This is a genomic window from Undibacterium sp. Dicai25W (assembly GCF_049340505.1).
GTDB classification, from domain to species: Bacteria; Pseudomonadota; Gammaproteobacteria; order Burkholderiales; family Burkholderiaceae_D; genus Undibacterium; species Undibacterium jejuense.
This window is the reverse complement of record NZ_JBMPOQ010000002.1, coordinates 57,672-115,342: the sequence shown is the minus strand read 5'-3', so window position 1 is coordinate 115,342 and position 57,671 is coordinate 57,672. Positions and strand designations below refer to the sequence as shown.

The window sequence follows — 57,671 nt, the reverse complement described above, 5'->3', positions numbered from 1 at the left end:
AGTAAGCTGCATTCGAGTTCACTCAATGGCCACAATGGCGTAAACGCAACTGCGAATTGATGGCCATGCGATGCTTGTATCAGCAGAACATCAACTTCATTTGTAAATAAACTTTTTTTCTCTTCGAACGCCTTGCGTATCATTGGCGTCCAGGGATGATTGGATGGCAAGCTTGTCTCACCTAACATCTCAGTCGATTTTCCGGTTGTGGCAATGACCAGTGGATTAAGGTCTTTTTTTGCGGAAGAAGACTCCATGACACATAAAACACCATCAGTGCCAAAATCGAGGATAGCGCCGATTTGTGTCAACACGCCGGATGCCAGCTCCTTGAGTGAGTCTAATTGATACAGGTTGCTTGCGGCTTCAAGAATTTTATCCAAACCACGGCGATTCGCTTCTATCGTTTTCAAACCTTCGTAAGCGCGTAAGGATGAGATGACAGTAGTGAACATTTTCTGAGAGGTGAGCTCAGTCTTAAGTTTGTAGTCATTGATGTCATAGTTGACAATGACGCTTTGTTCTGGTGCTTGCCCTGGCTGACCGGTACGTAAAATGATACGCACGATATCGTTATGCAATTCTTCACGTATCCGTTTTGCTAAAATCAATCCTGCATCTTCGGTTTCCATGACGACATCGAGCAAGATCATGCCGATATCGGATTCTTTTGACAGTATCTCAAATGCTTCGTTACCGGAATAGGCCGAAAGTATTTCTATTTCACGACCTTTGTAGCTCATTTTATTGAGTGCAAGGCGGGTGACGGCATGAATGTCAGGCTCATCATCAACAATTAAAAGTCGCCAAAAATTGTTTGATCTCAAGCTCACTGGAGCATCATCTTCTTTGAGCCAATCTTCGTCGTCATTGATTGTAGTCATGATACGCCTTAACATTGCTGTAAAGAGATAACAAGTATATTAAACCTTAAAACCGATATTTTCAGATGATACTGTCAATTTTTTCGAGGGCGTTTCATTTTTGCAATTGTTCTGTCACGCGAGGGATACAGATCCTGAACCATGCCCCCTTGTCGGGATGGTTTTGCACAGTGATCGTACCGCAAAGTTGCTTAGTAATAATATTGAAAACAATGTTGAGACCTAAACCCGTTCCACCTTGTCCGCGTTTAGTCGTGAAAAACGGCTCAAAAATTTTGTCTAGGAATTCCTCGGGGATGCCGTGACCTTCATCCCGAAAATCAATGTAGACAGATGGCTCTGACAAACTCACATCAATGTGAATTTTTCCGTTCGTTCCTTCTGAAAACGCATGCGTAACGGCATTCATCGTCAAATTTGTGATCACCTGTGCAAGTAGTCCCGGATAACTATCCATATGAATGCTGCTGTGACCTGTTATATCAATACTTGCGTGTGCTTTTTTTAATGTGGGATTAAGACTGGTGGTGACGTCGTTTAAAAATTCAATTAATTCGAATTCGCGGCGCTGTTCGCTGGTTTGGTCAACCGCAACTTGTTTGAAGCTTTGTATCAAATGGGCTGCGCGTGCCGCGTTACTCATGATTAAGCGTGTGCTCTCGGTCGCAGTTGTGAGAAAAGCTGTCATGTCTGATTTGCGAATGTTGCCACCGGCCATATTTTTATTGATTTCCTGGCTGGCTTCGGACAGCACTGATGCGCTGGTCACGATGACACCAACGGGGGTATTGATTTCGTGTGCGATGCCTGCGACCAGACTACCCAGACTGGCCAGTTTTTCTGCTTGCAGAAGAGATTTTTGCGCGGCTTTCAGACTGATATAAGCTTCTTCTGTTTCTTTGGCGGCTGCGTGAGCTGCTTCTTCAGCCTGACGTTGTAAAACAATAATATTTTTTAAATTACGTAATACCAGATTGAAACCTCGTATCACTTTTCCGAATTCCTGGCTTTTAGATTCAGGTAATTCAGTCACAGCTTCTGCATCGTGAGAACTCAGTTCAAACAGGGCGCTTTGTAATAATCTGATTGGATCAAAGACAACTTTAAGGCTCAGTGTTAATGCAATAATCAAAATGATGTCGAGGATAAATATCTGTACCAATGTCAGGGTCAGATTTTCACGTAACTTCTTATCGATATAGTCATGAGAAAACGTGACAATTACTTCACCCAGAGCTTGAGGCGTGTGGTTGCCTTTAGACGCATCTCGTTTGGTGATCTCTGCAAACAATTTGGCACTTATCTGATACTGGTTAAATTCTTTGCTTATCGGGCCGTTTTGTTTGCTATTTCCTGATTTAGTGACATGGACAAAGCTCGCTTCTGGCATTTCGGTAGAACGTATCTCTACCGCACTGATGTCGACATTCTGGATTTCTGCTTTGGTGATTTTTTCTGCCGTGGATTCATCCATATTCCACAACGTTGATGGCAGCGATGTCTCGAGACGAGAAATGACTTCTTTTTGATGGGCAGTAAAGTTTTTTTCAAGCTCATCAGAAAGATGGGCGTATTCATAAATACCAAAAATAGCCAGTGTGACAGTGACGACAAAGATAAAAATTGAAATCAAGCGGAATCGAAGTGAATACATAATTGCACTTTCTTTTCTACGAATTTTGGATCAGCCTTTAATCTGAAAAGGATCTCCGCACACGTTGATTGGTGCCAGTTTCAAAAGATTTGCACTTCTTTGTATGACGCACTGAAAATGTTGTCTTCTTTAAATTATATCGATCTGCAAACTCTTGTCCAGCCAATCTTGTAGTTGCTTTCCGTAAAGTGGCTTACTTACCAGATAGCCTTGCATACAATCGCAACCCAGCTGTTGTAATATTGCCCGCTCTTGTTCCGTTTCTATGCCTTCAGCAATGACGCTGAGCTTGAGTCCGTGACCTAGCTCAATAATGGTTTTAACCAAGCGTTGTGTATCACTTAACTGATCAATATTGGTGACAAAACTACGATCAATTTTTAATTCATTGACGGGTAACTTTTGCAGGTAGGCAAGTGAAGAATAACCCGTGCCAAAGTCATCAATCGACAAACTAATTCCAGTCTGCCGCAATCTGTGGAGCAGTTCTATGGCACTGTCCGGATCTTCCATAATCCCACTCTCGGTTATTTCTATCCTCAAATGGTGTGGATCAACGTTATATTGCTTTAACAGACTCGCGACTCTGTCAGGGAAATTTTTGTCTCTTAAGTCATGCGTACTGACATTGACGGCAATGCTTAAATCTGGATGGATGTTTTTCCATTCTGCTAGTTTGATGACTGCGCTTTCCAACATCCAATCAGTAATGATGCCTATATAACCTGTGCTTTCAGCGAAGGGGACAAATTCTGCAGGCGAGATAAAACCGCGTGCTGGATGTTGCCAGCGAACCAGGGCTTCAAAGCCATAAACCTGTGCCGTTGATAATTTTATTTTCGGCTGTAACCACATCTGCAATTCATTGGACTTGACCGCAGTCCGTAGGTCAGACAGTAAGCTCAAATGGCTTAATCGTGACGCTTCCTGAGCGTCGCTATACCATGCAAGTTTTTTTGAACTACGCTTCGCGGCGTAAAGTGCAACTTCGGCATTTCTTAACAAATGGATCAAAGGCAAGGGTACTTCTGCTTGCAATGCAAAGCCATAAACCAGATCGACATCGACGGCGTAATTTTCACATTTGACCGGCTCATTATTGGCTTGATCAATACGCAAATAAATGTCTTCGATGGTAGTTTGATTTTTGCTAGGAATCATCACCGCAAATGATCCACCCGCTAACTTGACCAATAAGGGCACCGAGTCTATGTGAGAGGTAGCGATCACGTGTTGAATCCGTTGTGCTACATGCAGAATGACTGAGTCCCCTGTATCAAACCCCAATGTTTCGTTGACCGATTTTAAGCGTGCCAAATCCATCAAAATAATCGTGTACTCGTTTAAGTTGGCTTGCCCCATGGTTTTTAAAAGATAAGTTCGATTCGGCAGACCAGTAAGCCCATCAAAAAAAGCCAGGTGTTCAATGTCTTTTTCGCGAGAAGCAATTGCGTTTGACATGGTATTCAATGCTAATCCGACTTTAGCGATTTCTTCTGTGTTGCTAACTGGAATTTGTGTTTGATAATCACCGGCGGCAATCTTTAATGCACGGGTTTGCAATTGTTCTAAAGGACGCACAACACTGCGGGTCGTGATCCAGGCAAGCAATGCAGCAACTATAACCGCAAGAATAGATAATAAAATGGCGATAATCCCGGTCTTTTTTAGATCTTGTTGGGACTGGTTTTGGTGTTCGATAATTAAATCTTGTTCATTTTGCAATAGTCGAGATGAAATCGCTAACAGGGCGTTGAGTGACGGTTCTACCTCAGTGTAAAAGTTTTTGGTCGCTGCCTCCTGCCCCTCGTCTTCGAGCAGGTTGACGAGGTCAAGATACATTTTTTGATAAGCATCTCGACGTTGTTTGAGTAGCTTTAAATTATTTTGTTGGCTAGGGTCGTCAAGTGTGCGTTCTAATGTTGCGATCAAGCTGGTAATTTTTTTATTTTTTTCATCAACCAAGCCGTATTGTTGTTCGCGCTTATCTCTGGCGGCTGTGAGCAGTAGGGGGAGGGCATTACTGACGCTTTCGGTCAGCAATCCAAGTTCCTGTACAACCAGTAACTTACGCATATCCTCGTGCGCAAATTTATCCTCTAGTCGCATCATTTTATTTATTTGCCCTAAAGGCAATATTAATACAACAATAAATAAAGTGAGCAATATGCCATAGCTTAAAACCAGGCGCACACCGATGCGTCTGAGTTTGAAGGTACTTAAAAGATCTTTAAGAAAATTTGGCATAGGTTGAAAGCCGCTGACATGGTTGATCAAAGCAAATGAATGAAGGTCTAAAATGACCTATCTATAATAAATCAGTTGGCGTGGCTTCATTCGTTGAATTTAAAAAATTACAACTTTAAATACTTTCATGATCTTTAGGACTTACGCAAAATTGTCCCGGCAAGGAACGGCGACGACGACAGTACAAGGGTACGGCCAGGAGCTATAGCGCCGCTGGGGTGGTTTTGCGTAAGTTCTAATCTTAGAGCTTAGTCGACGAATTTGCCTAAACATTGCAAGCGTTGCAAAACTAATTCGCTGATAAGTTGCTCTGCATCATTAAAATCTTCCGGTTTTAGCGGACTATGACCGAGTACCAGACACATTTGCGTACTGAAATCCGCATATGACTGTGTCATTGCCCAGATCAGAAATAGAAGATGCGTAGGATTGACGGCAGCGATTTTTCCTTTGGCTATCCAGCCTTCGAAAACCGCAATATCTTTTTTCAGAAACGGAATGATTTTCTCTCTCATGCTTTCAGAATACGTTTGTGCTCCGCTGATGACTTCCATCGCATACACCCTTGAGGCATGTGGTTGCTCCTGAGAAAAACGAAGCTTCTCGCGGATGTAGCTCCGTAGCAAGTATTCAGGCTCCTGATCGGCGTCCGCCAGAATGTCCATACGTTCTAACCATTGGTCCAGCACCTGATCTAACACGGTTTGATAAAGCACTTGCTTATTCGCGTAGTAGTACAACAAGTTTTGCTTAGAAATACCCGCGCGTTCTGCAATTGTGGCAATCGAAGTACCGGCAAATCCTGACTCGGAAAAGACCTCAGTTGCACATTGCAATATGCGTGCTTCAATTTGGTCGCGTTGACTCAGGGATGTTTCTACGCGTTTATCCATGTTGTACTCCAGCGAGGAAGTGGCGTAACTGATCGCTATTGCCGTAGGCGATATTGAATCGGAACCAAGGGTAAGTGTGCGCATCTCCTGAGAAAAATTCATTTGGCGCGAGAATGATGCCTGCTTGCAATGCCTGTTTGGTGATTTCACTGGCATCGAGATGTGAATTTTTCCAGCCAGCGCTGATGAACATGCCACCGCGTGGCTCTGCTAATGGCGTCATGCCGACTTCCTGCAATACGTCCAACGTGCTGTTGCGCGAAATGTCTAAATGCCGTTTGAGTTTCTCTAGCATGCGTCTATACAGCCGCGAACTGATCGCATGGAGTACCGCGCGCTCATTGATTTCAGAGGTTGTAAGACCCGCCAGCATTTTTACGCGTAATAATTCACCGATCAGAGATTGAGACGCACAGACAGAACCTACCCTTAGCGTGGGGGACAGCGTTTTTGAAAAGCTACCGACTCGTATAACGCGCCGTAAGCCATCCATCGCCGCCAGCGATGGTTCTGGGCGAGTGCAGAGTTCACGGTAAATATCGTCCTCGACCAGCCAGAAATCAAATTGTTCTGCCAATGCTAATAAGCGATGCGCATGAGTTTGACTCAAGCTGGTACCGAGAGGGTTTTGCAGAACCGTATTGACGAACATGATTTTAGGCTGGTGCAGAATAGCTTTTTCAAGCAGCCCTTCGACATCTAAGCCGTTTTCATCCCGGCGTATCCCAATAGGAATACAGCCATGATGACGGATCAGCGACAATAAATTGCTGTAGCCAGGATTTTCTACAAACACCGTGTCACCCGGTTTGCAGAGGGTGCGCAAAATCAGGTCAAAGCCGTGCGTTGCACCGTGGGTGAGCAGGATTTGTTCAGCGTCTAAAGTGAATAGTTCCTGCGACAATTGCGTCGCTAAATGTTGGCGGAGACTAGGGAAGCCGAGTGGATTACCATACCCGCGCAAACGTTGAGTCGGAATCCGCATTGATTGTTTGAGTGCATCCAACAAAATATCGTCGCCATACCACTCTGGCGGTAACCATCCGGAACCAACCGGTAAAGCCGTCGATACTCCAGAATAGAGATCCGGACTCAGTGCATCCAGAACGGTCGTTAAGTTGCATGTGTTTGCCGTGGCAACTGGCGTTGGGTGCGCTGCAGGTTTACTTACAAAGTAACCCGAACCACGGCGCGAGATCAATAAGCCCAGCGTGATTAAGCGTTCATACGACTCGACTACGGTAAAGGTACTCACCGCGTTGCACTTGGCAAATTGCCTGACTGACGGCATTTTGCTACCGAGCGGTAACTGATTTTTCTGCACAAGGCGTGTGACTTCCTGAACGATTTGTTCAACCAGACTCGACTGACAACGCCTCACTAATGGTAGCTGTGGCCATTCTGATTGATGATCGTCCGCTATATCTTCGTGTGCAACTTCCATGCTTGGCTCCGGTTTTCGGTTGAGAGCAGGTTTTTTGTCGTTGAAATCGACGCTTTACCTGCTGCTACTAAACTGTATTGCTCAAAAAAACTGTACGGTTGGATGAAATTTTGCTGGCTGTATATGTCGTCAGTGCATATGCTTATCTAGGATTTCAACATATTTTTACCACTTGGTAAATTGTTTTCAGGAGAAACACATGCTAAGCAAGCAACAGCTCAATTCTTATTGGATGCCTTTTACGGCCAATCGTGACTACAAAGAAGCACCTCGTATTGTGGCTTCTGCCTCTGGGATGTTTTATCGCGATCAAAGCGGGCGCGAAATACTTGATGCCACGGCTGGGCTTTGGTGTGTGCCGCTCGGACATTCCCATCCGACTATCGTTAAAGCGGTGCAAGACGCCGTGGCGACCCTCGATTACGCACCAGCATTTCAAATGGGGCATCCGGCGGCGTTTGAGTTGGCTGAACAACTTATTGACTACAGCGGAAACAAGTTCGGCCAAGTGTTTTATACCAACTCTGGTTCGGAAGCGGTGGATACCGCTTTGAAAATGGTATTAGCTTATCACCGGGCTCGTGGTGAGGCCCAGCGTACCCGCTTCATCAGTCGTGAACGAGGCTATCACGGCGTGGGATTTGGCGGTATGTCCATCGGTGGATTGCCTGCCAACCGCAAACAATTTGCTAATTTGCTTGGTGGTGTTGATTATCTTCCACATACCCATAATCTGGAAAAAAATGCGTTCACCCGCGGCTTGCCTGAATACGGCACCCACCTGGCGGATGAGCTGGAACGCCTCGTTAATCTGCACGATGCTTCCAATATCGCCGCTGTCATCGTTGAACCGTTGTCCGGTTCCGCTGGTGTGATCTTACCGCCGAAAGGTTATCTGAAACGTTTGCGCGAGCTCTGCGATAAGCACGGTATCTTGCTGATCTTTGATGAAGTCATTACTGGTTTTGGTCGCATGGCGACACCGTTTGCTTCCGACTTTTTTGATGTACGTCCTGATCTGATGACCACTGCCAAAGGTTTGACCAATGGTGTGGTGCCTATGGGTGCTGTATTTAGTCATCAGAAAATTTACGATACCTTGATGGATAGTCCGGCAGGCATAGAACTGTTCCACGGCTATACCTATTCTGGCCACCCTTTGGCATGTGCCGCTGGTTTAGCGTCACTCAAGGTATTTAAAGAAGAAAAAGTACTTGAGCATGCGCAAAGCATGACGGCGTATTGGGAAGATGCGCTGCATTCATTGAAAGGCTTGCCGCATGTGATTGATCTGCGCAATGTCGGTCTGATCGGCGCAATTGAACTTGAATCTATCCCTGGTAAGGTCGGTGCGCGCGCGATGGCGGTCTATAAAAAAGCGTTTGCCGAAGGCGTATTGGTTCGCACCACAGGCGACATTATTGCGATGTCACCACCATTGATTTTAGAGAAAAAGCATATCGATCAATTATTTGGAAAACTGGCAGAAATTTTAAAAGCAGCTGCTTAAGGCTTTGCCGTAAAGCGCAAAGAATACTATCGAAGATTTTGAAGAGAAATATAACAACATGAGCCAATATCAAGTGCATCACTATATCAATGGTGAAATACATGAAAATATCGACAATCGCTTTGCCGATATTTTCAATCCCGCTCTCGGCACAGTGCAAGGTGCCGTGGCGCTGGGGACTGAGCATGAAGTGAAGATTGCCGTTGCCGCTGCTAAGCAAGCGTTTCCAGCATGGGCGAACACTCCCGCACTCAGCCGCGCCCGCATTCTGATGAGCTATCTGCAATTGCTGCAACAGCATACCGAAGAGTTTGCGCATTTGCTGACTAAAGAGCATGGCAAGACCCTCGCTGATGCACGCGGTGAGGTTGCTCGCGGTATCGAAGTGGTTGAATTTGCGATCGGTATTCCACAGTTACTCAAAGGCGAATATTCCGAGCAGATCGCACGCGGGATCGATGCTTGCAGTATGCGTCAACCTTTAGGTGTTGTTGCCGGCATAACGCCGTTTAACTTTCCGGTGATGGTGCCCATGTGGATGTTTCCGATTGCGCTGGCGTGTGGCAATACCTTTGTCCTGAAACCGTCTGAGCGCGATCCGTCGGCTTCTTTATTGCATGCAAAATTATTGCAAGAGGCTGGTTTGCCTAAAGGTGTGTTTAACGTAGTGCAGGGCGACAAAATCGTGGTGGATGCTTTGCTTGATCATCCCGATGTGCAGGCGATCAGCTTTGTCGGTTCAACGCCCATTGCGCAAGCCATTTATGCGCGTGGTTGCGCCAATGGCAAGCGCGTACAAGCTTTGGGCGGCGCTAAAAATCACATGGTTGTGATGCCCGATGCAGATCTGAATATGGCAGTGGATGCACTGATGGGTGCGGCATACGGATCTGCTGGTGAACGTTGCATGGCAATTTCAGTCGCAGTGGCCGTAGGGTCCGCAGCTGACGCGTTGGTCGACGCGATGGCGGCGCGTGTAAAAGCACTCAAAATCAATAATGGCCTGGTGGAAGACGCTGAGATGGGACCGGTCATTACTCATGCTGCCAAACAGCGTATCGAAGGCCTGATCAGCGAGGGCGTTGCGCAAGGAGCAAAACTGGTCGTTGATGGACGCAACCACGTCGTACCAGGGTGCGAGCAAGGATTTTTTACTGGCGGTAGTCTGTTTGACCACGTGACAACAGACATGAGCATCTACCAGCAAGAGATTTTTGGCCCGGTGTTATGTGTGGTGCGGGTACCAGATATGGCAGCCGCCGCAGAACTGATCAATCAGCATGAATACGGCAATGGTGTTGCAGTATTTACCGCGGACGGCGGCACGGCACGTGAATTTGTCCGCATGATTCAAGTCGGTATGGTCGGTGTCAACGTTCCACTGCCCGTGCCTATGGCATTCCATAGCTTCGGTGGTTGGAAGCGAAGTTTATTTGGAGACCATCATATTTATGGACCAGAAGGCGTGCGCTTTTATACACGCGTCAAAGCAGTGATGCAGCGTTGGCCAGACAGTATGTCAAAAGGGGCGGAATTCTCCTTCCCGCAAATGAAATAAACCGCGATCTGGAAAACGCTCTATCGATCTGTTTTTTATCGGTTTTAAGTTTGTTTATTCGTTGCATGGATTGTTGATGCATGCAACACGGATTTGTATTTTTTGTTGTATCTGAACATTGTTTAACTGGAGCCACCCATGTTGGAAGCCCTGAAACATCTCACCGCAGCAAATACGCGTCCAGAAGAACTGGCCGCGCAGTTTAGTGATCTTCATCCTGCTTTAAACAGCCGTCAGGCGGTAATAGAAAGCGAGCGTTGTTTGTATTGTTATGACGCACCTTGTAGCCGCATATGCCCTTCTGAAATTGATGTGCCCAGTTTTATTCAGAATATTGCCGTCGGCAATATCAATGGCGCAGCCAAAGGCATTTTGCAACAAAACATTTTAGGTGCGAGTTGTGCCCGTGTTTGCCCCACAGAAATTTTGTGTGAACACGCTTGTGTGCGCAATCACGATGACGAAGGTGCGCCAGTAAAAATCGGTCTGTTACAAAGATATGCATTGGATCACATGAATTTTACGCAGCATCCATTTACGCGTGCCGCAACAACCGGTAAAAAAATCGCTATTGTTGGCGCGGGTCCCGCGGGTTTATCTTGCGCTCACAAGCTGGCGACCTTAGGTCATGAGGTCGTGATTTTTGAAGCGCAAAAAAAATCCGGCGGACTGAACGAATATGGGATTGCGAAATACAAATTAACCGGCGACAGCGCACAACGTGAAGTTGATTTTCTGTTGCAGGTAGGTGGTATCAGTGTGAAGCACGAACAAAAACTTGGTGCCAATTTACACCTTGAACAATTGCGGCGCGACTTTGATGCTGTGTTCCTTGCACTGGGATTGGGGGTGAGTCGTGAGCTGGGTCTGACGGGAGAAGACGCCCCGGGTCTGATGGCGGCGGTGGATTACATTGCAGAATTACGTCAGACCGACGACTTAAGTCAATTACCAGTCCCTGCGCAATGTGTCGTGATCGGAGCAGGTAATACCGCCATCGATATGGCGGTGCAAATCGCCCGTTTAGGTGCGCAACAAGTCACACTGGTGTATCGCCGTAGTGCGCAACACATGTCGGCGACTTTGCATGAGCAAGAGATCGCCAAAGCCAATCAGGTCAGAATCGTAACCTGGGCACAACCTCAGCAGGTGTTGTTTGATTTTGCTGGCAACGTGTCGGGAATGCGCTTTGAGAAGACGCATGAAGTCAACGGAAAATTACAAGCCACCGGAGAAACATTGGATATCCCCGCTCAAGCGGTTTTCAAAGCCATCGGCCAAAGCCTTGATGTAGCAAGCCTCAACGATCCGATTGCCCACGACGTGAAGCGCGAGAAAGACAAAATCTGGGTCGACGATCACTATCGTACCAGTTTATCTAAGGTCTACGCCGGAGGCGATTGCATTGCGCCGGGGCAAGATCTGACTGTGCAAGCGGTACAACATGGCAAGCTGGCAGCGCTGGCAATCAATGACGACTTGAAAGCGAAGGTGTGAAATGGCGGATCTCTCAATCAATTTTGCTGGTATCGAAGCGCCAAACCCTTTCTGGCTAGCCTCTGCACCACCGACCGACAAAGCGTATAACGTTGTGCGCGCGTTTGAAGCGGGATGGGGCGGTGTGGTCTGGAAAACGCTGGGTGAAGATCCTGCACCAGTCAATGTTTCTTCACGTTATTCCGCGCATTATGGAAAAAATCGTGAAGTCATTGGTTTTAATAATATTGAACTGATTACTGATCGCAGTCTGGAATTAAACCTACAAGAAATTACTCAGGTAAAAAAAGATTGGCCGGATCGCGCAATGATCGTTTCATTGATGTTTCCGTGCGAAGAAGAAAGTTGGAAGCGCGTCCTGCCTTTGGTAGAAGCAACTGGCGCAGACGGGATTGAATTAAACTTCGGTTGCCCACATGGGATGCCAGAACGCGGCATGGGTGCAGCGGTGGGGCAGGTGCCAGAATACGTCGAAATGATCACCCGCTGGTGTAAAAAATATTGCTCTTTGCCGGTGATTGTAAAGCTGACTCCGAATATTACTGACGTGCGTATTCCTGCACGTGCAGCATTGGCAGGTGGTGCGGATGCGGTGTCGTTGATCAATACCATTAATTCCATCACCTCTATCGATCTGGATCAGATGATAGCGCGTCCTATCGTCGGCATGCAAAGCACGCATGGTGGTTATTGCGGCAGTGCGGTGAAGCCGATTGCACTGAACATGGTGGCAGAAATTGCACGCGATCCGGCAACCAAAGGTTTGCCTATCTCCGGTATCGGTGGCATTGGAAATTGGCGCGATGCTGCTGAGTTTCTGGCGTTAGGTGCTGGTTCTGTGCAGGTGTGCACTGCTGCAATGTTGCATGGTTTCCGTATCGTCAAAGAGATGAGCGACGGTTTGTCACGCTGGATGGATGAAAAAGGTTATGAACGTATCAGCGACTTTTCTGGTAAAGCGGTTGCAAATACAACTGATTGGAAATATCTGGACATGAATTATCAAGTCATCGCTGAGATTGATCAGGATAAATGCATACAGTGTGGTCGTTGCTACATCGCTTGCGAAGATACTTCGCATCAATCGATTTCCCAATTGATCAGCGCTGAAGGTGCCCGTCGTTACGAGGTAAAGGCAGAAGAATGCGTCGGCTGTAATTTATGTCAGATTACCTGCCCCGTAGAACAATGTATCACTATGGTTCCGCAAGCAACTGGTAAGTCGTATATGAACTGGACGCAAGACCCACGTAATCCACGTGCTGTAATTTAATCAGAGCTTCCTTGGTATTGTAGATTCCTGAGTTTGATCTTGTGCATGCCAGAACTGACGCAAACCTATGCCTGGTAATGCGTCGGTTCTGCTTAAAAAAATAAAATCGGATACATACAAAATTCGCCTTGTAAGTTGTCATAATCTGGCAAGGACGATTTTGTGAAAGTCCTGAAAAAAAGAGAAAAACGCCTGCCCTTTGGCTGGAATAGAGCTTGCTAGTCTATTGAGACGTAAGTCCGGGGTACAAGTTTTTTCAATACATCCATCTGGAGGGGAATTTATGCATACCGAAAGCAGTCAACTATGGAATGAGGATCTGGCACCGACTTCCGAAGCACAGCGTACCTGGCGCTGGTATCACTTTGCGGCTTTATGGGTGGGAATGGTCATGTGCATTCCGGCTTATACGCTGGCAGCGAGTCTGATCGAAGGCGGCATGTCTGGTTATCAGGCGGTGTTATGCGTCTTCATTGCCAATGCAATTGTGTTGATTCCTATGCTGCTGATCGGTCATGCCGGGGCTAAATATGGTATTCCTTACGCAGTATTAGCGCGCACTTCATTTGGTGTTCGAGGAGCACGCTTGCCTGCGTTGATGCGCGCAATTGTCGCTTGCGGCTGGTACGGCATCCAGACCTGGTTTGGTGGGCAAATGATTTATACCCTGGGGGGTGTTTTACTCGGTCATCCTTTAGGGCAAGACAAAATCGCTGGTCTTGGCATCAATGCCGCGCAATTGGTGTGTTTTCTGATTTTTTGGGGCATACAATTTTGGTACATTTTTCATGGCATGGATGCGATACGCAAGCTGGAAACCTATACCGCACCGTTGAAAATTTTGATCTGCTTTGTATTGCTGGGGTGGGTGTATAACAAAGCGGGTAGCTTTGGCCCTATCCTGGATCAGCCTTCGCAGTTTATTGAGGGGGGTAAAAAAGCAGGTCAATTCTGGAGCACATTTTGGCCGTCCCTGACCGCGATGATCGGTTTTTGGGCAACGCTGGCTTTGAATATTCCTGATTTCACCCGCTTTGCCAAATCGCAGCGTGATCAGGTATTAGGACAAACGATCGGTTTGCCTGCACCTATGGGGTTGCTGGCATTGTTAGCCGTGATTGTGACCTCCGCGACCGTGGTTCTGTACGGCAAGGCTTTGTGGGATCCGGTGGATCTGGCGAGTCGCATGACGGGTGGCGCGGTGTTGATCGCGCTGGTTATTTTGTTAATTGATACCGTCTCGGTCAATCTGGCGGCCAATCTGGTTGGACCTGCCTACGATTTTTCTGCATTGAACCCGCAATTAATTTCTTATAAAACTGGTGGCTACATCACGGCTGGTATCGCTTTGGTGATGATGCCATGGAAGATACTTGAAACCACGCAAGGCTATATTTTCACCTGGTTGATCGGCTACTCCGCCTTGCTCGGACCCATCGCCGGGATTTTGATTATCGATTACTACTTTATCCGTAAGACGCAAATTAAGGTCGATGATTTGTACCTGGAACAAGGTATCTATCAATACACAAATGGTTGGAATTTTGCGGCGGTGATTGCGTTTGTTATTGGTGTGTTGCCAAATATTCCCGGATTTTTGAATGCCGCATTTCCGGCAGCTTTTCCCGATATACCTGAACTCCTCAAAACCATCTATACCTATGCTTGGTTTGTCGGATTGGCTTTATCGGGTATTGTGTATTTCGGTCTGATGAGTAGTAAAGCGAATAATGCGATGGTAGCGACGGCGCATTCTTAAAAACGTTTAATTGCAAAAAATGCCGTTGCCTAATCAGGTGACGGCAATCTGAGTTTTGAGTAGCTAAAGAATCCGGGAGTGACGATGAGCATCTTGATACGTGGTGGTGTCGTAGTGAATGCGGACCGAGAGTTCCGTGCCGATGTACTGTGTGATAACGGGAAAATCATTGCCGTTGGTGAGCATCTGCCAACGCCCTTAGGCGCCGAGGTCATTGAGGCCGACGGTTTGTATGTGATGCCAGGCGGCATTGACCCGCACACCCACATGCAATTGCCGTTTATGGGTACTGTCACGCAAGATGATTTTTTTAGTGGCACCGCCGCTGGTCTTGCAGGTGGTACCACCAGTATTATTGATTTTGTGATTCCTAATCCACAACAAAGTCTGATGGACGCCTTCCATACCTGGCGTGGTTGGGCTGAGAAATCTGCTTCGGATTACTCATTTCACGTTGCTGTTACCTGGTGGGATGACAGTGTGCATGCTGATATGGGCAAGCTGGTCAATGAACATGGCGTGAATAGTTTCAAGCATTTCATGGCGTATAAAAACGCGATCATGGCGGATGACGAGATTTTGGTCAAAAGTTTTAGCCGTGCCTTGGAACTTGGGGCCATGCCAACCGTCCATGCAGAAAACGGCGAGCTGGTATATCTGTTGCAGCAAGAGTTGCTGAAAAAAGGACAGACGGGGCCTGATGCACATCCACTGTCGCGCCCACCCGTTGTCGAAGGCGAAGCGGCACAACGCGCAATTGCGATTGCCAATGTACTCAATACGCCGCTGTACATCGTCCACGTCTCTTGCCGCGAATCTCTCGATGCAATCACTCGCGCACGTGCTAGCGGACAACGCGTCTTTGGCGAAGTGCTGGCGGGTCATCTGACCATCGACGATAGCGTCTACCAACATCCTGATTTTGCACAAACAGCAGGTCATGTAATGAGCCCGCCATTCCGCAGCAGCAGTCACCAACAAGCACTCTGGCAAGGGTTGCAAGGCGGTAATTTACATACGACAGCAACCGATCATTGTACGTTTTGCGCCGAGCAAAAAGCCGCCGGAAAAAATGACTTCACTAAAATTCCAAACGGTTGCGGCGGCATCGAAGAACGCATGATGGTGTTATGGGATGCTGGTGTGAATTCGGGGCGATTGACACCATCCGAATTTGTTAAAGTCACGTCCGCTAATTGTGCCCAGATTTTTAATATCTACCCACGTAAGGGTGTGATCGCGGTCGGGGCTGATGCAGATATCGTTTTGTGGGATGCGCATGCCAGCAAAACTTTATCGGCAAAAACACAATTTTCCAAAGGTGACTTTAATGTCTTTGAAGGGCGCACTGTCAAAGGCGTACCAACTCACACCATCAGCAATGGCAAACTGGTGTTCAAATTGGGGCAACTTATGGCGCAAACGGGCGCGGGTAACTATCTCAAACGGCCACCATTTTCTGCGATGTTTGGTGCGCTAAATAAAATGCGCGAATCTGGAAAACAGGCTTAATCAAAGACGAATTAGGAGTGCAACATGGCTGTAGCATTACGTGATTTACGGATTAATGGTGATCGTCTTTGGGCTTCGTTAATGGAACTGGCACAAATAGGTGCGACGGCAAAAGGCGGCGTCAAACGGCTGGCACTGAGCGATCTGGATAAACAGGGGCGCGATTTAGTCGTTTCGTGGGGCAAACAAGCAGGTATGACGGTGACCGTGGATAAAATTGGCAATGTCTTCATGCGCAGAGCCGGGCGCAATGCGGCATTGCCGCCAGTGATGTCCGGCAGTCATATTGACACCCAACCTACGGGCGGCAAATTTGATGGCAATTACGGCGTGTTGGCGGCATTGGAAGTGGTGCGCACTTTGAATGATCATCAGATACAAACCGAAGCACCTATCGAAGTCGCCTTCTGGACGAATGAAGAGGGCTCTCGCTTTGTGCCGGTCATGATGGGTTCAGGTGTGTTTTGCGGTGCTTTTACGCTCGAACATGCGTATGCTGCGAAGGACATCGACGGCAAGACTGTCGCCGACGAACTGGCGCGTATCGGTTATCTCGGAACAGAAAAACCAGGGCAACATCCTATTGGTGCCTATTTTGAGGCGCATATAGAACAAGGCCCGGTATTGGAAGATGCCGATAAAGTAATTGGTGTCGTGCCCGGTGTTCTGGGGTTGTCGTGGTACGACTGCGTGGTCACTGGTATGGAAGCGCATGCAGGCCCGACCCCGATGGGATTGCGCAAAGACGCCTTGCAGGTTGCTACGCACATTATGCAAGAGGTGGTGAATATCGGAAATCGCTATCCACCGTATGGTCGCGGTACGGTTGGAATGGTGCAGGTGTTTCCGAACAGCCGCAATGTGATTCCAGGTGAAGTGAAATTTAGTATTGATCTGCGCAACGTCTCAACCGACTTGCTTGACACGATGCACAATGAGATTCTGGCCTATGTCGATAGCCGTAGCCGTAGTTCCGGTCTGAAAATCAGTATAGAGCGTGTTTCCTATTTTCCACCTTGCCCATTCCACCCTGAGTGTGTAGATGCAGTGCGTAAAGCAACCGCAAACCTCGGTTATAGCACGATGGATGTGGTTTCCGGGGCAGGTCATGATGCAATTTACGCCGCACGTCTGGCACCAGCAGGGATGATTTTTGTACCCTGTAAAGACGGTATCAGTCATAATGAAATTGAAGACGCTAAGGCGGAACATCTAAGTGCTGGCTGCAACGTGTTATTACATGCAATGCTGGAGCGCGCACAACCCGTGGTCTAGCCCATCTGATCAACGTTGGTTTAGTGGCGATAGCGGTTCATTGAATGGTAATTTAATTGGAGTCATTCCAGCATTAGATACAGATTGAAACGCTATTTGTCACCCCTTAATTTTCGCAGAGAAAGTGAGATGCAATTACATATTCCAACACTCAAAACGCCCCGGCTGGCGTTGGTACCACCGGATTCCTCCCATCTGGCAAATTACCTCGCGGCATATGGCGATGCTGAAGTAATGTCTCATATAGGTGGGCCAATGGATGCCGACCAGGTATTTGAGATGATGGCACGACAAATTGGTCACTGGGCGTTGCGAGGATTTGGTGGCTGGTCAGTACAGTTACGCGATAGTGGTGCCATCATAGGGCGGCTGGGCTTACTGCGGCACGAGGGCGCTGTTGATATCGAAATTGGCTGGGTACTCGGGCGTGAAAGTTGGAAGAAAGGTTACGCAACAGAGGGCGCGCAAGTGGCGCTGGCGTTTGGCTTTGATGTGGTCGGTGCGAAGCAAATATCAGCACACATCGCGCCCGGAAACGCGGGCTCGATTGCTGTGGCGACTAAGCTGGGCATGCGGCTGGATACTGCCAGGTCAGTGCCAGAAACAAATGTTTATGTTCTTACTGCCGACGAATTTAATTGATCTGAAATGCGCAGTATCGTGACTTTACTACACGAAATCTGTTGAAACGTCGAACAACTGAGCTTCCATAATGTCTGCCAACGCAACGCCGTGCATATTATTTTCTTCACGTAATTGCACCGCAATATGGCTACGGTTGGTTGTCGATTTATTCTGGCTGGTTTTCCATTTGCCAACTAATCGTGTAATCGGGATTTCAATGCCCACGATTTGCGCCATCATATTTTCAATGTATTCCGGTGGTGCATCTGCGACCGCCCATGGCTTTGGGCGTGTCGATTCAAAATGCTCGGTGAGTTGTGTGAGTAAGCTCAGAAATTGTGCGCTGTCTTCCACCACGTTGATTTTTCCATGAACATGAACAACCGCGTAGTTGTATGTTGGCACAACCGCGCCTGTTTGTTTTTTTTCTTCGTACCAGCCAGGGGTAATGTAAGCCGATGGACCCTGAAAAATCAGCAGAACCGGTTCGCGATTTTGCCATACCGGATTAGCGCGCGCGACGTGGCCGAGTAACTTACCGAGCGGTGCATCCGCCGTTGGTGGGGTAATGATGAACGGAATATGATTGGCGGTCATGCCATCCGCTTCCAAACTAACCATGCTGGCAAGCGGGTGTTGATGGATGAGATCATGTAAGACGTCGAGGCGCTCTTCAGAAAAATGGGCAGGCATGTACATAATGAGTTACTCCGGAATAATCGTGACATCAGCGCGCAAGGAATTGGCGATATAACAGTGTTCGTGAGACAAGTGATGGAGTGCATCGATTTGTTCTTTCGACGGCAGTTTGCTACCCGAAAATCGTGATTGCGGATGCAGGTCTATGCGCGCAATAAAGTGTCTGCCATTTTCATTTTTCTCCATGAAGCCGATAGCCTGATCGTGATAACTATCGACGATATATCCTTGCTTTTGCGCAAAGCTAAGAAAAAACAACATATGACAGCTAGCTAGTTCTGCGACTAAGGCTTCTTCGGGATCGACATTCGCGGCAATCGACATAGGTAAAGGTACAGAGCTGGGTGCAGAAGAGGCAGGAACCGTTTGTCCACCGTCGAATTTCCATTCGTGTCCGCGGCTGTAACGGTTGTCTGTAAATACTTGTTCGCCACGCTGCCACACCACTTCAGCTCGATATTGTCCCATGGGGTTACCCTATTCGAACGATAAAAAAGAACGATCAGTGTACGTCAAAAATGAATTTCTCAGAATCGGATAGTAGGGCACAACCCGGGCTGTGATTGCGTTTACACGGATTTGGTGGGTGGCACCCACCTTACAACATCCCCGTTTCATGATTGTAATGAAACGGGGGCGAGAGATTACCAGATGGTCGTTCTCTTCTCTGGTGCTACATACATCTTATCGCCTTCTTTGACACCAAAAGCGGAGTAGAAGCCTGGTAGGTTAGTCAAAGGGGCATTGCCACGTACTTCTGCCGGAGAATGCGGATCAATGCTGATTAAACGAATCGTTTCTGCATCACGTGCTTTGCCACGCCAGACTTGTGCCCAACCCATGAACAGACGCTGATCGCCAGTGTAGCCATCAATGACTGGCGCGGGTTTGCCGCCTAACGAGATCTGATACGCTTTGTAGGCGATCGCTAAACCAGAGTTATCCGCAATGTTTTCTCCTAGTGTCAGCTTGCCATTGACGTTATAACCTGGCAAAGGGCTATAGGCATCGTATTGCGCGACCAATGCGCTGGTGAGCTTACTGAAGTTTTCCTTGTCCTCTTTGGTCCACCAGTTACGCAAATTACCGTCACCATCCGATTGGCTACCGGAATCATCAAAACCATGGCTGATTTCGTGACCGATCACTGCACCGATACCGCCGTAATTGACAGCGTCGTCTGCAGCTGGATTGAAGAATGGCGGTTGTAAAATTGCCGCAGGGAAGACGATTTCGTTTTGACGTGAATTGTAATACGCATTCACCGTTTGCGGACTCATACCCCATTCTTTGCGATCAACTGGTTTGCCGAGTTTGGCGATCTCGCGTTGATGTTCAAAGCTACGGCTGCGCATGATATTGCCAACCAAATCATTGGCTTTGATTTGCAAAGCACTATAGTCGCGCCATTGGTCAGGATAAGCGATTTTTGGCGTGAATTTGGAAAGTTTGACCAAGGCTTCTTTTTTAGTCTCTGGGCTCATCCAGGTCAAAGTTTCTATGCTTTGCTTGTAGGCTTCGATCAGGTTATTCACCAATTTTTGCATACGTGCTTTATTTTCCGGCGGGAAGTACTTGGCGACGTAGAGTTCACCTAAGGCTTCAGACAGGCTTTCTTCAACACGTGCTACGCCGCGTTTCCAACGTGGTTGGTTTTCTGGAATACCGCGCAAAGTTACGCTGGAAAATCCAAAATCTTCGTCGACAAAACGTTGGGACAAGAAAGGTGCGTAAGCATCCAGTACTTTCCATTTGTAATAGGATTTCCAGACAGCCACCGGTGTGTCATTGATGATTTTTATCATACCGGTTAAGAAGCTAGGCTGACGTACGATAACGTAATTAACTTTGTTACCGACACCAGTTCCGGCAAAATAACTGGTCCAGTTAAAATCTGGCGTCAGTTCCGCTAATTGAGAGAGCTGGATTTTGTTATAGGTATTGATAGGATTACGGTTCTCGACCTTTGTCCATTGGATAGTGGCGATTTGTGTTTCGAGTGCGAGAATATCAGCAGCAGCTTTATCCGCATTCTTTTCACCACTCATGGCCAACATTTTTTCTACGTGTTTGACGTAGGCATCCCGGAAAGCTTTGAATTTCGGGTCGTCTTTCAAATAGTAGTCGCGATCAGGTAAGCTCAGACCACCCTGGCTGACGTAGACTGCATAAGTACTGGAGTCACGTGCATCCTGTCCTACACCAGAGTTGACTGGCAGTGATACGCCAAGTTGCGACAATTGTGCGATCAGTGCCGGAAAATCTTCTTTTTTTGCCAGTGCATTTATTTGTTTGAAGGTAGCCGTCAAAGGTTTGATATCAAGCGCATTTGCTTGCTTCTCGTCCATGAAACTATTGTATAGATCGGCTATTTTTTGTTGATTGCTGCCGGCTTTGAGTGACTTATTTTTGGCTAATCCGGTGATGATGTCGCGTGAACTTTGTTCAGATAAATCACGTAACTGGTCGAACGAACCAAAGCGTGCACGATCGGCAGGAATTTCAGCGGTAGCCAGCCATTTACCGGACATAAATTTAAAAAAATCATCTTGCGGACGCACGCCTGTGTCTTGCCATTGCAGGTCCATGCCTGAATTCAGCGCCGAGGCATTAGTGGTGGTCATTGCGCTAGCTGGCGTTGATGTATCGGCCAATGCGAGTTGTGTTCCACCAAAAGAAAATGTAGCAAGAACAGCCAAAGATAGCAGTGTACGTTGCATGAAATAATCCCCAAGAAATTGTTTGTAATTATATGAAATAAAATCGCTGGAATAGCGACAGGTAATTGGCTTAAGAAAATCTCAATAAGCTCAAGCCTTCTTTGACAAAAAGGCCGATAAATAGTTCGTCTTGAAAAGAAATAATTACCAGCCTGATGAATTACTCTGTTGACAAGGAATCTGCGACCCTTATTTTTGCGGCGTTGACTTCTTTTGATTCCGGTAAGAATAAGCCAACAGACATAAGCCCACCGCAATCATAGGCAAAGACAACATTTGTCCTGCCGAAATCGTCATTCCTGCAAAGCTGACTTCATAATCGGGAGTCCGGAAATATTCTGTAAAGAATCGTGCGCAGCCGTACAAAGTGACAAACAGCGAACCCACAGCCAGTGGTGGGCGAGGCTTACGTGCAAAAATCCACAAAATGATAAACAGTAAAACCCCGTCAACTAATGCTTGGTAGATAGGAGAAGGATGTACAGGATAATCGACGCCCGGCCAGATCATCGCCCATGGTAAATCCGCAGAGGCGATGCGTCCTGGTAATTCGTGATTAATAAAATTGCCGATGCGGCCAGCAGCGTAACCTAGCGGCACCAAGGGGGCAATGAAGTCATAGACGTTCACCAAAGGCATTTTTACTTTACGTGCCCACAAGAACATCGCAATCAATACCCCGATGAAGCCGCCATGGAAGGACATGCCGCCATGCCAAACCTGAACAATTTCCAATGGATTTTCGAAGAAAAACTGCGGACGATAGAAGAATACCTCGCCCAAACGACCACCGAGTACCACCCCCAGCACCCCGTAAAACAACATGTCATCAATGTGTTCTTTGGTCCAGCCTTGAGCAGCAATGTGTGGCAATTTCAGGCGTAACCTTCCAAGGGCGACAAATTGAGCAAAAGCGACCATGTACATCAAGCCATACCAATGCACTTTCAAAGGGCCAAGGGAAAAAGCAACAGGATCAGGATTGGGATGAATCAGCATATTTTTGGTTTAAAAGCTGTAAAAAAGAATGTAAGACTGCCGACGGATTATCTTTGCGCCAGGCAAATCCTATCTCTACGGCAGGCGCGCTATTGGCCAGCGCATGGTAAGACACGCCCGGGCGCTGTAAGTTCGACACGGATTGTGGCACAAGTGCGATGCCCATGCCAGCTGAAACCAGTCCGACGATGGTTTGCATTTGAATGGCTTCCTGACCGATGTCAGGAGTCAGGCCATATTCATGAAAGAAACCCAGAATCGCATCATGCAAGGCAGGCGCGATTTTACGCGGAAAAAGAATCAGACTCTGATTGACGCATTGTTCGAGTTTGACCACGGCCCCAGCAGGAAATAGATGTTCTGGTGCCGCGAGTATCAGTGGTTCAGTCAGAATTTTCTGGTAATGGAGCAGGGCATGAAACTTTTCAGGAATGGGAGGGATAAGGAAGCCAGCATCGATATCAGCTTTTTCTAAGGCTTCGAGCTGGATGTCACTGGTCGCTTCGCGCAATTCTATACTGACGTCAGCATGGCTGTGGCGAAACGTTCTGAGCGTCGGCGGCAAAATACTGTAATCGGCAATTGACACAAAAGCCAGACTCAGATGTCCTTGCGTGCCAGCGGCGGCGCGTTGCACGAGTTGGCGTAGGTTTTGTACTTGTAAAAGTAGTTTCTTTGCTTCTGGTAAAAGAGCAATTCCTGCGGGTGTCAAGCTGATTTGACGCGTAGTACGTATGAATAACGCGACGCCTAGTTCTGCTTCAAACGCCTGAATTGCCTGAGAAAGCGGTGGTTGTGTCATATTCAGGCGTGTCGCTGCTTTTCCGAAATGCAATTCTTCGGCGACAGCGATGAAATACCTCAACTGCCTTAATTCCAGACTATTGCTCATGGGATCGGTGATAGAAGTTGACATCCACTCTGGATAAAAAAATAAACCGATATCGGATCTCCCCTATATCGGTTCAACGATGATACTCGCTTTGGATAAGTAGTAATTTGAATTACTTACGTCCGGTATTTTTATCGAAGGAACGTTTTTGACGTTCTTGCTTCATTTTTTCAAAATGTGCGTGATCCTTGCGCTTATCGAGTCCAAGCATACGTTCAAAAAATTCAAACCACAGGAATGCAAATACGGCTAATCCTATAATCCACCACCATGACATGGCGGCAAAAATCCAGACATCGGCGAGCTTTAAAACCAGTAATATGACGAGCGGAATAATTAATAGCATAGTTGTCTCCTGTTGTCGGGAGATTAAAGCGTATTTTGCAGCGGGTCAACCCATGTGCTGACGAGCGTGCTTAAATGACAGAAAAAGCGTTAAAATGAACTCGCATTTTTTAACCTGGAGAAAGCAATGAAATACTCATTATTGGTAGGTGCAACATTCGCCCTTTTGGCATCTGGCTCTGCGATGGCAAATATGGATTTGGCAAAAGCTAAAAATTGCATGGCATGCCATTCTGTAGATACTAAAATCGTTGGTCCTGCATACAAGGACGTAGCAAAAAAATATGCTAGCGACAAAACTGCTGAAGCAAAATTAGTTCAAAAAGTATTGAAGGGTGGTAGCGGTACATGGGGTGCGATGGCAATGCCAGCGAACACACAAGTTTCTGAAGCAGAAGCACATACCCTGGTAAAGTGGATACTCTCTTTGAAATAATTTTCTTTGTATTTGCCATTCAGATTTGAATTTAATCGCTGGTTATTACAAAAAAATCGCAAGACAAATAAAAAAGCCCGCTGGAATTTCCAACGGGCTTTTAAATTTTGAGGCTGAATTACTTAGTGACTGCTAACAGATCACGTTTGCCTGCTTTGTAAGTGTATAACGTCAGCGTACCGTCTTTGATATCGCCTTTGTCATCAAAAGAGATGTCGCCAGTCACACCGTGGTATTTGATTTTCTTCAGGAATGGCAAGTATTTCGCTGGTTCAGCGGAATTAGCTTCTTTCATTGCCTGAGCCATAGTCATAACAGCATCGTAGACATACGGCGCATAGATTTCAACACCAACACCGAATTTCTTCTTGTAGTCTTCTTTCCATTTTTCATTCGCTGCTTTTTGTGCATCCAGAACACCGCCTGCTTCAGCACAAACTACCTGACCTTCGCCGATTGCGTCGCCAGCCAGCTTAACCAGATCCGCTGTACAGATACCGTCGCCGCCCATGAACTTAGCAGTAATGCCCAGTGCTTTCATTTGACGCAGCATAGGACCAGCAACTGCGTCCATACCGCCGAAGAAAATCACGTCTGGGTTTTTAGCTTTGATTGTGGTTAAGATCGCGCTGAAATCAGTGGATTTGTCCGTTGTATGCTCTTGCACAACAACTTCTGCGCCTTTACCTTTTGCGCCTTTGATAAACTCAGCAGCAACACCTTCGCCGTAGGCTGTTTTATCATCGATCACAGCGATTTTCTTCGCTTTGTTGATCTGTACTGCGTAGCGACCCAATGTGCCACCCAATTGGCCGTCATTCGCCACTACGCGGAATGCACCTTTAAAGCCTTGTTGTGTGTATTTTGGATTTGTTGCAGATGGGGAAATTTGTACCAGACCAGCATCGTTGTAAATTTTAGACGCTGGGATTGTTGTACCAGAGTTCAAGTGACCGATAACGCCGTTGACTTTCGCGTCAACCAGTTTTTGTGCTACGGTAGTCGCTTGTTTTGGATCTGCAGCATCATCTTCTGCCAGCAGTTCAAACTTAGCTTTTTTACCGCCAATCATCAGGCCTTTTGCGTTCAGCTCTTCGATCGCCATTTTGGCGCCGTTTTCATTGTCTTTACCCAAATGCGCGATAGCGCCAGAGATAGGACCAACGTGACCAATTTTAATTACTACATCGTCAGCTGCCGCTGCACCAGCGAAAGCGAAAGCAATTGCGCCTGCCAGTGGAATCATTTTTGTTTTGAACGACATGAACATTACTCCTAAGGTTTAATAAAGTAGGACAACACTATTGCATTACCAACTTATTCAGATTACTGAATAAACAAAAGGTACAACATAAAAAATATTTCGCAAAGCTATTTTGTGCGGTTTTTTTTCAAAACAGACGATTTTTATATGCCTCAATTCCGTGCGTTAGACAAGCTTGACCGCAAGCTTTTGAATCAACTTCAAAAAGATAATCAAATTCCGACTCGTACTTTAGCTGAAAAATTGCACATTTCCCAGCCCACTTGTTTGCGCCGCATCAGAGACCTACGTGATGCAGGCGTGATCAGTGCTGACGTGAGCGTGGTTGACCCGTCAGCGTTGGCGTTTGGCATGCTGGCTTTCCTGGAAGTCTCACTGGTCAATCAAAGTGACGAATTTATGCACGATTTTGAGGCACGCATGAATAAGGAAGCGGAAGTGATGCAGTGTTATTTTGTTTCTGGCGAGTATGATTATTTTCTGGTTGTACACGTCATAGACATGGATGCTTACTACCAATTTGTGCGGCGCGTCATTTCTGGGTCAGGAAATGTCCGGCATTTTCATTCACGTTTTCCGATGAAGAAGACCAAGTTTACGACACGTATTTCATTTGATGAAAAAGCCGAAGAATTGCAGGTAAAAGTGAAGAAATAACGCGTCAAAATCGATGAATTTGACAATTTTTTCTCAAAAATGAAACATATTTTTTCGTATTTACTTGCGCCGATTTAAGCTTGCACCGACATTTTTGCGCTATCTGATTACCTTAAACTATCGTGTCAACGGTGAAAATGGCGTGACCTGAAGGTTGCGCCATTCCGGTGAGGGATTAATTTCATTCAATCTCTGCTGCGACAGAACTGCGGTGCTCAAGGATTTTAGCTGGCGATACTTAGAGTGCAATGCGAGTCGGGCGCTCGATGCCAGTAAATGCAAAATCGACTTCGGGCATAACGCCAGAAATAATGTCTGCGATGGCTCTGCCTGAGCCGACCCCCATTGTCCAACCAAGGGTGCCGTGACCGGTATTTAAGAACAGGTTGCTGTATTTGGTTTTTCCTATATACGGCACGTTGGATGGGGTGAGTGGACGCAAACCGGTCCAATAGACCGGAGCAGTATAGTCACAAGCGTCTGGAAATAATTCTTTGGTGCGACGGGTAATTGCTTCACAACGAGCGTTATTGAGTTCGCGTGAGTAGCCATTGATTTCGCAGGTTCCGGCCACGCGCAGTCGGTCTCCTAGACGAGAAACGACGAGTTTATAACCGTCATCGGTGAGTGAAATTGTCGGTGCGCCAGCTTGATTGGTAACAGGATAGGTGGCTGAATAACCTTTGCCGGGATAAATCATCAGAGGAATGCCCAATGGCTTTAGAAGCGCCTGTGAGAAACTGCCCATGGCAACAACAAATGCGTCTGCGTGCAAGACCTGATGGCGACCTTGTGCATCAATGATCTCTACGCCCGTCACCGTTGCGTCCGAGTCACAACCCGCTGACAATAGCCTGGTCACATTGGTGTTGTATTGAAAAATCACACCGCATTCCGCAGCTTTTCTAGCGAGACCGGTGGTGAATTTATAGACGTCGCCTGATTCATCGGTGGCTGTGAAGTCACCTCCAACAATCTGTTGCCGCATACCAGCTAACGCCGGTTCTTTTTTTATGACTTCGTCGGCACTAATTGATACCCGTGGGCAACCCAATTCCCGCATCAGGCGGGCAGCGGGTAGGGAGCTGTCAAATTCCTTCTGATCTGTATAAAAATGAAGTATGCCTTTACTCAGGCTATCGTACTCGATTCCGGTCGATGCTCTTACTTCGAGCAAGGTTTGACGGCTGTATTCAGCGATGGCGACAATTTGACGAATATTATGATTAGTTCGCTGTTGTGTACATTCACGCAAAAATTGCAAACCCCAACGCCATTGCAGCCAATCAGCGCGGGGACGAAATAATAATGGCGCATCTTCTTTGCCAAGCCATTTTAGAACTTTCAGAGGCGCAGATGGATTAGCCCAAGGTTCGGCGTGAGAGACTGAAATCTGGCCACCATTAGCGAAACTGGTTTCTTGCGCGGCACCGGGCTGGCGTTCGATCACGGTAACCTCATGCCCTTGTTGATTCAAAAACCATGCTGTGGAAGTACCAATAATGCCAGCGCCGAGAACGATGACTTTCATAGACCAATCTCCTGTTTGTGAGGAATGCCGCAAAAGTAGTGCGGTCCTTTATTTTTCAGATGAGATTGTAGAAAGCTTATGGTTATTCAGGTAATCATAACGCGGCAATTTATTTTTATTTTTAAAAACAAAACTACCTGGTATGTTTAAAAATAAAAATAAATATGCTTTTTTTGCTTATTTTAATATTTTTGCCTTGGTAATTTCTTGATTCACTGCGCGGGTGACGACATCTTCGAGAGAATTTTTTAAACCTGTGCGAATTTCTTCCGCTAGTCCGGATACCGCGGTTTGCAACACGTCCGCGAGACTATCTCTGACGCGGTGTTCCAATACGAAGTCGACTCTGGCTAATACTTGTTTAAGGACATTTTCTCTCAAGGTTTGTTCCAGTAATTGCCATTGCTCTTCGCTGATGGCACCGTGTTCACGTACTTGGTCGTCGAGACTGTCTGATACTTCAGTTGCGCCACTGGCTGCCGGTGCCGAGAATCCTGCGGTGTCCTCAGATGAAATTTCTTCCAGAGGAATGACTTCGGTCAAAACCGGGATGCTGGCGTCAAGTTGTGTATTCATTTTATTTCGCCACGTTATGGCTCAGAGGAAAAGCTTGTTGATGGTATTGACGATAGCGTTCTCGCCCTAGTTTAGTCTCTTCGTGGTCGCTTGAAATGATTTCTATCATACGTGCAAACAGCTCAAAATTCTCTGGGGAATACGTGCTTAAATTAACCAATAATTCAAAGTGCGGACTTTGCTCAAGCTCTCCATTGCTCAGAATAACAGGCGTAACACTTGCTAAGACGTCATCTGCCATCACATGCGGCAGAAATGCTGTGTCTTCTAATGTCCATAACGCCGTATCAATGCTTTGCAATACTTGCCTGTCAGGATGAAATACAACTATCTTGCAGTTAGCCGCACGTGCCTTGCGTATCAGGCGGCACGTGTAATTGAGCTTATCGGCGACATTGCTATGAAAATCGATGCGCGTTTTTTCAGAAGCGGAAGCCATTGTCATTTTCGGGGCTCTTAATTGGGGCTGGCGCTGGTGGTGGCAGATTTTTCTGGGCTGTTGCGGATGGATCTGGCTTATTCTTAGGCGCGGCACTTTCTGGCGCCGGGTAGACGTAATTAGCCGGTAATCGATTGCTGTCGGGATAACCGGCAGCGGTGATCGATGATTTCCATTCCGCTTGATCGTAGCCATGAAGTTTTTTACTGCCGACGATTAAGAACGGTAATTGATCATCGCCACTGACTTGTTTTAATTTATCAGCATCGGCACTTGTTTTCACCGTTTTTTCGGCGAATGGAATACCAGCACTTTTGAGTAAATTTTTGCCGTCGTTGCAGGGCGAGCAATTGGCCGCCGTGTAGATCGTAACCGGATTTTTGGACGCTGCCAATTTCAATTCATAAGGGAAATTAGTCACATCTTGAGAGGTTGCGATCGTCTTGGTTTCAACTAATTTCTGATTGGCTGGTGGCGGCGTATCTGAATAAGTTACTTTGCCGTCTGGCCCAACTGATTTGTATAATTGTGCCTGAGCAGTAGCTGCTAGTAAGCACAGAGGTACTATCAGCGTAGCGAGTTTAAATGGGGCTTGCATAAGTCTCTTCTCCTTCATACCGTCATACCGTTATGTCTTAACAACGCGTCAATTGATGGTTCTCTGCCACGGAATGCTTTGAACGATTCCAGGGCAGGGCGCGAGCCGCCGACTTCCAGGACTTCACGTTGGAATTGTGCGCCAGCTGTACGCGATAAATTGCTACCCTCAGTCTTGCCTTGCTCCTCAAAAGCCGCATAGGCATCGGCCGATAATACTTCTGCCCATTTGTAACTGTAATAGCCTGCCGCATAGCCACCAGCAAAAATATGGCTGAATGAATGCTGCATACGATTGAATTCTGGCGCGGTAAATACAGCCACTTGTGATCGTACGTGATCAAGTACTTGTTGCACGGTTTGCTCACCCTGTGGGTTGAATTCGCCATGCAGGCGCATGTCAAACAGGGCAAATTCAACCTGACGTAAGGTTTGTAAACCTGACTGAAAATTCTTGGCAGCGATCATCTTATCAAACAAAGCGCGCGGCAACGCTACGCCGGTTTCTGCATGTGCCGTCATTTGCTGTAAGACATCCCATTCCCAGCAGAAATTTTCCATAAATTGTGATGGCAATTCCACCGCATCCCATTCAACTCCAGAGATGCCGGATACCGATAAATCGTCTACTTTTGTCAGTAAGTGATGTAAGCCATGACCAAATTCATGGAACAGCGTAATCACTTCATCGTGTGTGAAGTAAGCTGGTTTAGCAACGCCATTTACGATAGCTGGCTCGGTGAAGTTGCACACCAGATAGGCGACTGGCGTTTGAACGCCATTTTTTGTCAGACGGCGACCACGTGCATCATCCATCCACGCACCACCTCGCTTACCGTTACGTGCATACAAATCGAGGTAGAATTGGCCAACTAACTGACCGTCTTTTTCGATCCGATAGAATTTCACATCGGGATGCCAGGTGCCCGCCTGATCGGGTTTGATTTCCACTGCAAACAAGGTCTGGATAACGCGGAATAAGCCGTTGACGACCTGATGCTCAGGAAAGTATTGCTTCACTTCTTGTTCAGAAAATGCGTAGCGTTGTTCGCGCAGTTTTTCAGACGCATAAGCAACATCCCACGCTTCCAGTTTTTCTATGCCTAATTCTGTGGCGGCGAAGGCTCGCAATTCCTGCAAATCCTTTTCTGCAAAAGGTCGCGCTTTGTTGGCCAGATCTTCCAGGAAACCTGCAACTTGTGAAGGTGACTCGGCCATTTTGCTGACGAGTGACACCTCGGCAAAATTTTCATAACCCAACAATTGCGATTCTTCCAGACGCAATTGCAAAATCTCTTTCATGATTGCGGTGTTGTCCCATTCTGGCTTAGCGCCAAGTTCGGACGCCTTGGTCGCATTGGCACGGTAAATGGTTGCACGAATTTCGCGGTTATCTGCGTACTGCAACAGCGGGAAATACGAAGGGAAGTGCAGCGTAAATTTATATCCGCTTTTATCGTCTTTTTCAGCCGCTGCTTTGGCTGCCTGAATCACATCTTCTGGCAGGCCTTTAAGTTTTTCAATATCATCGATGAACAAACCGTAATCATTTGTCGCGTCGAGTACATTTTCAGAAAAACGCGTGGTCAACATCGCGTGTTTTTCCTGAATCTCTGCGTAGCGACGTTGCTGGTCTGCTGGCAGTTCAGCGCCACCTAAACGGAAATCTCGGATCGCATGTTCAATAATCGTCTTACGGGCGACCGGAAGATGGTCGAAACCAGCTTGTGCGCGCAAGGCTTTGTACTTCTCAAACAGCACCAGATTTTGCCCCAATTCAGTCCAGAATTCGGTGATGGCAGGTTGATTTTCGTTATATGCAGCGCGCATTTCAGGTGTATCAGCAACACCATTGAGATGACCGATGATACTCCATGCGCGGCCGAGTTTTTCTGTCGCATTCTCCAAAGGCTCGACAAAGTTTTCCCAAGTGACAGCAGATTGGTCTTCGCACAGTTGTTGAACAACAGCGCGGTTTTCTTCCAGCAGGCTGGTAATGGCGGGTGTCACTTGCTCTGCGCGAATCTCAGAAAAACGCGGCAGATCGCTAAAGTCGAGCAATGGAGAGGTGATAGTCATATTAAATTCTTTCAGCAGCTTCAATCGTGTTGACCAGTAACATGGTGATGGTCATAGGACCAACACCACCAGGAACTGGCGTAATAAATCCCGCGACCTCTTTGCTTGGCGCAAAGTCGACGTCGCCACACAGTTTGCCTTCGTCGTCTCGATTCATGCCGACGTCGATAACAACAGCGCCAGGTTTGATCATGTCAGCCGTCACAATATTGCGCTTGCCGGTCGCGACGACCAGGATGTCTGCATTGCGGGTGTGTGCACCCAGATCGCGGGTCTTGGAATTACAGATGGTGACGGTAGCACCAGCTTGCAAGAGCAACATCGCTTGCGGTTTGCCTACAATATTGGAAGCGCCAACGACCACCGCATTTGCCCCGCGAACTGGATAATTAATGGATTCCAGCATTTTCATGACACCGTATGGTGTGCATGGGCGGAACAATGGTTGACCTGTCATCAGCAAACCAGCATTGCTGATATGGAAGCCATCAACATCTTTCTCAGCGGCAATTGCTTCAATAACTTTGTTGGCGTTGATATGTGCTGGCAACGGCAGTTGTACCAAAATGCCATTGATTTTTGGGTCGTTATTGAGTCGATCGATATGCGAGAGCAAGGCTTCTTCGCTTAATTCTGCTTCATATTTCTCTAAAACCGAGTAAAAGCCGCAATCCTGGCACGCTTTTACTTTGTTGCGTACATACACCTGTGATGCAGGATTTTCGCCAACCAGTATCACTGCCAGACCAGGTTGTTTGCCTTGTGCTGTTAAAGCTGCAGCACGTTGACTCACGTCGGCGCGCAGTTGTTGGGAGAGTTCGGTTCCGTTGATGATTTGAGCAGTCATGATAGCGATGGGTAAAAAACAGAAGGAACCGCGATTATAAAGGATGCGCCCCTTGCGAATGAAAGCAAGTTGACAATCGCGGCTAAGTTTTTACCAACACAGCCTATGTAGACCACGTTCGACGTCGCCGCCAGAAATGCTATTGCGACTGTCAACAAGCGTTTAGATGTTAATTAATTACTATATTTATGAAAACAACGGTTGCAGACTTCATTCTCAGGAAATGAAAAATCACGCTTGCATTGCAGGAATTGTTGTTTGCGATAAGGTTCAATCGTCTAGGTATCGGCTAACAATCAATCCAATACCCGCACCCGCGAATTGTGCTGCAACAAATGCTGGAACGCTCGCGGGCGATATGCCAGCAAAGGTGTCGCTAAACATACGCCCAAATGCCGCTGCAGGATTGGCAAATGAGGTTGAAGCGGTGAACCAATAAGCACAACCGATATAGGCGGCGACCATGGCGGCGACTTTTTCAGACGGTGCCCGCAGGATCACGAGTAACAATCCCGCAGTAGCAACGATCTCTGCAATCCATTGACCTGTTCCTGTACGAATTTTGCTTGAAACTTGCAGAACGCTGATATCAAACATCACATGCGCGAGCCAGGCACCAAACAGAGCACCTGTGAGTTGCGCGACGATATAGGGAAGCAAGTGCTTCTTTGCCAGCGTTCCTCTTATTGCCATGATGGTTGATACCGCGGGATTAAAGTGTGCGCCACTAATGGGGCCAAACACTTCAATCAACACATAGAGCCCCGCTACGGTCGCTGCTGTGTTTGCCAGCAATGCAATGGCATCGTTACCAGAAGCTAAGCGTTGTCCCATAATGCCGGAACCAATGACAATGGCAAGGAGCAATGCTGTTCCTAACAGTTCTCCGGTAAGTTTTTGAATGAGTGAATAAGGCATTGAGCGAGACATAGTCAGCTCTTTTGCAGGTGCAATAAAGCGGACTGGCGCTCTGCATGCGACATGGTTTCAAGAGGTAGTGCAAGCAGTTGCAACATACGGTATCCGATTGCCTGACGGGTCAAATCAAAAGCTTTCTTTTTTTCTGCTTCTGGTGCATTGGATGGATCTGGATAGCCCCAATGAACTTTGACCGGGCTGCCCGGCCAGTAAGGGCATTGTTCCGACGCGGCGCTGTCACAGACGCTAATGACAATATCCATGACCGGTGCATCTGGTAAAGTGAATTCATCCCAACTTTTACTGTACATCGCGCTGGTATCAACCCCAGCTTGTACCAGTGCGTCAAGAGCATACGGATTGACGCGGCCACTTGGCGTACTTCCTGCGCTAAAAGCTTTGATATCTTTGCCTGATTGTTTTGCAAGATGATTCAGCATCCCCTCAGCAAGTACGCTGCGCGCAGAATTGTGGGTGCATAAAATGAGTACATTGATGGTCATAGAATATTCCTCAGCAGCACGAAGATTTGACTGGAATGGCGAGAGGCTTGCCTTGTGGTTTTGGCGCGGGGCAGCACGCAGATGTTACTGCTGCGGCATTTTCCTGCTCACTAAAAACCGGAATGCTGTCGAGAGTATGAAAATGTTCCCATGCAATACCTTGTGGATCTGTGAGCCAGTGTTTGTCACTTCGCGCATAACAGCAGGTCGTTTCTCCTGAATCATGTAAGCTGAGGTCGGCAGATTCCGCTCGTGATTTCAGTTCAGCCAATTCTTCTTCCGTATCGGTTTGAATGCCGAGGTGATCAATTCCATGTTTGCTTCCACGGGTAGATATTGCAAAATTGATGCGCGGATCATCTAGCATCCATTTAGCATAATCACTTTCGACACGAGTTGGCTCGGCACCGAACATGGCCGAATAGAAGACGATATTTTTCTGCAAGTCTTCAACATGGGTATGGATATGAAAACGTTTCATTACGACTCCTTCAAGGATCAATGAACAACTACGTAATTAACAACCACAAGATTCAACTTTTTGAGTTATCTCGCATTCATTACCGCTGCAACAGTTTTCTGTCAGGTAATCAAGTAAGCCATTCATTTGCTCGTAGGCTGCCCGATACACCAAATTGCGGCTTGACCGCTCGATATTGACCAAACCTGCATTGGCGAGCTCTTTTAGATGAAACGAGAGGGTAGTCGCTGGAATTTCTAAACCTTCTTGCAAGACGCCCGGCGTCATACCAGGTTCTCCAGCAACCACTAAGGCGCGAAATACTTTTAAGCGAACCGGATGGGCTAATGCACTCAGTGCTTTGATGATGTCATTTTCGTTCATGGGTTTACTATACTATATTTCGAGAATATTGAAACTATTGTTTTATGGTGATGTGAAAATATAAATGCAATAGACTTTGTAGTGCTAGAAAACCCCCGAAGCAAGTTTCAGACTCAGCGTAATCAAGGCAATACCCGCCACGCTGGTCGCAACGTTGCTACGGTGTTTGAATATCGAACACTTTTATTAGTACAACTACTCCCACACATAACACAACTGGTAATGCGAAACCGAAAGTAACTACAATCCACACTGGGAACCTTGAAAACCATTTTGGGGTTGCTGCCATTTGTCTCGATTTATTTTTGTTCATGTAGTTTCTTGCAATCTAATTGTGATGCCGTTTTAATCTATACAGAAAGATTGAACTAAGAGTGAAGATGCCGAAAAATAGTATTGATAAGCCCCCCCAAAACTTCAAATTAAATAGCGCGTGCTTACCAGTATAAAGACTGGCAGCTTGAAGTATGCCAAGCGAACAGTACGAGCCGGCCAATAGGGAAACAATTATTGTGGTCCAAAGCAGTATTTTCATATCGTTTAACCTATCCGTTACGTGCGACGGCTGTCATCTCAATTTTCAAAAATCCACATGCTTTGCCCAAATGATACCGAGCCAACCACCGAGGCCAGAAGAAATGCCTGCAAAACATATCCAAGAAATTGACCATCCCCAGATTACAGCAACTGCAGTGCCAGAAATCATTCCAATTACCGTACGATACCAAGAATATTTTCGATTTGAAGGATTATGTTCTGAATCAAAAACAAAAATTCCACCAAGCAAAAATCCAAAACAGGCAAAGCTTCCTAACAGCTTGATGTTTGTGGCAAGGCTACCTCCATCGAATAAAAACTGAAACGCACCATACAACGCTGTGATAATTCCGAAAAATCCAACCCGGAATAAAGCCTTTCCAAAATCTATAAGTCGTCTAGACGCCATGCTTTCTACCAAAAGGAGTTTAAGTACCAGTTCAGTTTATAAATCCAAATTAGATAATTTTGGATGGCCGCAACTCACCAAATCACATATTGCGTTTCTTTTTTGAAACGTTCCAAATATGAATGAAATACCATGTCAATGACAAGGGGATGATAAAACTCGCGAACAAAGTTGTCTCCAATAGAAAATCCCTAACCCATCCTTCCGCGATACCAAGATGTTCAAATATCGCGATAATACAGGCTTTTTTAACAGTCTTTGTGCTCACTATTAAAGCTGTCATGCCAAACTGTCCGTATAGCCATATGGTAAAAAGCCAAAGCGAAACACCTACAAAAAAGACTACTTTCATTTTTATTTTTTAGTATCAAGTACGAATTTTAGTTGTGCTTACGACGGACTGCTTTGTGCCGCCATGAGGCATTGCATTCTCATTTGAAAAAATTACCTATTACCTCAAAATTTGGTGGCGATATCTTAGAAAACTGTCGAAATAAATATAGGAGTGTGCAAACGACGCAGCATTGAAACATAGAAACTAAAGACATTAACAGCCAGTTTCCAATTATCTTTCCATATAGTGCCCCCACTTCACTCACGCACATTTTTAGCAGTTCATCAGCTATCAGTCTAAAACTGTCCGAAAGCATATTGATAGCTAACCCGAACGGCAAAATAGAAGGAAGATACGCGACTCCCCAAACCATTTCTGTGCCTGGTGAGCCTGAAACATCCCCTATTGAATGTCCCACTGAAAGAAAACAGAATAGGATTGATACATCAATTAAAGCCCACAAATAAAAAATTCGCATCCACTTTCCATTCGATATTTCAATCCAGGCACATATATTCCACAAAATCCAGGAAAAGAAAAAGAAGATACACAGAAATCCTGCAGGAATTGAAGGAAAGAGAACGCTAATTACAGCCAAGGCGAATCCCAATGTGTTCAATACCCACGTCGTTCGGAGAAATACTTGCAAAGATAGGAGCTGCTTTACACTGCTCAATCTAAAAAGCCTGCTATTTTTAATTTTCATAGTTTGTATTCAAATCAGAGCGCCAGATCAAAGTCTCCTTTGTGCCGCAAGCACACGTTTACAATTTCTTATAAGGTTGGTTTTACACTTAAGAAAGCAATTACCCAAAAAACAATACCACCGACGCCCCCAGCGACAAACAGCAACCCCAACTTAAAGAGCATTTTTCCATCAAACAATCCATTGGAAGAAGGAAGTGAAAATAACGATAGCAATAAAATTGGAGCAATCGTTACGGAGCCGCCACCAACAAAACAAGATATGGCACTCCTTTTTTTTAATAAAATTCCTATCGTTGGGAGTCCAAACAAAAAGAAAAAAAGATAGCCAAACAGAAGAGTAATGGGAAACCAGTTACTCCCATTATTTGTCCACATTGCTACACAAAATCCGATGATCGGGACTAAAGGAGAAATAATGATAGCAAATACCAATCTTAAAATTTCACATCTATTCATTGCGTCCATAATTTTTTTTAGGCCTCTTCTGAGCGGAAAAATAGGTTTTTAGTAGGCAAATTTAACCCGAGTCTTTTTATTTGAATATCTTTGAATCAGTCTGTTAAGTGCCGCGAAGCGTCGGTCAGCCTAAACTCAAAACGGCTCCTACGCTTGCATTGCTGTCAGTCGTGTTCGAGAACAGTAATTTAAACCATGAAAAATAGCAAACTTGTCATCCCCAGTTTGTTGCCATTTGAAATTTTCATTTGAGCCCTTCCGGTGGTTTTCTTGCGGTGCAGTTCACTATCGGTGGCAAATTTAAAATGCAGCCAGGGTGGCTCAATCCATTGTCTATCGGTTGCTTATATGATGCAAATACACATTAGACAAAGTGAAATGTGTGTTCCTGACGTGCAATTTGCTTCTTGGGAGTGGTTTTTTTTGTTTGTTTGTTGCATAAAAGCCTGAATATTTATTCAATAAATGATGGCATTTTAATGCCTAATGGTGCATTGCAATAGTGGCAAATACCTTGTGTTGATAAGGCTTGTGATTTTATAACTTCATTTATATTGCGAAGCAGCAAAATATCACATTGTGAAATTGCATATCGCTATTTGGAAAATTAAAAAAGCCCTGTTAGAATGCTTACACTAAGAAAAGTAACGCCTATATTTGTCGATGTGCCACGCGCAATTACCTCAAATGCGCACCAACAGGAGACCTCTTTATGTCACCCCAGATAGACCAAGTTTTGGCGCAAGCCGTCAATGATCCTGATGTTATGGAAACCAATGAGTGGCTCGACGCCCTCGAATCAGTGATCGAAAACGAAGGGCCAGAACGTGCTCATTACCTGATGGAACGCATGGTGGATCTGGCGCGTCGTCGCGGTGCGCACATCCCGTTTTCCAGTAATACCGCTTATGTGAATACAATTCCTGCTGACCAGGGCGAACATTGCCCGGGTAATCTGGAAATCGAAGAAAAATTACGTTCCATGATGCGTTGGAATGCGATGGCGATGGTGGTTAAGGCCAATCGTTTAGATGGCGATTTGGGTGGTCACTTATCCAGCTTTGCGTCTTTGGCGAACATGCTGGGTATAGGCTTTAACCATTTCTGGCACGCACCAACTGAAGAACATGGCGGTGACTTGCTGTACATTCAAGGTCACTCGTCTCCAGGTATCTACGCACGTGCGTTCCTTGAAGGTCGTCTGACAGAAGAACAATTGCTGCATTTCCGTCGTGAAGTGGATGGCAAAGGTTTGTCTTCCTACCCTCATCCAAAATTAATGCCAGATTTCTGGCAGTTCCCAACGGTGTCTATGGGCTTGGGTCCATTGATGGCGATTTATCAGGCACGTTTCCTGAAGTATTTGCATGCTCGTGGCATTGCGGATACTGAGAAGCGTAAAGTCTGGGCATTCTGCGGTGATGGTGAGATGGATGAACCAGAATCCATGGGTGCGATTGGTATGGCAGGTCGCGAACAGCTCGACAATCTTGTGATCGTCGTTAACTGTAACTTGCAACGTCTGGATGGCCCGGTACGCGGCAACGGTAAGATTATTCAGGAATTGGAATCTGATTTCCGTGGCGCAGGTTGGAACGTCGTTAAAGTCATCTGGGGCGCAGGCTGGGATGAATTGCTGGCAAAAGACAAAGACGGTATTTTGCAAAAAGTGATGATGGAAACTGTGGACGGTGAATATCAGAACTACAAAGCCAAAGATGGTGCGTATGTTCGTGCACACTTCTTTGGCAAGCATCCAAAATTGCTGGAAATGGTTTCCAAAATGTCGGATGACGACATCTGGCGTTTGACACGTGGTGGTCATGACCCACACAAGATTTATGCTGCGTTTAAAGTCGCGCAAGAAAACAAAGGACAGCCAACTGTCATTCTGGCGAAAAGTATCAAAGGCTTTGGTTTCGGTAAGTCGGGTGAAGCACGTAACACTGCCCACAATACCAAGAAATTGGATGATGAAGCGATCAAAGCCATGCGCGACCGCTTCCAGTTGCCTATCGCTGACGCTGATTTGCCATCTATCCCATTCTACAAACCAGCTGATGACACGCCGGAAATGCAATACCTGCATGCACGTCGTAAAGCATTGGGTGGTTACTTGCCGCAACGTCGTCAAAAAGCGGATGAAGCTTTGGTGGTGCCAGCGTTGTCTGCATTCCAGGCAATGTTGGAGCCAACTGCTGAAGGTCGTGAAATCTCTACTACGGCAGCGTATGTACGTATCCTGACAGCATTGTTACGTGATAGCAGCGTTGGCCCACGCGTGGTACCTATCATGGTCGATGAATCCCGTACCTTTGGTATGGAAGGGTTGTTCCGTCAAATCGGTATTTTCAGCCAGGTTGGTCAGTTGTATGAGCCGGTCGATAAAGACCAGGTGATGTACTACCGCGAAGATAAAGCTGGTCAGATTTTGCAAGAAGGTATCAATGAAGCGGGTGGTATGAGCTCATGGATTGCGGCAGCAACGTCCTACTCGACCAACAATCGCGTCATGATTCCGTTCTACACTTACTACTCCATGTTCGGTCTGCAACGTATTGGCGATCTGGCGTGGGCAGCGGGCGATATGCGTGCACGTGGCTTCTTGCTCGGCGGTACAGCCGGTCGCACGACATTGAACGGCGAAGGCTTGCAGCATGAAGACGGTCACAGCCATGTATTGGCGTCAACGATCCCTAACTGCGTACCTTACGATCCAACGTTTGCACACGAAGTAGCAGTCATCATTCACGATGGTCTGCGTCGCATGGTGACGGATCAGGAAGACGTGTTCTACTACATCACCTTGATGAACGAGAACTACAGCCATCCAGGTATCAAAGCGGGTCAGGAAGAGGGCATCATCAAAGGTCTGTACTTGTTGCAGAAGTCTGAACACACGACCAAGCACCGTGTACAACTGATGGGCTCTGGCACGATTCTGCGTGAAGTGATTGCCGCAGCTGAATTGCTGCAAAACGATTGGGGTATTGCGGCTGACATCTGGTCTGCACCATCCTTCACGTTGCTGGCACGTGATGGCCAGGATGCTGAACGTTGGAATATGTTGCACCCAACTGAGCCAGCACGTTTGCCATACATCACAGAATGCCTGAAAGATACGCAAGGCCCTATCGTGGTATCGACCGATTACATGCGTACCTTTGCTGAACAAGTACGTGCGTTCATTCCTAAAGATCGTAGCTACAAAGTGTTGGGTACAGATGGCTTTGGTCGTTCTGATTCCCGTGAAAAATTGCGTGAATTCTTTGAAGTGAATCGTTATTTTGTGGTCATTGCAGCATTGAAAACTCTGGCTGATGAAGGTGCTTTATCTGCTTCCGTTGTGGCACAGGCGATCAGCAAATACGGTATTAATGCTGATAAGCCAAATCCAGTAACTGTGTAACGCACATGTCTGGTTGTGTGATGCACAGCCAGACATCATTGCATACTTGAACGGTGCGCCACGCGCGCCCTACGAAAGAAACGTAAACGGAGCTAATTTATGAGCGCAATTGAAGTCAAAGTACCGGATATCGGTGATTTCAAAGAAGTAGAAGTCATTGAGCTGATGGTCAAAGTCGGCGATACCATCAAAGTCGATCAATCACTGATCACCGTCGAATCTGACAAAGCCAGTATGGAAATTCCATCCAGTCATGCAGGTGTGGTGACTGAGATTAAAGTAAAAATTGGTGATAAAGTTGCCGAAGGTTCTTTGCTGGTCATCGTTGAAGCTAGCGGCGCTGCAGCGCCAGCACCAGCACCAGCGCCAGCAGCACCGGCACCGGCACCGGCACCAGTTGCCGCAGCGCCTGCACCAACCACACCAGCACCGGCAGCGCCAGTCGCTGTTGCGGCGCCAGCAGCAGTCGTTTCTGCACCAGTAGCAACGGCCAGCGCAGGTAAAGCACATGCATCACCTTCTATCCGTAAATTTGCGCGTGAATTAGGTGTCGATCTGACTCGCGTAGCAGGTTCCGGTCAAAAAGGTCGTATTACCCAAGAAGACGTACAAAACTTTGTCAAAGGCATCATGGCAGGTAGCACAGCAGTTGCTGCTGTGGCTGCGCCAGTGGCTAAAAACGGTAGCGGTGTTGGTCTTGATCTGTTGCCATGGCCATCGCTGGATTTCAGTAAATTCGGTACGACCGAATTGTTGCCATTGTCACGCATCAAAAAACTCAGCGGCCCGAATTTGCATCGCAACTGGGTCATGATCCCGCATGTGACGCAATTCGATGAAGCCGATATTACTGATCTCGAAGAGTTCCGTAAATCATCGAATGAAGCGCTGGTCAAATCTGGCGTTAAATTAACGATGCTGGCATTTGTGATCAAAGCCAGCGTTGCTGCTCTGAAAAAATTCAAAGCCTTCAATGCTTCACTCGACGCGACTGGTGAAAACTTGATCTTGAAGCAGTACTACAACATCGGTTTTGCAGCAGATACACCAAATGGTCTGGTGGTTCCTGTTATCAAAAATGCTGATCAAAAAACCTTGTCGCAAATCGCTGTTGAGATGGGTGAGTTGTCCGCACAAGCGCGTGACGGCAAATTGAAGCCAGCCGATATGCAAGGCGCGACGTTCACTATTTCTTCTTTGGGTGGCATTGGTGGTACCGCATTTACACCAATTATTAATGCACCTGAAGTGGCGATTTTAGGCTTGTCCAAATCCAGCATGAAACCAGTCTGGGACGGCAAACAATTCGTACCACGTCTGATGTTGCCACTGTCTTTGTCCTACGATCACCGCGTGATTGATGGTGCAATGGCTGCGAAATTTACTGCATATCTGGCTGATGTTCTGGCTGATCTGCGTAAAACCCTGCTGTGATTGGAGAGCATGCGATGAGTACAGTTGAAGTCAAAGTCCCGGATATCGGTGATTTTAAAGAAGTCGAAGTGATTGAATTGTTGGTCAAAGTCGGCGATACGATCAAAGTTGATCAGTCTTTGGTGACCGTTGAATCCGACAAAGCAAGTATGGAAATCCCGTCCAGCCACGCTGGCGTGATCAAAGAACTGCGTGTCAAACTCGGTGACAAAATCGCTGAAGGTAGCCTGTTATTGATCGTTGAGGCGGAAGGTGGCGTTGCGGCTGCTCCTGCACCTGCACCAGTATCGGCGGTAGCTCCAGCGGCAGTCGCTGCGGTAGCACCTGCGGCTGTGGTAGTTGCCACTCCGGCAGTGGTGGGCATCGTAGAAGTCAAAGTACCAGATATCGGCGATTTCAAAGAAGTGGAAGTCATTGAATTGATGGTCAAAGTTGGCGATACCATCAAAGTAGATCAATCACTGATCACCGTTGAATCTGACAAAGCTAGTATGGAAATTCCATCCAGCCATGCTGGTGTGGTCAAAGAAGTGAAAGTCAAAGTCGGTGATAAAGTGGCTGAAGGTTCTTTGCTGTTGTTGGTAGAAGCAGCGGGTGTTGTAGCAACTTCCGCTCCTGCGGCTACAACTGCTCCTGCAGCCGCCGCTCCCGCTTCTGTAGCAAGCGTACCAGTTGTGCCAGCCCCAGTGGCGTCTGGCTACACTGGTCAGGTGGATATGGAGTGCGACATGATGGTCTTGGGTGCGGGTCCTGGTGGTTATTCAGCAGCGTTCCGCTCTGCTGATCTGGGATTGAATACCGTACTGGTAGAAAAATATTCGACACTCGGTGGCGTTTGCCTGAACGTTGGTTGCATTCCATCGAAAGCACTGTTGCACGTTGCTGCGGTCATTGATGAGACATCGCACATGGAAGCGCTGGGCGTGAGCTTTGCGAAGCCAACGATTGATATCGACAAATTGCGCGGTTACAAAGAAAGCGTCATCAAAAAAATGACGACCGGCTTGGCTGGTATGGCGAAAGCACGTAAAGTCAATGTTGTACAAGGCGTCGGTCAATTCCTGAGCCCTTACCACATTGAAGTGACGGCAGCTGACGGTACCAAAAAAGTGGTGCAATTCAAACAGGCGATCATCGCTGCAGGCTCTTCCGTTGTGAATTTGCCTTTTGTTCCAGCTGATCCACGTATCGTTGACAGTACGGGCGCATTAGAATTACGTCAGGTACCAAAACGCATGCTGGTCATCGGTGGCGGCATTATTGGTCTGGAAATGGCGACGGTCTATTCCACACTCGGTGCGCGTATTGATGTCGTCGAAATGATGGATGGCCTGATGCAAGGCGCTGACCGTGATATGGTCAAGGTCTGGCAGAAGTTCAACGAAAAACGTTTTGACAACATCATGTTGAAAACTAAAACGGTTGGCGTTGAAGCACTCCCAGAAGGCATCAAAGTCACTTTTGCAGCTGCTGTCGAAGGCGAAACAGCACCTGCACCACAATTGTATGATCTGGTGTTGGTGGCAGTCGGCCGCAGCCCGAACGGTAAAAAAATCGCCGCTGACAAAGCAGGTGTGGCCGTGACTGACCGTGGATTCATCAATGTCGACAAACAAATGCGTACCAACGTACCGCATATTTTTGCAATCGGTGATCTGGTCGGACAACCCATGCTGGCGCACAAAGCCGTGCATGAAGCGCACGTGGCGGCAGAAGCAGCAGCAGGTGAAAAAGCCTACTTCGATGCATCTGTCATCCCATCCGTTGCTTACACTGACCCAGAAGTGGCATGGGTAGGCGTGACCGAAGATGAAGCCAAAGCTAAGGGCTTAAAAGTCGAAAAAGGCTTGTTCCCATGGATGGCGTCCGGACGTGCGGTGGCGAACGGCCGTGATGAAGGTTTCACGAAGTTGATTTTTGATGCAGAAACCAAACGCATCGTCGGTGGCGGTATCGTCGGCACGCACGCTGGTGACATGATCGGTGAAATTGCTCTGGCAATTGAGATGGGTGCAGATGCCGTGGACATCGGTAAAACAATCCACCCGCATCCAACCTTGGGTGAATCCATCGGTATGGCAGCGGAAGTCTACAAAGGCGTCTGCACGGATTTGCCGCCGCAGCGTAAGAAGTAAGCTAAGCTTGCAGCAACAAAAAACCGCGATCAAGGTCGCGGTTTTTTTATTTGAACACTGTTAATCCGAGGTGTTTTTAAAAAACTCAACGATTGTTTAAAGACGCTTTTGTTTTAACAATCTCACTCAATAATTCAGATGGCACAGTCTGACCAGACGCACTGATTTGACGTATTGTTTCATGCAGCAGTTGCAATCGCACAATTTTTAAGACGACGATCGCAATCACCGAAACGATAGGGATCATTAAAGCAATGATAGGAATCAGGACAGGTGATGGATCTGACAATGAATTCATGATAAGTTTTCCAAATTAAGTTAGTTAGCGCCGGGCAGATTTATTTATCCAATGTTCCCAATGAATGAAGTCATTCATTACGATCACATTATCTTTTGATTATGATAATAAAAATGCTTAGAGTCAATAATTATAGTAGTGCGGGTGTAACTCACTAAATCAGCGTATCAATGTCCTGCTTTGCGCACTTCTGTAACCAAGGTCGGTAAATCCCAGGCACCGCCAGGAGCGATCAATTTGCACATGCCAGAGGTAGATGCGGATGTCGGTACAAATTTTTTGCCATCCCAGGTCCAGGTGCCTGAGCTCCAGCAATCTCCGAGGCCGCGTCCTTTTTGCGCGAAGCTGATTTTGCCGTCCGCATAATCGCTGGCGTCGGTTGTAAGCAATTCAGCAGAGTAGGGCGCTTTATCGTCCACTACCCAATAGGCAACACCTTGGTTATATGCTGCCATCCAACAGGTGGTAGAAATGAGTACGCTATGTGAACTTAGTCTGTTTATCGATAAACTATCTTCTTTGAAGCGTTTTTCAGTGATATCACTACAGTCATCTTCTTTGATGCTTGCCAGAAGCGCTGCCTGCAGGGCTTTGATTTTTAATAGTTTCGTATCATCAGGCTTATTTGCAAGTACGGGGGCGGCATGCACAATTGGCGTAGCAATTGCTGGTGCGACTTTATCTTCGTTTAAAGGGCCTTTTTTGTAGAGCGCGCCAATGGAATTTAATCGTTTTTGAAATTCGTCCATTTTCAGCAGCACTGCCGCCGCACCTTTGTCCGACAATTTCCAGCTTGTCTTGCCGATGCTCCAGACAATCTCACTATCTTGATGCAAAGCAGTGATCAGCACGTCTGTCTGTTGCTGATTTAATCTGGTTTCCAGATTGCTTTTATCAATGTTCAGGGTTCCCAGCACTTGCTGGTTGATGCGCATCGATACCTTAAATTTGGACGGAAGTTTTTGTAGTGCTTCGTTGTCGCCGTATTCGCCTATTTTTAGCGTGGCGATGACTGCTTGACTCGGACCAGCCTGACGCGTGAGTAGCACGGAAACCGCCATGTCGTCGCCATCTGCGTTATATCCAGCAGCTCTGCAGGTACGCGTGTTGTCACAGGCAAGTTCCCAATCGTTATGCGAAAAACTCACACCTTGTGTTTCTGCTGCGAGCGAGGTCGTACTCATGACGAAGCACGTGATACCGGAAAGTAGTGGTAAAGCTATGCGAAGTTGATTCATGTGATTTAGAAGTGGCGTTTATAGGTTTAGGCTGAATAATTTCTGAATAAAAATTTCCGCGAAACATCGGCAACGAGGTGGGAGATGCTATCGAAAAAATGAATTGATTTAACCATGATAAGCATAGAAGCTTCAACAACTGCGATCAAATTACTTTCAAGCGTGTTTCTTTTGATTGAGAGTTCAAAATAAAAGTGGCAAAACAAAGACGGACAACGCCGCCTTCATTCGTTTCATTGTTGTGCTGAAAGAGAAGAGAAAAAGCTAACATAGCGATTATTTTGAACAGTCCCAATTGCGCACATAGGTTGGTGTTTCAACCGTGATTCCATCGTCGGCCACTGGTGTTGTTTGCAGCTGCGTCAGCGGTAAAACTCCCGCCCATACTGGAATGCTTAAATCTTCCACATCGTCGACAGGGCCGCCGGTGCGAACTTTTGCAGCCACTTCATCAAGCGCAATGCGTAACACGCTGGTGGCCGCAAATTCTTTGTCATTCCCCGGGCGAACCTCGCTACCGCGTCCCGAAGCCAATTTATTCATGAAAACATCTAAGGCTGCACGTTTGTCTGCTTCATTCGACACTCTTTCGAAGCTGCCGTAAATGGCGACAGACCGGTAATTCATGGAATGATTGAATGCGGAGCGCGCGAGAACCAATCCGTCAAGGTGGGTAATAGTGATACAGACCTGGGTACCACCGGACAGTAACTTTACTAATCGTCCACCGTTAGAACCATGTATATAAAGATGGGTATCTTCGCGCCAGCAGGCCATGGGAATGCAGTGCGTTCCTTTTTCGTCGATGAATGCAATATGACACAGGTAGGCCGCGTCAATAATGGCGTATGCCGTGTCACGTTCATAATTGGCCAGTTCCGCAACGCGACGGACTCTGGTGCGATCAGTGGGAGGTATTTGAGCTTGAGAAGTCATTATTAATTTTTGTGGAGGAGGTAAAGATGCGGAATATAATGCATATATGGTTCTATAAATAGATCCATGAATAGTATAATTTTTAGAGCCACAATAGAATTGTCATCAAATGGACTACGCATTACTTCTTACAGATTTCTCAAAAAATCACTGCGGTTGGTCGCAACAACGCTCATTGCATGAGTGCCTCAGGTCAGCGATCAAAACTGGCAAACTCAACAGCGGCACTCGCATGCTCGCGACCAGGCAATTGGCATCAGACCTGGGAATCGCACGTAATACAGCGTTGTATGCATATGAACAGTTAGCAACCGAGGGGTATGTACGTTCCGACCGCCGTGGCACTTTCGTTGCTGATATCAAGCTTGCTAAAGTACGAGATGAACATGTATCGCAGCTTTTGCATCCGGGTTTATCGCAGCGAGCGCAGGTTCTGCCATCAAGACAGCCTGAAACTTCACTGACTACAGCATTTACCCCCGGAATACCGTCGCTTGTTGATTTTCCAATCCATTTGTGGCGGCGACTCCTTGAACGAGCCTGGCGTTCAACAACAGCAACACAATTAAGTTACGGCGATGCCGCTGGAGAGCCACTTTTGCGGGAAGCAATTGCAGATCATTTGCGCGCTTCGCGTGGCGTTATTTGCGAACCATCGCAGGTATTTATTACCGATGGTACTCAAAGCAGTCTCGACTTATGTGCACATGCGTTTGCTGACAAGGGTGATGTAGTCTGGATGGAAAGTCCAGGTTACCGGGGGGCTTTAAATGCATTTCATGCAGCCGAATTACGGATACACCCGATTGCAGTTGATTTGGATGGTATCGCACCATCAGAAGACGATTGGCATAAATCGTCGCCCAAGCTCATTTACGTTACACCATCGCATCAATTTCCGTTGGGTGGCGTATTAACACTTGAACGTCGGATCGCGCTCATCGAACAAGCGAGAACGGCGGGTGCATTGCTCATTGAGGATGATTACGACAGTGAGTTTCGGCACGACGGTCCTCCACTGCCGGCGATGCAGGGGCTCATGCCGAATGCGCCGGTGATATACCTTGGCACGTTTAGTAAAACAATGTTCCCCGCGTTGCGGATCGGGTTCATGATCGTCCCTCAAGGGTTTGTAGCCGCGATCAATGATTTAGTGTCTCAATCAGTGTCACGTGGTAGAACCACCGATCAATTGGCGTTGGCAGATTTTTTAAGCAGCGGGCAGTTCGCCACGCACTTACGTCGCATGCGACGTCTTTACCGACAACGACGCGATTGCATGAAGGCTGCACTGGAGCGTCATACTAGCGCTTTCGGCAAAGTATATGGCATATCTTCTGGCATGCATCTTGTTTTGGCTTTAGACGAATCGATATCAGACATGAAAGTCAGCGCAAACGCGCTGGAGCAAGGTATTGTGGCGCATGCTGTGAGCGCACATGTCATCGGGGAAGTCAATGCGATCAGGAACGGCCTGGTTTTAGGCTATGCGCAAGTACCCATTGAGCAAATCGACGAGGCTGTCAGAAAATTGAGCGAAATCATAAAAAGCGCGAAAAGCTTTTGATTTTTTTCTTCACAATTTTGGATTTATGTTCGTTTCGCCTTGTTTCGTTTTGGAAGAAATGATTGTCACGAGAAGGAGGGCTTAGGATTGACTTGGATAGCAGTATCAACAGGTATTGAAAATCGCTGTTGATTGAAGTTTGAGCTGGCGTAAAAAAAGGCGAACAACGCCGCCTTTTTTTGCTTGCTTGTTTCAATACCGTAATGTTTAACCGTTCAACACTTTCATACTCGCTTCTGGATAACGTGCACCTGCCACAGCGTCAGGCGGGAAGATATCGTTCAGCACTTGCAAATCCTTGGCCGATAATTTCAAATTGAGTGCGCCCCAGTTTTCTTCGAGGTAGCGACGGCGTTTGGTGCCCGGGATAGGTACGATATGCGGGTCCTGTGCCAGTACCCATGCCAAAGCCAATTGTGATGCAGTACAACCGTAGTCTTTCGCAAGTTGTTCTACTTTGTACACCAGTTGTAAGTTCTTATTGAAATTCTCTCCCTGAAAGCGTGGGCTGAAGCGGCGATAGTCGTCTTCAGCAAATTGCTCGGGGCTAGTTAGGGCGCCAGTCAGAAAACCACGACCCAAAGGGCTGTAAGGGACAAAACCGATACCCAGATGGCGGCAGGTTGCCAGCACATCTTGTTCCGGATCGCGGGTCCATAGCGAGTATTCGCTTTGAATGGCTGTGATAGGGTGGACTTGATGGGCGCGCTCTATAGTGGCAGCCGCAGGTTCAGACAAGCCGATATAGCGAATTTTACCGGCCTTGACCAAATCTGCCATTGCTCCAACGCTTTCTTCAATAGGTGTATTCGGGTCAATACGGTGTTGATAGTACAAATCGATATGATCAACGCCAAGACGCTTGAGGCTACCTTCGACGGATTGCTTGATGTAATCCGGGCTGCCATTGATGCCACGTGCCTGAGGATTGCTCAGATCGCGGACGATGCCAAATTTGGTCGCGATAAAGACCTGATCGCGTTTGCCTTTGATGGCTTTGCCCAATAATTCTTCGTTGGTGTACGGGCCATACATATCCGCTGTGTCGAATAGGGTGATTCCCAACTCGATGGCGCGATGGATGGTAGCGATGGATTCAGCATCATCGCGGTTGGCGTAGAAATCACTCATTCCCATACAGCCAAGACCCAGTGTAGAAACGACTGGGCCGTTAGCGCCCAGGCGTCGAGTGCTTCCTGTTTCAGGTGTGTGCGTTTGCGTGTTGTTGACTGCTTGCATGTTGAATTTCCTCTTTTGATGAAGTCAGATGAGTAGCGGTGGAAGCTTGCAATTCTTCGTACATCACGATTTTTTTGTGCAGTACGTCGAGATTGCCTTGCAATTCCGCGATGGTTTCTTCCACGCTGCGCGTATGCTGTTCCAGCAAGGCTTTGCGTGCAGCCACACTAGCGGGCGTATTGCCCTGACGACGCAGTTCTGCATAACGCAACATGTCGCGTACCGGTAAGCCGGTACGCCGAAGCTTGAGCAAAAACTCTATCCAGCGGATATCGTCTTCACGAAACAGCCGATGTGTATTGTCGCGCCGTGTCACCGGATCAAGTAAGCCTACACGCTCGTAATAGCGAAGCGTATGGACACTTAAACCAGTAGCGGCGGATGCTTGTTGTATCGTCATTGAGGTGGTCATGGTTCGCAGTCTAGAAGTTGGAGTGCACTCTAAGTCAAGACCATTATTGTTCATTTTTTGAATATTTTCCAAGAAAATGAAATTGAGTCAAAACCGATTGAAATGGTATTAAATTATGTTAGTTTCTTTGGTGTAACATCAAAAATTGGTAAGAATGAGACTGTTTTCTACCAGTGAGCCTTAAGTGATGCTAAATTGGAGTCAATCTTTTAATAAAAATCGGCTATTAACATTTTGTTGCAGGATATTTGTCCAGTAAGGAAATATCACAGTCAGGCGACGAGTGGTATAGCCGCAAGGGCAATTTGATGTAAATCTTATCGTAAAAAAGTTAAGCTCAGGTTTTAAATCACGGAGCCCTGCATAATAGGTTAGCAGCCTCCAGTGGTCGTCGTTCATAGTTTGCCATTGCTGTCAGTTTCACCGTCTTGATTTTTGCAACTCTGCTGTGCAATTTAACGGGAGCGTCAGAATGAATACACCCAATTTCTCAGAAAAATTTAGTTGCCCAGAATTTTTGGCGATGGAACGCACCATTATCGATGACTTCGTCGATTGCACACGTGAATGCTGTGCCGAGGTCGAAATTTGTGTCAAAGCCCTCAATAAGCAAGGCGGGCCAGAGTATATTCATCGCATGTTTCGCTCTATGCATTCCTTAAAGGGGAATTGCCAGATGGTCGGTTTGGGGCCGTTGAATGCTTTATTGCACCGGATAGAAGAAGTTTTCTCTCGTGCGCGTGCGCATCCTGAGCAATATATTCCGGAACTTGGTGAGTTTTTACTGCTGGCAACCGATGAAATCGAAGAGTTGTTATCTGAATTAATCGCCAACGGCGAAGCAGATGAAGTCAAGCGAAAAAGACTTTATGATGTTTGCGAAACGTTACAAAAAAATACAGTCAATGGACTGAGTGCCGGCGTATTTAAAGATGCAATAGCTAGTCTTGGCGGCCGTATTTTTGATAAGAGTGCCACACTAAAAAATTTGAAAATTGAATTGACGCTCCCAGAGGATCTGACCTTAATGCGCTCTTTGGCGGCTCATCTCGATAAACTCAGTATTTTTAGAAAAAATCGCAGTGAACAAACGTTGGAATTGGTGAATTCTTTGAATGAAGCAATGGGCTTCCCGGCGGATAAAAAACAATTAGAAGCCGCTGCATGGATGCATGATGTAGGTATGAGTCTGATACCGCAGGTTATTTTCAACAAAGAAGGAAATTTATCTAAGGAAGAACAAAAGATTTTACAAGAACATGTGCAATTAGGCAGTCAGCTTTTGCTGCGCTTTGGCGGTTGGGACGATGCTGCACGGATGGTACTTGATCATCATGAGTTTTTTGATGGTTCAGGTTATCCCAATGGCACGGTAGGAAATGATATTCATCCCGGAGCACGTATGTTGGCGATCGTTGACACGTTTTGTTCCATTACTACTGAACGCTCAGATCGTGGCTATAAAAAAAGCTTGATGCAGGCGATTTCAGAAATTAACGCCAATATCCACGTGCAATTTGATCCGCAGATGGTAACGACTTTTAATGATGTAGTACGAAATTTAATGATGAAACAGTAGGGCTAGCCAAAATTGCGTTGGCATCGCTAGTGCTTTTTTACTTAGCGTGCAATACCTTCATCGTCATTCGGTAGTTGGATAATTTGTCTAGCGCTTGTTAAGCAAAAAATGGAACATGCCTCAAACATGTTCCATTTTTTTTTGGGGAAAGCGGGGGAAAGCTTAAGGTGATTAACGCAAACCAGTCACATTCGCATCTTTAGGGTAACTGATGGTGTAGTCTGCGCCAAGCTTGATTTGCTGACCAGGGTTGAGTTTCATGTCCCAAGAAATAATTCCCGGTTGTTTGTGCCAGCTTTGTTGTGTCGGCGCAGTGCTAAACTGGCTGCTGACCTTGATATCTTCATTTTCTGGCTTCGGTGTTGGTTCTACCACCTCTAGTTTTACTGCAGTTTTATGTTGGTTCGTTATGCGGTAATTATGAGCAATTTTTTTCTCAATACGACTACCGATGAAGCCTTTTGTACTTGCATCTTTTTGTTCAGGTTCAACTTCGACCTGCACCATGTTGTCGCGGCCAAAGAATAGTTCAACTTTTTCTTCGCTGCCGAAACGTAATTGATTTTGGCCGATGAAATCACCATCTCTGAATAATTGCAGATTGCCAGCAGGCCATGAACCTGCGGGTCGCGTGGCCTCAGCTAACAAATAGGCTTGCGCTTCTTGTTGCGGCTGGATACGCACGCGCAGGTCCGCATCAATCAATTGGGAACCTAAGGCATAGCCTATTTTTTTGCCATTTCCGGTCAGGCTGACTTTTCCTGGCACTCCAAATTCAGCCGCGTATTCACCTTGGAAAACGCTGACATCAAAACTAACTGCAGGGCTTGAAGCTTCCGGGCGAATGTTAGAAACTGCGGTGGTAAATTTAGCTTGTGGCTGACTTATATAGGCAACTTCATGTGGTGGTATAAAAGCTGGTGGTGGCGCTGCAATATCAAGCACCCACGGTGATGGAGGGTAGATTTTGTTTGCTTGATTCGGTTGCACTGTGGATAGCTTCAAATTCACATCATTCCAGTCTTCACCGCTACTCTGCGCGACTTGCGCATGCCGCTCAAGTTTGACTTGCCCCGTGCTGCTGTTCAGGTAAGCACGATAAACGGGTGTCCAACCCGCTTGCGTCATGCGATACGATACATGTAACTCAGCGTCTTGTTGTGCTGCCACGCGGATGGTGACTTTTCTGATTTGTGGATTGGCTTGAACCTGGGTGTTCAATTCTGCGCGTAACGGGGTCAGTAATTTGTCGATTTCTTCAATGCGACGTTGCGCCTGATGCTGGCGCTGCAACGTATCCTGACCATTTTTACGTAACAGTTCTATGGTCGTATTCATAGGACTGGCGCTGGCCTGACGTTCAGTTCCTATATTCTTTAAATAACCGAGGATTAAATCCTGCGCACCTGCCTCACTGGAAATCGCCGCACGTTGTTCTTCCAGATCACGAATGCGTTTGTCCAAAGCAGTATTTGCACACTCTGGTGCCCTCACACGATCAAGCGTCTCCACACTGATGTCGCCCACCTGGATACCGTTGTCTGCATGCACGGATAATGAATCGGTATCAAAGCGGGCGGACAAGCAATTCAGTACCAGCTCTTTCATTCCTGCATTCACTTTGGCGACACGCTCGACGGTTGCACCACCCGGGTACACTAAAACATTACTGATGTTAGACGGCGTAGCCGATTGCCCCAGACACAACTGTGGCAGCACTGCACTGAGGGTAAGCAAAGACTTTCGCATGATTTTTCCTAAAAACAGATCGTATGAGGTCGTAAGATTGGAGTCTGGTAGCTTTGTCAGTATCGCAGAGTTTGCAATAAAACAAAATATCTTCCAGGACGCTTCAAAGACACTTGATTGATCAGCTTCTCAAAAAGCCCATGTCGCAGATGTATAAAAAATCTTACTTTGTGGAATCTGTGCAAACACAGCTGTCGCTGGCCCGCCATAGATGCGAATCCCTGCATCGATGTGCCAACGATCACCCTGCCAGTCAATGCTGGCACTGGTCGCATGACCTTTGTCCTCTGGTGTGTAGAGGGTATCGATGGCAGTTTCCCACGCACCGCTTTTTTTGCTCCAGCGTGCAAACAAATTTTTTCTTCGTAGATTATTGGCGGCAGCGAGCAAGTTGCTTTGCCATGCGAGGTTATAGGCAACTGGTGTTTGCAGCGATGGCATTGCGCTGGCTAATTGTCCTAAAGCCAGATTACGTTGATTCCATTGACCCCATTGAGCATTTGACGGAGCTGCACCGTCCCACCAGGCTTCGACGATAAAGCTATGCTGATCCTCCGTTGTATATGTCATTCCTAATGCTGCTTGTTGAATGTTGTTAGTCAACGGCGCTTGCCACGGCGATGTTCTGGCGAGCAATGCCGGAGGAGGTACCAAGGTCAACATCGCCATTTTTTGGCTATAACGGTAAGATGCATGTAATTCCAGCGATTCAGTAGCGACCCAGGCGGCAGCACTACCCAGGCTGGTACCAGTTTCCTGGCCATATCGGGCAAAACCGTACATATCCAGACTTCCGGCATGATGGTAAGCCCTTGCTACAAAGGCTTGCTCTACCGTTGCATCAGTGCTGGCGCCGTGGTCCGGATTGACCCAAACCAAAGCCAGAGAACTATCGGCATTAAAATATTCTGCCATGGCGACGGGTCTGCCGATCAGGGTACTGGTGATAAATGTCTGGCGTTTCTCTTGCTGGATCATGTCGTTGGGACGAAATCCATAAGCGACATCCCAACTAATAATTTTTTTACCGATACTAAATTGCCATTCATCTTTACCCCAGCCGGTATAGAGTTCGTTGAGCCATCCGGTAGCGTTGGTATGACCCTGATCAACAGCATGCCCCTGTACTGTGGCTATTGCGGTAACGCCGCGTGCGCTTGCATGTAATTCTGCCTCAACACTGGCATCGTTGTTATATTCAGGTATCAGACCTGGCACCAATTGATTTGCTTTGGATACTGGGTCGTGGATATTATTTTCTGTGGACGTCCAAAGATTGCGTATTTGTCCGCTGAACTGAAAATCGTCTGCAAGGGCGTTGTTGCTCAGCGCCATATTACTGAGCAAAGACAGTATGAATGCCACCCCCCGCAAGCCGGGACGTTTTAAAAACTTAGTTGTAGCGGCGCTATGCATGGCTTACTCCAGATTAGGATTTTTTGCCAGGAACATGGGGTTCAACCATTGGTCAGGAATTGCTTTTGGCTTTCTGCTGACATATTGCACACGGGTTTCTTTATGACTGCTTAATTGATCAAGTAAGATCATCTGATCAACGGCAGTTGGTGCTTGTGCTTTGTCCATCATAAAACTTGCTTGTTTAGCGAGCTTTTCAGATTGCACATACAAATCTGCTTTCAATGGCTCGTGCAAGGTTTTACCCAACCATAATTCTATGTGTTGGTAAGCGACTGATTTGCGAGTGGCATTTAAACTCAGGTGCAGACAAGCTCGCTTGTCGCATTGTTCTTCACCGACGATTTTTCCTTCATAGTCTTGCTCCCAGGCAGTGGTTGCGATATCACCGATGGAGGCATCACCGAGCAATTTCTGCATCGGCGTAATCCGCAAAGGGCGCTGGCTGCCGGGCAATAACATCCAAAAATCATCACCGGACATCAGTACCTTCTGACCTTTTTCCGAAGGACTTTGCATCAATACTAAGGACTGACGATTGGGACGGCTATAGACCAGATAGGCACGTTCTTTCTCTTTTGCACCATCGTGATTGAAGGTGGTGATGAGCGTTTCGACTTGCATGCTTTCATCAACCAACCGGAAATGATCTGCGGTTTTCAATAAATTTTTGAGTTCATCAGCGTGGGCGACTCCACCGATCGTAGCGAGGCTTAAAATCAGGCTGGAAATAAGGTGTTTGTTTTTGATAGACATACTATTTCTTTCTCTTGTTTTAATTGTGTGCCAAGGCATCAACGATAGGCTGCTGCAGAGTTTTACGGGCAATTACTCCTGATGACAGCATGGATAAGGCGATCATTCCGAATAAAGTCGTTGCATACATTGCTACATCGATAGTGATAAGCAGTGGGTAGCCCGTAGAGCGTCCTGGTGGTGGCGGCATTTCAACCGGAAATATCAGCAGCAATACAGCAATCCCCATGGCAATCACCGCTCCTGTGATGGCACCGGTCGCGCCAAGAAACATGCCTTCAAAAGTGAAGCTGCGTATCAGTTCTGCTGGCAACGTTCCCATGGCCCGCAGGCTGCCGATTTCTCGGGTGCGTTCGATAATTGCCATCGCCATTGCGTTGGCAACGACAAACACAACGATGACACTGATAATCAAACCAAGTGCGCCAAAAATGCGGTTGTACAACTCTCGCACTGATTTATAAAAGAAAGCTTCGTCTAACCATGTTTCCACTTTCATCGTTGGCACAGCATGGCCAATCCGCTGTTGCGCAGAATCTGTCGCATCCATGCTATTTAAGAATACGCCGAGGCTGGAGACTTTTTGTGTGTTCAGAATTTTTTGTGCGGTCTTGATATCGGTGTACACCAGGCGCTTATCGATGTCTGGAATTCCAGTTGAAACGACCCCTTTGACTTTAACGTCCATCGCATTCAATGCGCCATCAACGGTACTGACCATGAGCGTTAAGTCACTGCCGGTTTTAGCTTTTAAGCTTTTGGCTAAGGCTTCACCCAACATGATTTCAGTATCTTTGGCATTGGCTTGCAAAATCTCCCCTTCTTTGACTGTCAGAAAAGGTCCTTTGACGGCAAATTCTGCTTCTGGATCTATCCCGATTGCCAGCATGATTGTGGATTTGTCTCCGTTACTAATGAGTCCGCTAAAATCGACGCGAGGAAGCACATAGCGTACGGCCGGATCACTGAGCAATTGCTGTTGTAATGCAGCAGAATTATCAATACCAAATTGCAGCGGTACATCTTCTTCGGTACCGAAATGTGCTGGTGTGCCCACAATCAAATGACCAGTCGTGCGCGCTGCGGCTTGTGATAAGCCTTGATACGTAGAGTAAGCAAAACCACCTGCAAGCAAAATCGCCGCAGTGCCCAAAGCTGCAATGGTCACGGTAACAAGTGAACGGCGGCGGTTGCGTAAGCTGTTATGAAACGCAAATTTCATCCAGGTGATATTGTCGGTGACGAGTTTCATTGCAATCTCCCATCCAGTAAAGAAACGATGCGATCGGTACGGCGGGTCAGGCGTTCATCGTGGCTGGCAATAATGAATGCCGCTCCTTCGGCATGACCGCGTTCACGCATCAGATCCAGCACCTGATCTGCGGTGTGCGAATCCAGGCTTGCCGTGGGTTCATCGGCAATCACGATGGAAGGGCGCTTAATCAGTGCACGAGCAATGGCGACACGTTGACGCTGACCGCCTGATAGTGCATCTGGCAAGTGTTGCGCGTGTTCGTCCAGACCTACGGCTTTGAGCTGCGCTGCCACACGTTGTTTGCGTTCTGCTGCTGAGACGCCGTTTAAAAACAAGGGATAGTCAACGTTTTCAGCGACCGTCATTACTGGAACCAGATTGAAACTCTGAAAGATAAAGCCTATGGTGTCGCGTCTTTGTATTGTCAGTTGTTTTTCGCTGAGCGTGCGGGTATCGATGCCATTGATGAGTACATCGCCGGCATCTGCACGATCAATCAAACCGCATAAATTTAAGATCGTGCTTTTACCACTGCCTGAGGGGCCGGTTAATGCCAGCAATTCACCGCGCTGTACCTTGAGGTCAACACCACGAAGTGCCTGCACCAGATGTTCACCAAGGCGGTAAGACTTATGGACGCCACGTAATTCCATGATCGCAGCGTGGCTCATGATGGAATACCTTTCAATAAGCTGTTAGCGTTAGCTGCTTGCGGCGCATTGGCTTGAATTATCGCCTTCAGATAAGTCTTAGCCAATTCAGGATGTTTTTGATCGATCGCCAGATTGGCTGCACGCATCCACACTGCACCACGGAAATCAACAGCAGTGCTGGAAAATAAAGGATGCTGCAAAATCTCATTGAGTAGCTTTTGTCCTTGGCCACCACGATTCATAAAGCCAGGAACTGCAAGAAACGTGTTGGCTGCGACAAATTTGGCTTCCAATGCCACTGGCACTGTGCCGTGCATAGCCGCCGCAGCGTTGGTATTTGATGATAATTGCAGTGCTTTATCGAGCATCGCAAGGCCATCTTCGGAGTAAGACATTTTTTTCCATGGGAATATGGTTGTGGTTGCAAGTTTGGTTGTTGCTGCACCGGCATACGCCATTAAGAGTGGGTTAGCAGGCTCGGCTTTGAGCATTTCCTGAAATCCAGTGGCAGCTTTTTCGGCATCAGCATCGCTTTTGGCTTGCGTAAAGCTTTTAAAATTCATCTGGAAGTCAGATTCTGAAAAAGCGTTTGCAGAGTTAGCCGCGCAAATCAAAGTGCTGCTCAGTACGACTACACTGACGAGGGATAGCTTATTTATTGCTTTCATGTTGATC

The 57,671-nt window shown here is 46.9% G+C and carries 50 protein-coding genes (1 of these 50 only partly in view); 15 read left to right on the top strand and 35 right to left on the bottom strand.

The features are described 5' to 3' along the window. The 5 genes from ACO0KY_RS03575 to ACO0KY_RS03555 all read right to left on the bottom strand — a co-directional run. Window positions 1-884, bottom strand: partial view of a response regulator gene (locus ACO0KY_RS03575; protein ID WP_186912564.1) — the 5' portion only. It extends 697 nt beyond the left edge of the window; 884 of the gene's 1,581 nt are visible here — the first part of the coding sequence; it begins with the start codon at window positions 882-884; its stop codon lies beyond the left edge, outside the window. 94 nt (window positions 885-978) lie between these two features. Further along, a complete protein-coding gene (locus ACO0KY_RS03570; protein ID WP_423044331.1) occupies window positions 979-2,538 on the bottom strand; it encodes a sensor histidine kinase in 1,560 nt (519 codons plus the stop codon). A 129-nt stretch (window positions 2,539-2,667) separates the two neighbouring features. Further along, window positions 2,668-4,785 carry an EAL domain-containing protein gene (locus tag ACO0KY_RS03565; RefSeq protein WP_423044329.1) on the bottom strand — a complete coding sequence of 706 codons (2,118 nt, stop codon included), beginning with the start codon at window positions 4,783-4,785 and terminating at the stop codon, window positions 2,668-2,670. A 248-nt stretch (window positions 4,786-5,033) separates the two neighbouring features. Continuing rightward, entirely contained in the window at window positions 5,034-5,678 is a 645-nt protein-coding gene (locus ACO0KY_RS03560; RefSeq protein ID WP_423044327.1) for a TetR family transcriptional regulator C-terminal domain-containing protein, read from the bottom strand. Further along, window positions 5,671-7,122 carry a PLP-dependent aminotransferase family protein gene (locus ACO0KY_RS03555; protein ID WP_423044325.1) on the bottom strand — a complete coding sequence of 484 codons (1,452 nt, stop codon included), beginning with the start codon at window positions 7,120-7,122 and terminating at the stop codon, window positions 5,671-5,673. Before ACO0KY_RS03555 ends, ACO0KY_RS03560 begins: the two co-directional genes overlap by 8 nt. A gap of 199 nt (window positions 7,123-7,321) precedes the next feature. Here ACO0KY_RS03555 and ACO0KY_RS03550 point away from each other — a divergent pair, with 199 nt between their 5' ends. From ACO0KY_RS03550 to ACO0KY_RS03515, 8 genes are all read left to right on the top strand, one after another. Further along, a complete protein-coding gene (locus ACO0KY_RS03550) occupies window positions 7,322-8,632 on the top strand; it encodes an aspartate aminotransferase family protein (RefSeq protein ID WP_423044323.1) in 1,311 nt (436 codons plus the stop codon). 58 nt (window positions 8,633-8,690) lie between these two features. Beyond that, the gene (locus ACO0KY_RS03545; RefSeq protein ID WP_423044321.1) at window positions 8,691-10,190 is read left to right on the top strand and encodes a CoA-acylating methylmalonate-semialdehyde dehydrogenase; all 1,500 of its coding nucleotides are present in this window, start codon (window positions 8,691-8,693) and stop codon (window positions 10,188-10,190) included. A 138-nt stretch (window positions 10,191-10,328) separates the two neighbouring features. Next, entirely contained in the window at window positions 10,329-11,687 is a 1,359-nt protein-coding gene (locus tag ACO0KY_RS03540) for an NAD(P)-dependent oxidoreductase (protein ID WP_423044319.1), read from the top strand. Between the two features lies 1 nt (window position 11,688). Then, complete coding sequence (gene preA / locus ACO0KY_RS03535; protein WP_423044317.1) at window positions 11,689-12,960, top strand: NAD-dependent dihydropyrimidine dehydrogenase subunit PreA; 1,272 nt, start codon at window positions 11,689-11,691, stop codon at window positions 12,958-12,960. A gap of 283 nt (window positions 12,961-13,243) precedes the next feature. Beyond that, window positions 13,244-14,719 carry an NCS1 family nucleobase:cation symporter-1 gene (locus ACO0KY_RS03530; protein WP_423044315.1) on the top strand — a complete coding sequence of 492 codons (1,476 nt, stop codon included), beginning with the start codon at window positions 13,244-13,246 and terminating at the stop codon, window positions 14,717-14,719. An 84-nt stretch (window positions 14,720-14,803) separates the two neighbouring features. Continuing rightward, window positions 14,804-16,231: a dihydropyrimidinase gene (gene hydA, locus ACO0KY_RS03525; protein ID WP_423044313.1), complete on the top strand. Its 1,428-nt coding sequence runs from the start codon at window positions 14,804-14,806 to the stop codon at window positions 16,229-16,231. 24 nt (window positions 16,232-16,255) lie between these two features. Beyond that, a complete protein-coding gene (locus tag ACO0KY_RS03520) occupies window positions 16,256-17,506 on the top strand; it encodes a Zn-dependent hydrolase (RefSeq protein ID WP_423044311.1) in 1,251 nt (416 codons plus the stop codon). A 129-nt stretch (window positions 17,507-17,635) separates the two neighbouring features. After that, on the top strand, window positions 17,636-18,148 hold the full coding sequence (locus ACO0KY_RS03515; protein WP_423044309.1) for a GNAT family N-acetyltransferase: 513 nt from the start codon (window positions 17,636-17,638) through the stop codon (window positions 18,146-18,148). A 27-nt stretch (window positions 18,149-18,175) separates the two neighbouring features. Here the strand turns inward: ACO0KY_RS03515 and ACO0KY_RS03510 are convergent, their stop codons facing one another. The 6 genes from ACO0KY_RS03510 to ACO0KY_RS03485 all read right to left on the bottom strand — a co-directional run bounded on the left by ACO0KY_RS03510 (window position 18,176) and on the right by ACO0KY_RS03485 (window position 23,786). Then, window positions 18,176-18,823: an FMN-binding negative transcriptional regulator gene (locus tag ACO0KY_RS03510; protein WP_423044306.1), complete on the bottom strand. Its 648-nt coding sequence runs from the start codon at window positions 18,821-18,823 to the stop codon at window positions 18,176-18,178. Window positions 18,824-18,835: 12 nt separating this feature from the next. After that, window positions 18,836-19,297, bottom strand: coding sequence for an OsmC family protein (locus tag ACO0KY_RS03505; protein WP_423044304.1), 462 nt, complete (start codon window positions 19,295-19,297; stop codon window positions 18,836-18,838). A gap of 176 nt (window positions 19,298-19,473) precedes the next feature. Further along, window positions 19,474-21,549, bottom strand: coding sequence for a M13 family metallopeptidase (locus tag ACO0KY_RS03500; RefSeq protein WP_423044302.1), 2,076 nt, complete (start codon window positions 21,547-21,549; stop codon window positions 19,474-19,476). 189 nt (window positions 21,550-21,738) lie between these two features. Continuing rightward, window positions 21,739-22,548, bottom strand: coding sequence for a prolipoprotein diacylglyceryl transferase (lgt, locus tag ACO0KY_RS03495; RefSeq protein ID WP_423044300.1), 810 nt, complete (start codon window positions 22,546-22,548; stop codon window positions 21,739-21,741). After that, entirely contained in the window at window positions 22,526-23,464 is a 939-nt protein-coding gene (locus ACO0KY_RS03490; protein ID WP_423044298.1) for a LysR family transcriptional regulator, read from the bottom strand. The genes lgt and ACO0KY_RS03490 overlap by 23 nt, the downstream gene beginning before the upstream one ends. Before the next feature lie 88 nt (window positions 23,465-23,552). Next, window positions 23,553-23,786, bottom strand: coding sequence for a TIGR04438 family Trp-rich protein (locus ACO0KY_RS03485; RefSeq protein WP_186912544.1), 234 nt, complete (start codon window positions 23,784-23,786; stop codon window positions 23,553-23,555). Window positions 23,787-23,912: 126 nt separating this feature from the next. On the opposite strand from ACO0KY_RS03485, the gene ACO0KY_RS03480 reads away from it, so the two are divergent. Then, the gene (locus ACO0KY_RS03480; protein WP_423044296.1) at window positions 23,913-24,221 is read left to right on the top strand and encodes a c-type cytochrome; all 309 of its coding nucleotides are present in this window, start codon (window positions 23,913-23,915) and stop codon (window positions 24,219-24,221) included. A gap of 118 nt (window positions 24,222-24,339) precedes the next feature. On the opposite strand, the gene ACO0KY_RS03475 is transcribed toward ACO0KY_RS03480, so the two are convergent. Continuing rightward, the gene (locus ACO0KY_RS03475) at window positions 24,340-25,485 is read right to left on the bottom strand and encodes a branched-chain amino acid ABC transporter substrate-binding protein (protein WP_423044294.1); all 1,146 of its coding nucleotides are present in this window, start codon (window positions 25,483-25,485) and stop codon (window positions 24,340-24,342) included. Between the two features lie 147 nt (window positions 25,486-25,632). Here ACO0KY_RS03475 and ACO0KY_RS03470 point away from each other — a divergent pair, with 147 nt between their 5' ends. After that, the gene (locus ACO0KY_RS03470; protein ID WP_423044292.1) at window positions 25,633-26,142 is read left to right on the top strand and encodes an Lrp/AsnC family transcriptional regulator; all 510 of its coding nucleotides are present in this window, start codon (window positions 25,633-25,635) and stop codon (window positions 26,140-26,142) included. Window positions 26,143-26,380: 238 nt separating this feature from the next. On the opposite strand, the gene ACO0KY_RS03465 is transcribed toward ACO0KY_RS03470, so the two are convergent. From ACO0KY_RS03465 to ACO0KY_RS03410, 12 genes are all read right to left on the bottom strand, one after another. Next, complete coding sequence (locus tag ACO0KY_RS03465; protein ID WP_423044290.1) at window positions 26,381-27,673, bottom strand: D-amino acid dehydrogenase; 1,293 nt, start codon at window positions 27,671-27,673, stop codon at window positions 26,381-26,383. A 177-nt stretch (window positions 27,674-27,850) separates the two neighbouring features. Beyond that, a complete protein-coding gene (locus tag ACO0KY_RS03460) occupies window positions 27,851-28,249 on the bottom strand; it encodes a hypothetical protein (RefSeq protein ID WP_423044289.1) in 399 nt (132 codons plus the stop codon). Between the two features lies 1 nt (window position 28,250). Continuing rightward, the gene (locus ACO0KY_RS03455) at window positions 28,251-28,694 is read right to left on the bottom strand and encodes a DNA polymerase III subunit chi (RefSeq protein WP_246447284.1); all 444 of its coding nucleotides are present in this window, start codon (window positions 28,692-28,694) and stop codon (window positions 28,251-28,253) included. Continuing rightward, window positions 28,672-29,286: a glutaredoxin family protein gene (locus ACO0KY_RS03450; protein WP_423044287.1), complete on the bottom strand. Its 615-nt coding sequence runs from the start codon at window positions 29,284-29,286 to the stop codon at window positions 28,672-28,674. The genes ACO0KY_RS03455 and ACO0KY_RS03450 overlap by 23 nt, the downstream gene beginning before the upstream one ends. A 14-nt stretch (window positions 29,287-29,300) precedes the next feature. Further along, window positions 29,301-31,364, bottom strand: a complete 2,064-nt coding sequence (locus tag ACO0KY_RS03445) for a M3 family metallopeptidase (protein WP_423044285.1) — start codon at window positions 31,362-31,364, stop codon at window positions 29,301-29,303. Window position 31,365: 1 nt separating this feature from the next. Then, entirely contained in the window at window positions 31,366-32,211 is an 846-nt protein-coding gene (gene folD / locus ACO0KY_RS03440) for a bifunctional methylenetetrahydrofolate dehydrogenase/methenyltetrahydrofolate cyclohydrolase FolD (RefSeq protein ID WP_423044283.1), read from the bottom strand. A 270-nt stretch (window positions 32,212-32,481) separates the two neighbouring features. Continuing rightward, entirely contained in the window at window positions 32,482-33,141 is a 660-nt protein-coding gene (locus tag ACO0KY_RS03435) for an aquaporin (protein ID WP_423044281.1), read from the bottom strand. A 2-nt stretch (window positions 33,142-33,143) separates the two neighbouring features. Further along, the gene (locus tag ACO0KY_RS03430; RefSeq protein WP_423044279.1) at window positions 33,144-33,632 is read right to left on the bottom strand and encodes an arsenate reductase ArsC; all 489 of its coding nucleotides are present in this window, start codon (window positions 33,630-33,632) and stop codon (window positions 33,144-33,146) included. A 10-nt stretch (window positions 33,633-33,642) separates the two neighbouring features. Further along, window positions 33,643-34,113, bottom strand: coding sequence for an ArsI/CadI family heavy metal resistance metalloenzyme (locus ACO0KY_RS03425; protein ID WP_423044277.1), 471 nt, complete (start codon window positions 34,111-34,113; stop codon window positions 33,643-33,645). A gap of 36 nt (window positions 34,114-34,149) precedes the next feature. Beyond that, window positions 34,150-34,476, bottom strand: a complete 327-nt coding sequence (locus ACO0KY_RS03420; RefSeq protein ID WP_186912533.1) for an ArsR/SmtB family transcription factor — start codon at window positions 34,474-34,476, stop codon at window positions 34,150-34,152. 580 nt (window positions 34,477-35,056) lie between these two features. Beyond that, entirely contained in the window at window positions 35,057-35,422 is a 366-nt protein-coding gene (locus ACO0KY_RS03415; protein ID WP_423044274.1) for a hypothetical protein, read from the bottom strand. A gap of 1,108 nt (window positions 35,423-36,530) precedes the next feature. Continuing rightward, window positions 36,531-36,929 (bottom strand): hypothetical protein, encoded by a 399-nt coding sequence (locus tag ACO0KY_RS03410; protein ID WP_423044272.1) that lies wholly within the window; start codon window positions 36,927-36,929, stop codon window positions 36,531-36,533. 703 nt (window positions 36,930-37,632) lie between these two features. Between ACO0KY_RS03410 and aceE the strand changes: the two genes are divergently transcribed. From aceE to lpdA, 3 genes are all read left to right on the top strand, one after another. Beyond that, on the top strand, window positions 37,633-40,329 hold the full coding sequence (aceE, locus tag ACO0KY_RS03405; protein ID WP_186912530.1) for a pyruvate dehydrogenase (acetyl-transferring), homodimeric type: 2,697 nt from the start codon (window positions 37,633-37,635) through the stop codon (window positions 40,327-40,329). A gap of 99 nt (window positions 40,330-40,428) precedes the next feature. After that, complete coding sequence (aceF, locus tag ACO0KY_RS03400; RefSeq protein WP_423044270.1) at window positions 40,429-41,763, top strand: dihydrolipoyllysine-residue acetyltransferase; 1,335 nt, start codon at window positions 40,429-40,431, stop codon at window positions 41,761-41,763. Between the two features lie 14 nt (window positions 41,764-41,777). Next, on the top strand, window positions 41,778-43,898 hold the full coding sequence (gene lpdA, locus ACO0KY_RS03395; RefSeq protein WP_423044268.1) for a dihydrolipoyl dehydrogenase: 2,121 nt from the start codon (window positions 41,778-41,780) through the stop codon (window positions 43,896-43,898). Window positions 43,899-43,983: 85 nt separating this feature from the next. On the opposite strand, the gene ACO0KY_RS03390 is transcribed toward lpdA, so the two are convergent. The 3 genes from ACO0KY_RS03390 to ACO0KY_RS03380 form a co-directional block, all read right to left on the bottom strand. After that, window positions 43,984-44,196: a hypothetical protein gene (locus ACO0KY_RS03390; RefSeq protein WP_423044266.1), complete on the bottom strand. Its 213-nt coding sequence runs from the start codon at window positions 44,194-44,196 to the stop codon at window positions 43,984-43,986. Window positions 44,197-44,363: 167 nt separating this feature from the next. Further along, a complete protein-coding gene (locus tag ACO0KY_RS03385; protein ID WP_423044264.1) occupies window positions 44,364-45,434 on the bottom strand; it encodes a DUF1176 domain-containing protein in 1,071 nt (356 codons plus the stop codon). A 276-nt stretch (window positions 45,435-45,710) separates the two neighbouring features. After that, the gene (locus ACO0KY_RS03380; protein WP_423044262.1) at window positions 45,711-46,370 is read right to left on the bottom strand and encodes a pyridoxamine 5'-phosphate oxidase family protein; all 660 of its coding nucleotides are present in this window, start codon (window positions 46,368-46,370) and stop codon (window positions 45,711-45,713) included. 109 nt (window positions 46,371-46,479) lie between these two features. Between ACO0KY_RS03380 and ACO0KY_RS03375 the strand changes: the two genes are divergently transcribed. Then, window positions 46,480-47,937, top strand: coding sequence for a PLP-dependent aminotransferase family protein (locus ACO0KY_RS03375; RefSeq protein WP_423044260.1), 1,458 nt, complete (start codon window positions 46,480-46,482; stop codon window positions 47,935-47,937). Window positions 47,938-48,144: 207 nt separating this feature from the next. On the opposite strand, the gene ACO0KY_RS03370 is transcribed toward ACO0KY_RS03375, so the two are convergent. Together ACO0KY_RS03370 and ACO0KY_RS03365 are read right to left on the bottom strand one after the other, a co-directional pair. Continuing rightward, complete coding sequence (locus ACO0KY_RS03370; protein WP_423044258.1) at window positions 48,145-49,176, bottom strand: aldo/keto reductase; 1,032 nt, start codon at window positions 49,174-49,176, stop codon at window positions 48,145-48,147. Further along, on the bottom strand, window positions 49,139-49,588 hold the full coding sequence (locus tag ACO0KY_RS03365; RefSeq protein ID WP_423044256.1) for a MerR family transcriptional regulator: 450 nt from the start codon (window positions 49,586-49,588) through the stop codon (window positions 49,139-49,141). Before ACO0KY_RS03365 ends, ACO0KY_RS03370 begins: the two co-directional genes overlap by 38 nt. 472 nt (window positions 49,589-50,060) lie before the next feature. On the opposite strand from ACO0KY_RS03365, the gene ACO0KY_RS03360 reads away from it, so the two are divergent. Next, on the top strand, window positions 50,061-51,167 hold the full coding sequence (locus tag ACO0KY_RS03360; RefSeq protein WP_423044254.1) for an HD domain-containing phosphohydrolase: 1,107 nt from the start codon (window positions 50,061-50,063) through the stop codon (window positions 51,165-51,167). A gap of 171 nt (window positions 51,168-51,338) precedes the next feature. Here the strand turns inward: ACO0KY_RS03360 and ACO0KY_RS03355 are convergent, their stop codons facing one another. The 6 genes from ACO0KY_RS03355 to ACO0KY_RS03330 all read right to left on the bottom strand — a co-directional run bounded on the left by ACO0KY_RS03355 (window position 51,339) and on the right by ACO0KY_RS03330 (window position 57,664). Then, window positions 51,339-52,916, bottom strand: a complete 1,578-nt coding sequence (locus ACO0KY_RS03355; RefSeq protein ID WP_423044252.1) for a mucoidy inhibitor MuiA family protein — start codon at window positions 52,914-52,916, stop codon at window positions 51,339-51,341. 129 nt (window positions 52,917-53,045) lie between these two features. Next, the gene (locus ACO0KY_RS03350; protein ID WP_423044250.1) at window positions 53,046-54,332 is read right to left on the bottom strand and encodes a hypothetical protein; all 1,287 of its coding nucleotides are present in this window, start codon (window positions 54,330-54,332) and stop codon (window positions 53,046-53,048) included. A gap of 3 nt (window positions 54,333-54,335) precedes the next feature. Next, window positions 54,336-55,088: an outer membrane lipoprotein-sorting protein gene (locus tag ACO0KY_RS03345; RefSeq protein ID WP_423044248.1), complete on the bottom strand. Its 753-nt coding sequence runs from the start codon at window positions 55,086-55,088 to the stop codon at window positions 54,336-54,338. 19 nt (window positions 55,089-55,107) lie between these two features. Beyond that, window positions 55,108-56,340 carry an ABC transporter permease gene (locus ACO0KY_RS03340; RefSeq protein WP_422989293.1) on the bottom strand — a complete coding sequence of 411 codons (1,233 nt, stop codon included), beginning with the start codon at window positions 56,338-56,340 and terminating at the stop codon, window positions 55,108-55,110. Next, the gene (locus ACO0KY_RS03335) at window positions 56,337-57,014 is read right to left on the bottom strand and encodes an ABC transporter ATP-binding protein (RefSeq protein WP_422989295.1); all 678 of its coding nucleotides are present in this window, start codon (window positions 57,012-57,014) and stop codon (window positions 56,337-56,339) included. Before ACO0KY_RS03335 ends, ACO0KY_RS03340 begins: the two co-directional genes overlap by 4 nt. Beyond that, window positions 57,011-57,664, bottom strand: coding sequence for a hypothetical protein (locus ACO0KY_RS03330; RefSeq protein WP_423044245.1), 654 nt, complete (start codon window positions 57,662-57,664; stop codon window positions 57,011-57,013). Before ACO0KY_RS03330 ends, ACO0KY_RS03335 begins: the two co-directional genes overlap by 4 nt. Window positions 57,665-57,671 lie beyond the last annotated feature (7 nt).

Coding starts and splice junctions, on each gene's coding strand:
- ACO0KY_RS03570 (WP_423044331.1), bottom strand. CDS start 2,538: ATGTATTCACTTCGATTCCGCTTGATTTCAATTTTTATCTTTGTCGTC.
- ACO0KY_RS03565 (WP_423044329.1), bottom strand. CDS start 4,785: ATGCCAAATTTTCTTAAAGATCTTTTAAGTACCTTCAAACTCAGACGC.
- ACO0KY_RS03560 (WP_423044327.1), bottom strand. CDS start 5,678: ATGGATAAACGCGTAGAAACATCCCTGAGTCAACGCGACCAAATTGAA.
- ACO0KY_RS03555 (WP_423044325.1), bottom strand. CDS start 7,122: ATGGAAGTTGCACACGAAGATATAGCGGACGATCATCAATCAGAATGG.
- ACO0KY_RS03550 (WP_423044323.1), top strand. CDS start 7,322: ATGCTAAGCAAGCAACAGCTCAATTCTTATTGGATGCCTTTTACGGCC.
- ACO0KY_RS03545 (WP_423044321.1), top strand. CDS start 8,691: ATGAGCCAATATCAAGTGCATCACTATATCAATGGTGAAATACATGAA.
- ACO0KY_RS03540 (WP_423044319.1), top strand. CDS start 10,329: ATGTTGGAAGCCCTGAAACATCTCACCGCAGCAAATACGCGTCCAGAA.
- preA (WP_423044317.1), top strand. CDS start 11,689: ATGGCGGATCTCTCAATCAATTTTGCTGGTATCGAAGCGCCAAACCCT.
- ACO0KY_RS03530 (WP_423044315.1), top strand. CDS start 13,244: ATGCATACCGAAAGCAGTCAACTATGGAATGAGGATCTGGCACCGACT.
- hydA (WP_423044313.1), top strand. CDS start 14,804: ATGAGCATCTTGATACGTGGTGGTGTCGTAGTGAATGCGGACCGAGAG.
- ACO0KY_RS03520 (WP_423044311.1), top strand. CDS start 16,256: ATGGCTGTAGCATTACGTGATTTACGGATTAATGGTGATCGTCTTTGG.
- ACO0KY_RS03515 (WP_423044309.1), top strand. CDS start 17,636: ATGCAATTACATATTCCAACACTCAAAACGCCCCGGCTGGCGTTGGTA.
- ACO0KY_RS03510 (WP_423044306.1), bottom strand. CDS start 18,823: ATGCCTGCCCATTTTTCTGAAGAGCGCCTCGACGTCTTACATGATCTC.
- ACO0KY_RS03505 (WP_423044304.1), bottom strand. CDS start 19,297: ATGGGACAATATCGAGCTGAAGTGGTGTGGCAGCGTGGCGAACAAGTA.
- ACO0KY_RS03500 (WP_423044302.1), bottom strand. CDS start 21,549: ATGCAACGTACACTGCTATCTTTGGCTGTTCTTGCTACATTTTCTTTT.
- lgt (WP_423044300.1), bottom strand. CDS start 22,548: ATGCTGATTCATCCCAATCCTGATCCTGTTGCTTTTTCCCTTGGCCCT.
- ACO0KY_RS03490 (WP_423044298.1), bottom strand. CDS start 23,464: ATGTCAACTTCTATCACCGATCCCATGAGCAATAGTCTGGAATTAAGG.
- ACO0KY_RS03485 (WP_186912544.1), bottom strand. CDS start 23,786: ATGCTATTAATTATTCCGCTCGTCATATTACTGGTTTTAAAGCTCGCC.
- ACO0KY_RS03480 (WP_423044296.1), top strand. CDS start 23,913: ATGAAATACTCATTATTGGTAGGTGCAACATTCGCCCTTTTGGCATCT.
- ACO0KY_RS03475 (WP_423044294.1), bottom strand. CDS start 25,485: ATGTCGTTCAAAACAAAAATGATTCCACTGGCAGGCGCAATTGCTTTC.
- ACO0KY_RS03470 (WP_423044292.1), top strand. CDS start 25,633: ATGCCTCAATTCCGTGCGTTAGACAAGCTTGACCGCAAGCTTTTGAAT.
- ACO0KY_RS03465 (WP_423044290.1), bottom strand. CDS start 27,673: ATGAAAGTCATCGTTCTCGGCGCTGGCATTATTGGTACTTCCACAGCA.
- ACO0KY_RS03460 (WP_423044289.1), bottom strand. CDS start 28,249: ATGAATACACAACTTGACGCCAGCATCCCGGTTTTGACCGAAGTCATT.
- ACO0KY_RS03455 (WP_246447284.1), bottom strand. CDS start 28,694: ATGACAATGGCTTCCGCTTCTGAAAAAACGCGCATCGATTTTCATAGC.
- ACO0KY_RS03450 (WP_423044287.1), bottom strand. CDS start 29,286: ATGCAAGCCCCATTTAAACTCGCTACGCTGATAGTACCTCTGTGCTTA.
- ACO0KY_RS03445 (WP_423044285.1), bottom strand. CDS start 31,364: ATGACTATCACCTCTCCATTGCTCGACTTTAGCGATCTGCCGCGTTTT.
- folD (WP_423044283.1), bottom strand. CDS start 32,211: ATGACTGCTCAAATCATCAACGGAACCGAACTCTCCCAACAACTGCGC.
- ACO0KY_RS03435 (WP_423044281.1), bottom strand. CDS start 33,141: ATGTCTCGCTCAATGCCTTATTCACTCATTCAAAAACTTACCGGAGAA.
- ACO0KY_RS03430 (WP_423044279.1), bottom strand. CDS start 33,632: ATGACCATCAATGTACTCATTTTATGCACCCACAATTCTGCGCGCAGC.
- ACO0KY_RS03425 (WP_423044277.1), bottom strand. CDS start 34,113: ATGAAACGTTTTCATATCCATACCCATGTTGAAGACTTGCAGAAAAAT.
- ACO0KY_RS03420 (WP_186912533.1), bottom strand. CDS start 34,476: ATGAACGAAAATGACATCATCAAAGCACTGAGTGCATTAGCCCATCCG.
- ACO0KY_RS03415 (WP_423044274.1), bottom strand. CDS start 35,422: ATGGCGTCTAGACGACTTATAGATTTTGGAAAGGCTTTATTCCGGGTT.
- ACO0KY_RS03410 (WP_423044272.1), bottom strand. CDS start 36,929: ATGGACGCAATGAATAGATGTGAAATTTTAAGATTGGTATTTGCTATC.
- aceE (WP_186912530.1), top strand. CDS start 37,633: ATGTCACCCCAGATAGACCAAGTTTTGGCGCAAGCCGTCAATGATCCT.
- aceF (WP_423044270.1), top strand. CDS start 40,429: ATGAGCGCAATTGAAGTCAAAGTACCGGATATCGGTGATTTCAAAGAA.
- lpdA (WP_423044268.1), top strand. CDS start 41,778: ATGAGTACAGTTGAAGTCAAAGTCCCGGATATCGGTGATTTTAAAGAA.
- ACO0KY_RS03390 (WP_423044266.1), bottom strand. CDS start 44,196: ATGAATTCATTGTCAGATCCATCACCTGTCCTGATTCCTATCATTGCT.
- ACO0KY_RS03385 (WP_423044264.1), bottom strand. CDS start 45,434: ATGAATCAACTTCGCATAGCTTTACCACTACTTTCCGGTATCACGTGC.
- ACO0KY_RS03380 (WP_423044262.1), bottom strand. CDS start 46,370: ATGACTTCTCAAGCTCAAATACCTCCCACTGATCGCACCAGAGTCCGT.
- ACO0KY_RS03375 (WP_423044260.1), top strand. CDS start 46,480: ATGGACTACGCATTACTTCTTACAGATTTCTCAAAAAATCACTGCGGT.
- ACO0KY_RS03370 (WP_423044258.1), bottom strand. CDS start 49,176: ATGCAAGCAGTCAACAACACGCAAACGCACACACCTGAAACAGGAAGC.
- ACO0KY_RS03365 (WP_423044256.1), bottom strand. CDS start 49,588: ATGACCACCTCAATGACGATACAACAAGCATCCGCCGCTACTGGTTTA.
- ACO0KY_RS03360 (WP_423044254.1), top strand. CDS start 50,061: ATGAATACACCCAATTTCTCAGAAAAATTTAGTTGCCCAGAATTTTTG.
- ACO0KY_RS03355 (WP_423044252.1), bottom strand. CDS start 52,916: ATGCGAAAGTCTTTGCTTACCCTCAGTGCAGTGCTGCCACAGTTGTGT.
- ACO0KY_RS03350 (WP_423044250.1), bottom strand. CDS start 54,332: ATGCATAGCGCCGCTACAACTAAGTTTTTAAAACGTCCCGGCTTGCGG.
- ACO0KY_RS03345 (WP_423044248.1), bottom strand. CDS start 55,088: ATGTCTATCAAAAACAAACACCTTATTTCCAGCCTGATTTTAAGCCTC.
- ACO0KY_RS03340 (WP_422989293.1), bottom strand. CDS start 56,340: ATGAAACTCGTCACCGACAATATCACCTGGATGAAATTTGCGTTTCAT.
- ACO0KY_RS03335 (WP_422989295.1), bottom strand. CDS start 57,014: ATGAGCCACGCTGCGATCATGGAATTACGTGGCGTCCATAAGTCTTAC.
- ACO0KY_RS03330 (WP_423044245.1), bottom strand. CDS start 57,664: ATGAAAGCAATAAATAAGCTATCCCTCGTCAGTGTAGTCGTACTGAGC.